37 protein-coding genes (1 of these 37 only partly in view) are annotated in these 40,578 nt (G+C 76.2%); 22 read left to right on the top strand and 15 right to left on the bottom strand.

Features of this window, described 5'->3' with window-relative positions; genetic code table 11:
* Positions 1-67 precede the first annotated feature (67 nt).
* From ACI79L_RS09565 to ACI79L_RS09555, 3 genes are read left to right on the top strand one after another with little or no spacing between them, the layout of a single operon-like run.
* On the top strand, positions 68-274 hold the full coding sequence (locus ACI79L_RS09565) for a hypothetical protein (RefSeq protein WP_456936561.1): 207 nt from the start codon (positions 68-70) through the stop codon (positions 272-274).
* Positions 271-546, top strand: coding sequence for a DUF4235 domain-containing protein (locus tag ACI79L_RS09560; protein ID WP_456936560.1), 276 nt, complete (start codon positions 271-273; stop codon positions 544-546). Before ACI79L_RS09565 ends, ACI79L_RS09560 begins: the two co-directional genes overlap by 4 nt.
* 38 nt (positions 547-584) lie before the next feature.
* Positions 585-1,721, top strand: coding sequence for a YihY/virulence factor BrkB family protein (locus tag ACI79L_RS09555; RefSeq protein WP_456936559.1), 1,137 nt, complete (start codon positions 585-587; stop codon positions 1,719-1,721).
* Positions 1,722-1,746: 25 nt separating this feature from the next.
* On the opposite strand, the gene gcvT is transcribed toward ACI79L_RS09555, so the two are convergent.
* Positions 1,747-2,856, bottom strand: a complete 1,110-nt coding sequence (gene gcvT / locus ACI79L_RS09550) for a glycine cleavage system aminomethyltransferase GcvT (RefSeq protein WP_456936558.1) — start codon at positions 2,854-2,856, stop codon at positions 1,747-1,749.
* A 103-nt stretch (positions 2,857-2,959) separates the two neighbouring features.
* Between gcvT and ACI79L_RS09545 the strand changes: the two genes are divergently transcribed.
* From ACI79L_RS09545 to ACI79L_RS09530, 4 genes are all read left to right on the top strand, one after another.
* Positions 2,960-4,471 carry a leucyl aminopeptidase gene (locus ACI79L_RS09545; protein ID WP_456936557.1) on the top strand — a complete coding sequence of 504 codons (1,512 nt, stop codon included), beginning with the start codon at positions 2,960-2,962 and terminating at the stop codon, positions 4,469-4,471.
* A gap of 141 nt (positions 4,472-4,612) precedes the next feature.
* Positions 4,613-5,992 (top strand): dihydrolipoyl dehydrogenase, encoded by a 1,380-nt coding sequence (gene lpdA / locus ACI79L_RS09540; protein ID WP_456936556.1) that lies wholly within the window; start codon positions 4,613-4,615, stop codon positions 5,990-5,992.
* 60 nt (positions 5,993-6,052) lie between these two features.
* Positions 6,053-7,933, top strand: a complete 1,881-nt coding sequence (sucB, locus tag ACI79L_RS09535) for a 2-oxoglutarate dehydrogenase, E2 component, dihydrolipoamide succinyltransferase (protein WP_456936555.1) — start codon at positions 6,053-6,055, stop codon at positions 7,931-7,933.
* A 72-nt stretch (positions 7,934-8,005) separates the two neighbouring features.
* The gene (locus ACI79L_RS09530) at positions 8,006-8,917 is read left to right on the top strand and encodes a TIGR01777 family oxidoreductase (protein ID WP_456936554.1); all 912 of its coding nucleotides are present in this window, start codon (positions 8,006-8,008) and stop codon (positions 8,915-8,917) included.
* Between the two features lie 14 nt (positions 8,918-8,931).
* On the opposite strand, the gene ACI79L_RS09525 is transcribed toward ACI79L_RS09530, so the two are convergent.
* A complete protein-coding gene (locus ACI79L_RS09525) occupies positions 8,932-10,566 on the bottom strand; it encodes a protein kinase domain-containing protein (protein WP_456936553.1) in 1,635 nt (544 codons plus the stop codon).
* 118 nt (positions 10,567-10,684) lie between these two features.
* On the opposite strand from ACI79L_RS09525, the gene ACI79L_RS09520 reads away from it, so the two are divergent.
* The 4 genes from ACI79L_RS09520 to ACI79L_RS09505 are packed head-to-tail and all read left to right on the top strand — an operon-like array spanning position 10,685 to position 13,743.
* A complete protein-coding gene (locus tag ACI79L_RS09520; protein ID WP_456936552.1) occupies positions 10,685-11,944 on the top strand; it encodes an NAD(P)/FAD-dependent oxidoreductase in 1,260 nt (419 codons plus the stop codon).
* Positions 11,944-12,678, top strand: a complete 735-nt coding sequence (locus ACI79L_RS09515; RefSeq protein WP_456936551.1) for a Type 1 glutamine amidotransferase-like domain-containing protein — start codon at positions 11,944-11,946, stop codon at positions 12,676-12,678. Before ACI79L_RS09520 ends, ACI79L_RS09515 begins: the two co-directional genes overlap by 1 nt.
* A gap of 22 nt (positions 12,679-12,700) precedes the next feature.
* The gene (gene lipB / locus ACI79L_RS09510; RefSeq protein ID WP_456936550.1) at positions 12,701-13,360 is read left to right on the top strand and encodes a lipoyl(octanoyl) transferase LipB; all 660 of its coding nucleotides are present in this window, start codon (positions 12,701-12,703) and stop codon (positions 13,358-13,360) included.
* The gene (locus ACI79L_RS09505) at positions 13,360-13,743 is read left to right on the top strand and encodes a PPOX class F420-dependent oxidoreductase (protein WP_456936549.1); all 384 of its coding nucleotides are present in this window, start codon (positions 13,360-13,362) and stop codon (positions 13,741-13,743) included. Before lipB ends, ACI79L_RS09505 begins: the two co-directional genes overlap by 1 nt.
* 42 nt (positions 13,744-13,785) lie before the next feature.
* On the opposite strand, the gene leuS is transcribed toward ACI79L_RS09505, so the two are convergent.
* The gene (gene leuS, locus ACI79L_RS09500) at positions 13,786-16,680 is read right to left on the bottom strand and encodes a leucine--tRNA ligase (RefSeq protein WP_456936548.1); all 2,895 of its coding nucleotides are present in this window, start codon (positions 16,678-16,680) and stop codon (positions 13,786-13,788) included.
* A gap of 269 nt (positions 16,681-16,949) precedes the next feature.
* On the opposite strand from leuS, the gene ACI79L_RS09495 reads away from it, so the two are divergent.
* From ACI79L_RS09495 to ACI79L_RS09480, 4 genes are all read left to right on the top strand, one after another.
* Positions 16,950-19,169, top strand: a complete 2,220-nt coding sequence (locus ACI79L_RS09495; protein ID WP_456936547.1) for a putative bifunctional diguanylate cyclase/phosphodiesterase — start codon at positions 16,950-16,952, stop codon at positions 19,167-19,169.
* A gap of 86 nt (positions 19,170-19,255) precedes the next feature.
* The gene (locus tag ACI79L_RS09490) at positions 19,256-20,413 is read left to right on the top strand and encodes a hypothetical protein (RefSeq protein WP_456936546.1); all 1,158 of its coding nucleotides are present in this window, start codon (positions 19,256-19,258) and stop codon (positions 20,411-20,413) included.
* A gap of 82 nt (positions 20,414-20,495) precedes the next feature.
* Positions 20,496-21,470: a lipoyl synthase gene (gene lipA, locus ACI79L_RS09485; protein WP_456936545.1), complete on the top strand. Its 975-nt coding sequence runs from the start codon at positions 20,496-20,498 to the stop codon at positions 21,468-21,470.
* Between the two features lie 51 nt (positions 21,471-21,521).
* Positions 21,522-22,358, top strand: coding sequence for a DUF4191 domain-containing protein (locus tag ACI79L_RS09480; RefSeq protein WP_456936544.1), 837 nt, complete (start codon positions 21,522-21,524; stop codon positions 22,356-22,358).
* A 60-nt stretch (positions 22,359-22,418) separates the two neighbouring features.
* Here ACI79L_RS09480 and ACI79L_RS09475 read toward each other — a convergent pair whose 3' ends face one another.
* Positions 22,419-22,916 carry a GNAT family N-acetyltransferase gene (locus tag ACI79L_RS09475; RefSeq protein WP_456936543.1) on the bottom strand — a complete coding sequence of 166 codons (498 nt, stop codon included), beginning with the start codon at positions 22,914-22,916 and terminating at the stop codon, positions 22,419-22,421.
* Positions 22,913-23,335, bottom strand: a complete 423-nt coding sequence (locus ACI79L_RS09470) for an RDD family protein (RefSeq protein ID WP_456936542.1) — start codon at positions 23,333-23,335, stop codon at positions 22,913-22,915. The genes ACI79L_RS09475 and ACI79L_RS09470 overlap by 4 nt, the downstream gene beginning before the upstream one ends.
* A gap of 168 nt (positions 23,336-23,503) precedes the next feature.
* On the opposite strand from ACI79L_RS09470, the gene glnA reads away from it, so the two are divergent.
* Positions 23,504-24,937, top strand: coding sequence for a type I glutamate--ammonia ligase (gene glnA / locus ACI79L_RS09465; RefSeq protein WP_456936541.1), 1,434 nt, complete (start codon positions 23,504-23,506; stop codon positions 24,935-24,937).
* Positions 24,938-25,047: 110 nt separating this feature from the next.
* Here glnA and ACI79L_RS09460 read toward each other — a convergent pair whose 3' ends face one another.
* A complete protein-coding gene (locus tag ACI79L_RS09460) occupies positions 25,048-25,299 on the bottom strand; it encodes a hypothetical protein (RefSeq protein WP_456936540.1) in 252 nt (83 codons plus the stop codon).
* A 190-nt stretch (positions 25,300-25,489) separates the two neighbouring features.
* Between ACI79L_RS09460 and ACI79L_RS09455 the strand changes: the two genes are divergently transcribed.
* On the top strand, positions 25,490-28,855 hold the full coding sequence (locus ACI79L_RS09455; RefSeq protein WP_456936539.1) for a SpoIIE family protein phosphatase: 3,366 nt from the start codon (positions 25,490-25,492) through the stop codon (positions 28,853-28,855).
* Between the two features lie 117 nt (positions 28,856-28,972).
* Here ACI79L_RS09455 and ACI79L_RS09450 read toward each other — a convergent pair whose 3' ends face one another.
* The 5 genes from ACI79L_RS09450 to ACI79L_RS09430 all read right to left on the bottom strand — a co-directional run bounded on the left by ACI79L_RS09450 (position 28,973) and on the right by ACI79L_RS09430 (position 33,201).
* Complete coding sequence (locus tag ACI79L_RS09450; RefSeq protein WP_456936538.1) at positions 28,973-29,743, bottom strand: alpha/beta fold hydrolase; 771 nt, start codon at positions 29,741-29,743, stop codon at positions 28,973-28,975.
* Complete coding sequence (locus ACI79L_RS09445; protein ID WP_456936537.1) at positions 29,744-30,166, bottom strand: alpha/beta fold hydrolase; 423 nt, start codon at positions 30,164-30,166, stop codon at positions 29,744-29,746.
* A 196-nt stretch (positions 30,167-30,362) separates the two neighbouring features.
* The gene (locus ACI79L_RS09440) at positions 30,363-31,058 is read right to left on the bottom strand and encodes a CPBP family intramembrane glutamic endopeptidase (RefSeq protein ID WP_456936536.1); all 696 of its coding nucleotides are present in this window, start codon (positions 31,056-31,058) and stop codon (positions 30,363-30,365) included.
* Between the two features lie 9 nt (positions 31,059-31,067).
* A complete protein-coding gene (locus ACI79L_RS09435; protein WP_456936535.1) occupies positions 31,068-31,760 on the bottom strand; it encodes an ANTAR domain-containing protein in 693 nt (230 codons plus the stop codon).
* Between the two features lie 88 nt (positions 31,761-31,848).
* On the bottom strand, positions 31,849-33,201 hold the full coding sequence (locus ACI79L_RS09430) for a dicarboxylate/amino acid:cation symporter (RefSeq protein ID WP_456936534.1): 1,353 nt from the start codon (positions 33,199-33,201) through the stop codon (positions 31,849-31,851).
* 247 nt (positions 33,202-33,448) lie between these two features.
* Between ACI79L_RS09430 and ACI79L_RS09425 the strand changes: the two genes are divergently transcribed.
* Positions 33,449-33,775 carry a DMT family transporter gene (locus tag ACI79L_RS09425; protein WP_456930306.1) on the top strand — a complete coding sequence of 109 codons (327 nt, stop codon included), beginning with the start codon at positions 33,449-33,451 and terminating at the stop codon, positions 33,773-33,775.
* Positions 33,775-34,344: a TetR/AcrR family transcriptional regulator gene (locus ACI79L_RS09420; RefSeq protein ID WP_456936533.1), complete on the top strand. Its 570-nt coding sequence runs from the start codon at positions 33,775-33,777 to the stop codon at positions 34,342-34,344. The genes ACI79L_RS09425 and ACI79L_RS09420 overlap by 1 nt, the downstream gene beginning before the upstream one ends.
* Before the next feature lie 21 nt (positions 34,345-34,365).
* Here the strand turns inward: ACI79L_RS09420 and ACI79L_RS09415 are convergent, their stop codons facing one another.
* Positions 34,366-34,719, bottom strand: coding sequence for a hypothetical protein (locus tag ACI79L_RS09415; protein ID WP_456936532.1), 354 nt, complete (start codon positions 34,717-34,719; stop codon positions 34,366-34,368).
* Positions 34,720-34,905: 186 nt separating this feature from the next.
* Here ACI79L_RS09415 and yidD point away from each other — a divergent pair, with 186 nt between their 5' ends.
* Positions 34,906-35,298 (top strand): membrane protein insertion efficiency factor YidD, encoded by a 393-nt coding sequence (gene yidD, locus ACI79L_RS09410; protein ID WP_456936531.1) that lies wholly within the window; start codon positions 34,906-34,908, stop codon positions 35,296-35,298.
* On the opposite strand, the gene ACI79L_RS09405 is transcribed toward yidD, so the two are convergent.
* The 3 genes from ACI79L_RS09405 to ACI79L_RS09395 form a co-directional block, all read right to left on the bottom strand.
* Complete coding sequence (locus ACI79L_RS09405) at positions 35,289-36,419, bottom strand: 5-methyltetrahydropteroyltriglutamate--homocysteine S-methyltransferase (protein WP_456936530.1); 1,131 nt, start codon at positions 36,417-36,419, stop codon at positions 35,289-35,291. The two genes, yidD and ACI79L_RS09405, sit on opposite strands and share 10 nt — an antisense overlap.
* An 88-nt stretch (positions 36,420-36,507) precedes the next feature.
* Positions 36,508-38,265, bottom strand: a complete 1,758-nt coding sequence (locus ACI79L_RS09400; RefSeq protein WP_456936529.1) for a bifunctional metallophosphatase/5'-nucleotidase — start codon at positions 38,263-38,265, stop codon at positions 36,508-36,510.
* Between the two features lie 16 nt (positions 38,266-38,281).
* Positions 38,282-38,905 carry a DUF1353 domain-containing protein gene (locus ACI79L_RS09395; protein WP_456936528.1) on the bottom strand — a complete coding sequence of 208 codons (624 nt, stop codon included), beginning with the start codon at positions 38,903-38,905 and terminating at the stop codon, positions 38,282-38,284.
* A gap of 119 nt (positions 38,906-39,024) precedes the next feature.
* Here ACI79L_RS09395 and ACI79L_RS09390 point away from each other — a divergent pair, with 119 nt between their 5' ends.
* Together ACI79L_RS09390 and ACI79L_RS09385 are read left to right on the top strand one after the other, a co-directional pair.
* Positions 39,025-40,035 carry an iron-containing redox enzyme family protein gene (locus ACI79L_RS09390; RefSeq protein WP_456936527.1) on the top strand — a complete coding sequence of 337 codons (1,011 nt, stop codon included), beginning with the start codon at positions 39,025-39,027 and terminating at the stop codon, positions 40,033-40,035.
* Between the two features lie 120 nt (positions 40,036-40,155).
* On the top strand, positions 40,156-40,578 hold the 5' end (the start) of the coding sequence (locus tag ACI79L_RS09385) for a methyl-accepting chemotaxis protein (protein WP_456936526.1). Its footprint extends 1,137 nt past the window's final position; 423 of the gene's 1,560 nt are visible here — the first part of the coding sequence; its start codon is at positions 40,156-40,158; its stop codon lies off the right edge, out of view.

Genomic DNA, 40,578 nt, shown 5'->3' with positions numbered 1-40,578 from the left:
GCCGGCCCGGGGGCCCCCCCCCGCGCGCGGGGGCGCGCCCCGCGCCCGCGGCGCGGGGGGGGGCGGCGTGGCGGGGGCCCCGCGCGGCCCCGCCCCCCGGGCCGCGGCCGCCGCCACCGGGTCGGCGGCCGCCGTGGCGCAGGCCCGCGCCGAGGCCCACCGGGCCCGCAAGGAGGCCGCCCGCGAGGCGGCCCGGGCCCGCCGGGCGGTGGCGCGGAACGCGCGGAGGACGAAGCAGCGGACCCGGAAGGCCGCGAGGAAGGTGCGCACGTGAGCAGCAAGGGCGCGAGGCTCGTCTACCGCCCAGTCGGCCTGGTCGGGGGCATCCTCGCCGGCGTCGTCTCCGGGGCGGTCTTCAAGCAGGTGTGGAAGCGCATCTCCGGGGAGGACGACGCCCCCGACGCGCTGCAGAGCGAGTACCGCATGCGCGAGGTGGTCCTCGCCGCGGCCATCCAGGGCGCGATCTTCGCCGCCACCAAGGCGGCCATCGACCGGGCCGGCGCGCGCGGCTTCACCAAGCTCACCGGCAGCTGGCCGGGCGACTGACGCCGGGACGACGGCGACCGACGGGAGGGGGGCCTGGCATGTCCGGGACCAGGCAGCGCGACAGCGCGGTCGACCGGATCCGCGAGCGGGTCGAGGAGAAGGCCGCCCGGCGGGCGGCCGCGCGGGAGGCGGCCGAGCGGGCCGCCCGGGGTGAGGAGGCGGCCGAGCCGAACCGGGTGCCGCCCGGCGGCCCGACCCCGGCCGAGCTCCCCGGGATGCACGCGGACAAGCCCACCGAGATCCCCGCCCGGGGCTGGAAGCAGATCGTCAAGCGGGCGTGGGCGGAGAACAACGCCGACAACATGCCGATCATCGCCGGCGGCGTCGCGTTCTTCGCCTTCCTCGCGATCTTCCCGGCGCTGATCGCGACGATCTCCATCTACGGCCTCGTGGCCTCCCCGGAGACCGTCGCGCGGCAGGTCGAGAGCCTCTCGGCGCAGCTCCCCGACGAGGCGGCCGCCCTGATCGGTGACCAGCTCACCGCGATCACGCAGAACAGCGGCGGCGCGCTGTCGGTGTCGCTGGTGATCTCGGTGCTGGCGGCGCTGTGGTCGGCGTCCGGCGGCACGGGCAACGTGATCACCGCGGTGAACATCGCCTACGACGAGGTGGAGACCCGCGGGTTCGTCAAGCGCAAGGCGATGGCGCTCGGGCTCACGCTCGGCGCCATCGTGTTCGTGCTGGTCACCTTCACGCTGGTCGCCGTCGTCCCGGCGGTGCTCGACGCGCTGCCGCTGGGCGTCGTCGGGACGGTCCTGGCGCAGGTCGTGCGCTGGGTGCTGCTGCTCGGGGTGTTCGCCGGCTCGCTGGCGGTGCTCTACCGGGTGGCGCCCGACCGCGACGCGCCGCAGCTCAAGTGGGTCAGCCTCGGCGCGATCGTCGTCACGCTCATCTGGGCGCTGGTCAGCCTGGGCTTCAGCTTCTACGTCAACAACTTCGGCTCGTACGACAAGACCTACGGCGCCATCGCCGGCGTCATCGTGCTCATGCTGTGGCTGTACCTCACCTGCTACCTGGTCCTGCTGGGCGCGGAGATCAACTCCGAGGCCGAGCACCAGACGGCCGAGGACACCACCGAGGGCCCGCCGGTCCCCATGGGCCAGCGCAACGCCACGATGGCCGACGAGCTGCCCGACCCGCCGGAACCCACGAAGGAGTCCAAGCAGAAGGCCTGAGGGTCTCCCCCGGCGGGCGCCCTCCTCAGCGCACGTGCGAGGGCACGAACGGCGGCCGGACGGCGACGACGGGCTGCGGGCGGCCGCGGACGTCGACGGCGAGGGGCGTGTCCGGCGCGACGCCGGCCGCGGCGTCGAGCAGGGCCAGCGCGATCCCGGTCCGCAGCGTCGGGGAGAACGTGCCGCTGGTGACCTCGCCGACGCGGCGGCCGGTCTCGTCGAGGACGTCCATGCCGGGACGCGGGATGCCGCGGCCGGTGGCGCGCAGGCCCCACAGCAGCCGGGTCGGGCCGTCCTCGCGCTCGGTCAGCAGCGCCTGCCGGCCCCAGAACGCGGGCTTCTTCCACCCGACCGCCCAGCCGCTGCGCGCCTGGTTGGGGGTGATCTGCCGGGACAGCTCGTGGCCGTGCAGCGGGTAGCCCATCTCGGTGCGCAGGGTGTCCCGCGCGCCGAGCCCGCACGCGCGGATGCCCTCGGCGGCGCCGACCTCGAGCAGCCGGTCCCACAGCGCGCCGGCCCGTTCAGCGGCGACGAGCAACTCGTAGCCGTGCTCGCCGGTGTAGCCGGTGCGGCAGACGGTGACCTCCTGCCCCTCCCCGCCCGCGAAGGCCATGTAGTCCAGCTCCGCGGCCAGCCCGGCGGCCTCCAGGACGGCGGCCGAGCGCGGCCCCTGCACGGCGAGGACGGCGACCTCCTCGTGCCGGTCGGTCACCGTGACGCCGGTGGGGGCGGCGGCGGCGATCCGCGCGAGGACCTCCTGGGCGTTGGCGGCGTTGGGCACGAGCAGCACGTCGTCGGGTGAGTGCAGGTAGACGATGAGGTCGTCGACCACGCCGCCGGCGTCGGCCTCGCCGTCGGGGACGCAGCACAGCGTGTACTGCGCCTGCCCGGGCCCGATCCGCCCGAGGTCGTTGGTCAGGCAGGCGTCGACCAGGGCCGCGGCACCGGGCCCGCGCACGGTGCCGGTGCCCAGGTGCGAGACGTCGAACAGGCCCACCGCCTCGCGCACGGCGGCGTGCTCCGCGAGCACCCCGCCGCCGGCGTACTCGATCGGCATCGACCAGCCGCCGAAGTCGGCCAGCTTGGCGCCGGCCGCCACGTGGCGGTCGTGGAGGGGCGAGGTGCGCGCGGTCACCCCCGCACGCTATCCGGCGACGTGCTGGAACCGGCCCCCGTGCAGGGGCCCGCGCCGAGCCTGCGAGGCGTGGGGGGCACGGGGGCCCTTCTAGGATCGAGCGGTGCCGCCCACGATCACCGCCACCGACCGCCCGCTCGAGAAGACGCCCGCCGACGCCGTCGTCGTCGGCATCGGGAAGGGCTCCTCCGGCCCGCTGCCCACACCGGGCGCGGAGGCCGTGGACCGCCTGCTCGGCGGCCGGCTGCTGCCCGCCCTGGCCGACCTCGGGGCGCGCGGCACCCAGGACGAGGTCACCCGGGTGGCCAGCCTCGGGCAGGGGCCGTTCCCCGTCGTCGCCGCCGTCGGGCTCGGCGCCCCCGAGACCACCGGCGGTTACTCCCCCGAGGCGATCCGCCGCGCCGCCGGCGCCGCCAGCCGCGCGCTGGCCGGCCGCGGCTCGGTCGTCACCCTGCTGGCCGCCGTCGGCGGGACCCCGGACGCCGAGCGGCTGCACGCCGTCGGCGAGGGCGCGCTGCTCGGCGCGTACGAGTTCACCGCCTACAAGTCCGACCTGCCCGCCGACCGCCCCACCCCGCCGCGCGAGTTCACCGTCGTCGTCCCCGACGCCGGCGCGGCCAAGGCCCCGCTGGCGCGGGTCCGCGCCGTGGCCGACGCGGTCGCGCTGGTGCGCGACCTGGTCAACACCCCGCCCAACGACCTCTACCCGGCCGAACTGGCCGCCCGCGGCGCCGCCGCGGGCAAGGCCGCCGGCCTGAAGGTCGAGGTGCTCGACGAGGACGGCCTCGCCGCCGGCGGCTACGGCGGCATCCTGGCCGTCGGGAAGGGCTCGGCGCGCGGCCCGCGGCTGCTCCGGCTGACCTACTCGGGCAGGAAGGCGCAGAAGAAGGTCGCCCTGGTCGGCAAGGGCATCACCTTCGACAGCGGCGGCCTGTCGATCAAGCCCGCCGCGAAGATGGACGAGATGAAGAGCGACATGGCCGGCGCCGCGGCCGTGATCGCCACCGTCTGCCTGGTCGCCCAGCTCGGCCTGCCGGTCGAGGTCACCGCCACCGTCCCGATGGCGGAGAACCTGCCCAGCGGCACCGCCTACCGCCCCGCGGACGTGGTCACCTTCCGCAACGGCAAGAAGGCCGAGATCACCAACACCGACGCCGAGGGCCGGGTGATCCTGGCCGACGCGATCGCCCGCGCGGCCGAGGACTCCCCCGACGTCCTGCTCGAGACCTCGACGCTGACCGGGGCGCAGCTGGTCGCGCTCGGCGCGCGCACCGCCGGCGTCATGGGCAGCGACGACATGCGTGACGCCGTCGTCGCGGCCAGCCGGCGCAGCGGTGAGCCGATGTGGCCGATGCCGATGCCGGAGGAGCTGCGGCGCGGCATCGACTCGCCGGTCGCCGACTTCGTCAACGCCAACGCCGACCGGATGGGCGGCATGCTCGTCGGGGCGCACTTCCTCGCCGAGTTCGTCCCGGCCGGGCTGCCCTGGGCGCACGTCGACATCGCCGGGCCCAGCTTCAACACCGGCGCACCCTGGGGCTACACGCCCAAGGGGGGCACCGGGGTGCCGGTCCGCACCCTGCTGGCCACCATCGAGGACCTGCTGACCCGCTGACCTCGCGTGCGGCCGGGGACCCCGGCCGCACGCGGCACGCAACCGCCCTCGGCCTGCCCCGTCACCCGGAGTGGCAGGATGGTCGAGGACCATCCCCCACCCGTTCGGGTGGGGCAGGCCGAGAGCATCGAGGAGCACGTCGTGAGCGCACCCACCACCCCCGCCGACCTGGTCATCCTCGGTGGTGGCTCGGGTGGCTACGCCGCCGCGCTGCGGGCCGCGGAACTGGGGATGTCGGTCGTCCTGATCGAGAAGGACAAGGTCGGCGGCACCTGCCTGCACCGCGGGTGCATCCCCACCAAGGCCCTGCTGCACGCCGGTGAGGTCGCCGACCTGGCCCGCGAGGGCGAGCAGTTCGGGGTGAAGACCTCGCTGGCCGGCATCGACATGGACGGCGTCAACTCCTACAAGGACGGCGTCATCTCGCGGCTGTACAAGGGCCTGCAGGGCCTGATCAAGAGCCGCAAGATCACCTACGTCGAGGGCGAGGGCCGGCTGGTCTCCCCCACCGCGGTGGCGGTGAACGGGCAGACCTACGAGGGCCGCCACGTCCTCCTGGCCACCGGCTCCTACTCGCGCTCCATCCCCGGCGTCGAGCTCGACGGCGTCCGCGTCATGGACAGCGAGCAGGCCCTCACGCTCGACCGCGTCCCGACCTCGGCGATCATCCTGGGCGGCGGCGTCATCGGCTGTGAGTTCGCCAGCGCCTGGAAGTCCTTCGGCGTCGACGTCACGATCATCGAGGGCCTCAAGCACCTGGTGCCGCTGGAGGACGAGAACTCCTCCAAGCTCCTCGAGCGCGCCTTCCGCCGCCGGAAGATCAACTTCGAGCTCGGGAACATGGTCTCCTCGGTGCAGTCCACCGAGAACGGCGTCAAGGTCAGCCTGCAGAACGGCAAGGACTTCGAGGCCGAGATCGTGCTGGTGGCCATCGGCCGCGGGCCGGTCAGCCAGGGCCTGGGCTACGAGGAGGCCGGCGTCGCGATGGACCGCGGCTACGTCCTGGTCGACGAGTACTGCCAGACCAACGTGCCGACCATCTCCGCCGTGGGTGACCTCATCCCCACCCTGCAGCTGGCCCACGTCGGGTTCGGCGAGGGCATCCTCGTCGCCGAGCGGCTCGCCGGCCTCCCGGTCGTGCCGATCGACTACGCCGGCGTCCCGCGGGTCACCTACTCCGACCCCGAGGTCGCCTCGGTCGGCCTGACCGAGACCCAGGCCCGCGACGAGTACGGCGACGTCGAGACCCTCGTCTACGACCTGGGCGGCAACGGCCGCAGCCAGATCCTCAAGACCCAGGGCGCGGTCAAGCTGATCCGTCAGAAGGACGGCCCGGTCGTCGGCGTGCACATGGTCGGCAGCCGGGTGGGCGAGCTCGTCGCCGAGGCGCAGCTGATCTTCAACTGGGAGGCCCTGCCCGACGAGGTCGCCTCCCTGATCCACCCGCACCCCACGCAGAGCGAGGCGATCGGCGAGGCCCACCTGGCCCTGGCCGGCAAGCCGCTGCACGCCCACAGCTGAGCCGGCCGGCTCCGCTCTCCGTCTCCCCCACCCGCGCCACCACGAAGGAGCCCCGCCCCGATGCCGACCTCCGTCACCATGCCCGCCCTGGGCGAGAGCGTCACCGAGGGCACGGTCACCCGATGGCTGAAGCAGGAGGGTGAGCAGGTCGAGGTCGACGAGCCGCTGCTCGAGGTCTCGACCGACAAGGTCGACACCGAGATCCCCTCCCCCGCGGCGGGTGTCCTCACCAAGATCCTCGTGTCCGAGGACGAGACCGTCGAGGTCGGCGCCGAGCTGGCCGTGATCGGCGGCGACGGTGACGGCGCGGGTGCCGGCGGGCCGGCCTCCGCCGAGGACGCCACCACCCCGCAGACCCCGGTCGAGCAGGTGGAGGACGCCGGCCCCGGCGCCGCCGACGAGCCGCAGCCCGCTCCCGCCGCCGAGGCGCCGGCCCCCGCCGACCAGGGCGGTGGTCAGGGCGGCGGCGAGGGGACGCCGGTGACCATGCCGGCGCTCGGCGAGAGCGTCACCGAGGGCACCGTCACCCGCTGGCTCAAGGCGGTCGGCGACGAGGTCACCGCGGACGAGCCGCTGCTCGAGGTCTCGACCGACAAGGTCGACACCGAGATCCCCGCCCCCGTGTCGGGGACGCTGCTGTCGATCACCGTCAACGAGGACGAGACCGTCGAGGTCGGCGCCCAGCTGGCCGTGATCGGGTCCGGTGCCGCCGGTGGCGGTGCCCCCGCCCCCGCCGCGCCGGCTCCCGCCCCCCAGGAGGCCCCCGCCCCGCAGGAGGCCCCGGCTCCCGCCCCGGCCCCGACGCCCGCTCCGGCGCCGCGGCAGGAGCAGCAGCCCGCGCCCCAGCCGCCGGCCGCGCCGCCGTCGGTCCCCGCCGGGGCCGACTACGGGTCCGGCGAGGCCGAGACCGTCCGCGCCCAGCAGAGCAGCCAGCCCTCGCAGCCCGCGCGGGCGGAGGCCCCGGCGCCCGCGGCTCCGGCCGACGGTGGCGGCACCTACGTGACGCCGCTGGTGCGCCGCCTGGCCGCCGAGCACGGCGTCGACCTGGCCGGCGTCACCGGCACCGGCGTGGGTGGCCGCATCCGCAAGCAGGACGTCCTGGCCGCCGCGGAGGCCGCCTCCGCCCCGGCCGCGGCTCCGGCTGCCGCGCCGGCTCCCGCCGCCGCCGCCGGCCGGACCCCGACGCCGTCGCCGGCGGCCCAGCCGGACACCTCGCTGCGCGGCCGCACCGAGAAGATGTCCCGCCTGCGCGGGGTCATCGCCCGGCGGATGGTCGAGTCGCTCGCGGTCAGTGCCCAGCTGACCACCGTCGTCGAGGTCGACGTCACCCGGATCGCCAAGCTGCGGGACCGGGCCAAGCGGGACTTCGAGGCCCGCGAGGGCGTCAAGCTGTCGTTCCTGCCGTTCTTCGCCAAGGCGGCGGTCGAGGCGCTCAAGGCCCACCCGGCCGTGAACTCCTCGGTCGACATGGAGGCCGGCACGGTCACCTACCACGACCAGGAGAACCTGGGCGTCGCCGTGGACACCGAGCGCGGCCTGCTCGTGCCGGTCATCCACGGCGCCGGTGACCTGAGCATCGGCGGGCTGGCCCGCAAGATCTCCGACCTGGCCGAGCGCACCCGCCTGAACAAGGTGACCCCGGACGAGCTGGGCGGCGGCACGTTCACGCTGACCAACACCGGCAGCCGCGGCGCCCTGTTCGACACGCCGATCATCAACCAGCCGCAGGTGGCGATCCTGGGCACCGGCACCGTGGTCAAGCGCCCGGTCGTGGTGCAGGACCCGGACCTCGGCGAGGTCATCGCAGTGCGCTCGATGGTCTACCTGGCCCTCACCTACGACCACCGGATCGTCGACGGCGCCGACGCCGCCCGGTTCCTCGGCACGGTGAAGGAGCGGCTCGAGGCCGGACAGTTCCAGGGCGAGCTCGGCCTGAGCTGACGTCCCCCGCTCGGGCCCCGGCGCACGCGCCGGGGCCCGACGTCGTACCGGGCAGGGGGGACGAGGAGGGTCATGAAGATCGCCGTCACGGGGGCCTCCGGCCTCATCGGGTCGACGCTGGTGCCGGCGTTGCGCGCCGACGGGCACGAGGTCATCCGGCTGGTCCGCCGCACTCCCCGCACCGCCGACGAGCACCGCTGGGACCCCCAGCACCGGCGGATCGACCCGGCGCTGCTGCGTGACGTCGACGCGGTGGTCAACCTCGCCGGCACGCCGATCCGGCCGCGCCCCTTCACCGAGGCCTACCGGCGGGACCTGCTGACCAGCCGGGTGGACAGCACCACCACGATCGCCGAGGCGCTCGCCGCCGCGGCCGCCGAGGACCCCTCGCGCCGGCGGGTGCTGCTGTCGGCGTCCGCGGTCGGGTACTACGGCGACACCGGGGACCGGGTGGTCGAGGAGGACGCCCCGCCCGGGGACGACTTCCTCGCCCGCGTGTGCGTGCAGTGGGAGGCCGCCACCGCCCCCGCGGCCGAGGCGGGCGTCCGGGTGGTCACGCTGCGGACCGGCCTGGTCATCGGCCGCGGCGCCATGCTCGTGCGCATCCTCGGCACCGTCTTCCGGCTCGGCCTCGGCGGCCGGGTGGGGTCGGGGCAGCAGTACTGGCCGTGGGTGAGTCTGGACGACGAGGTGGGCGCCATCCGCTTCCTGCTCACCGCCCACGAGGTGTCCGGGCCGGTCAACGTCACCGGTCCCGACCCCGTGCGCAACGACGAGTTCGTCCGGGAGCTGGGCCGGGCCGTCCACCGGCCGACGGTCCTGCCGGTGCCCGGCTTCGCCATCCGCTCGGCTCTCGGCGAGTTCGGCCGCTCCAGCGTCCTCGCCGGGCAGCGGGCCGTGCCCGCCCGGCTGCTCGCGGCCGGCTACCCGTTCCGGCACCGCGACCTGCCCGCCGCCCTCCGCGACGCGCTCGGCCGCGACTGACGCCACCGCCGGCCTCACGCCAGCCGCCCCGCGGTCCCGATCCGCCAGCCGCCGGCCCTCGGGACCAGCACCATCGTCACCGGGGTGTCCCCGCGGCCGGCCTCCGTGCGCAGCACCGGGCCGTCCGGAGCCGTCACCGCCACGACCGCGTACTCCGGCCAGCTGTCGACCAGCCGCACCCGCACGGACCCGTCCCCGGAGGTCGCGGCCTCGACCGTCACGGCGGAAACCGACGGGGTGAAGCCGCGCAGCACCTCACCGGCGGCGGTGAGCGCGGTCAGGTACGCGCGGTCGGCGGCCAGCAGCGGGCTGTCGGCGGTGTAGACCTCGTCCAGCAGCGCCGGGGAGCCGGCGGTGAACGCCCGTGCGCGACGGTCGTAGAGGTCGGTGAGGACGGCGGTCCAGTCGACCTGCTCCGCCGACGTCGGGGCGGGGGCCGGGGCGGAGGACGGGACCGGAGCGGAGGACGGCGCCGGAACGGTGGACGGGACCGGAGCCGCGGACGGCGCCGGGGCGGCGGACTCCGGAGTGGCCGCGGCCGCCGGCGCCACCGGTCCGCCGGGCCCGGAGCGGGTCAGCGCCAGCCCGAGCGCCACCGCGCCCAGCACCAGGGCGGCGACCGCGATGCCCGCGGCAGCCCGCCGCGCGAGCGGTCCTCCCGGCCACCCCGACCGGCCCGACGGTGCGCGGACCTCGGCGGGCGCGGGCCGGCGGCGCCGGCCGGGCACCTGGTGGGTCAGCTCGGTGCGCGGGCCGCGGCCGGCCCGGGCCAGCTCGGCGTCGCGGATGCCCGGTGCCGGCAGCCGCACCGGCTCCGGGCGGCAGGCGTGCCGCAGGTCGAGCGCGAAGGCCGCCGCCGACCCCCGCGCGTGCGGATCGGCCGACAGGCCGCGGCCGACCACCTCGAGCAGCGCGGGCGGCGTGCCGGGGGCCAGCTCGGCGAGGTCGGGCAGCTCGCCCGCGGCGGCGACGGCGAGGGTGTCGGCGGGGGTCGCGGCGTTCCACGGCGGGACGCCGGTCAGCGCGTGGAAGGCGGCCGCGGCGACGCCGAAGACGTCCGAGGCCGGGCCGGGCGCGCTCCCGCGGGCGACGGCGGGGTCGACGTAGGCCGGTGTCACCTCACCGGCGGCGTCCTCGCCCAGCACCCGCGCCACGCCGAGGTCGGTGAGCACCGGCCGCCCCTCGGCGGTGAAGACGACGTTGCCCGGGGACAGGTCGCCGTGCACGACGCCCTGCTCGTGTGCGCAGGCCAGCGCGGCAGCGACCGGCGCCAGCGCGGTGACCACCTCGCCGGGGCGCAGCCGGCCGCGCCGGGCCAGCAGCGCCGCCAGGCTGCCGCCCTCGAGCAGGTCGAGGACGAGTGCCACCCGGGCCGGGCCGCCGCGCCGGGGCTGGTGCACCACCTCGTGCAGCCGGACCAGGTGGGGGTGGTCGAGGGCACCCAGCAGCGCCGCCTCCCGCGCCTGCCGCCCGGCGTCGCCGGCCACGAGCAGCTTCACCGCCACCGGCGCGCCGCCGTCGCGGGGCCTCGCGCGCCAGACCTCGCCGGAACCGCCGCGGCCGAGCAGCCGGTCGAGCCGGTAGCCGGGCACGACGGGCGGCACCGGGGCGGCGTCGGGGCCGGCGCTGGGCGAGGGGGTGGCGGGCACGGCGGGGACCGTAGGCCGCGCCGCCCTCGTCCCGTGTCCGCCGTCCACAGGCCCGGGCGGCGTCCACAGGCGCCGTCCCGGACGGGTGCCCGCCGCCGACTGCACCTAGGTTCGGGGCATGTCGCTGCCCGCCCGTGCCGAGGTCGTCGTCGTGGGCGCCGGGCTGGCCGGCCTGTCGGCGGCCACCCGCCTGGCTGCCGCCGGGATCGACGTGCACGTCCTGGAGGCCTCCGCCTCCGCGGGCGGCCGGCTGGCCACCGACCGGGTCGACGGCTTCGTCGTCGACCGCGGCTTCCAGGTGTTCAACACCGGCTATCCGCGCGCCGCCGACCTCGACCTGCCCGCCCTCGACCTCGGCTTCTTCACCCCCGGCGCGGTCGTCCGCGTCGGGGGCCGCGCACACCGGGTCGCCGACCCCCGCCGCCGGCCGTCGGCGGTGGCGGACACGCTGCGGGCACCGGTGGGGTCCCTGGCGCGCAAGGCGGCGATCGCCGCGTTCTCCGCGCGCGCCGGGTACTGGCCGGTGCCGCGCCTGCTGACGGCCCCGGAGACCTCCGCCGCCGAGCACCTCCGGCGGGCCGGGGTCGGCGCCACGGCCCTGGAGCGGTTCTTCGGGCCGTTCTTCGCCGGTGTGCTGCTCGAGGACCGGCTGGAGACCTCCAGCCGCTACCTGGACCTGCTGTGGCGCAGTTTCGTCCGCGGCGGCACCGGCCTGCCGGCACGGGGCATCCAGGCGATCGGCGAGCAGCTGGCCGCCCGGGTCGGTGAGGGGCGCGTCCACCACGGGGTCCGCGTCACCGCGGTCTCGGGCAGCTCGGTCGACAGCGACGCCGGCCCGGTGCGCGCCGACGCCGTCGTGGTGGCCACCGACCCCGACACCGCGGCTCTGCTCGTGCCGGCGGTCGGGGCCGCCGCGCCCCGCCAGGTGACGACCCACTACCACGTGCTGCCGGCCTCGCCGTGGCCCGAGCCGCTCATCGTCCTGGGGACGCCGGGCGGCCGGCTGGTCAACAGCGCGGTGCTCACCGACGCCCAGCCGGCCTACTCCCCCGACGGCCGCGCCCTGGTCGCCAGCAGCTCGCTGGCCCCCACGGCGGAGGCGGAGGTCCGCGAGGAGGTGGCCCGGCTGCACGACGTCGCCACGGCGGACCTGCAGCACCTGACCTCGGTGACCGTGACCGGCGCGCAGCCCGCGGCCCTGCCCCCGCTGCGGCTGCGCCGCCCGGTCGACCTCGGGGGTGGGCTGTACGTCTGCGGCGACCACCGGGACACCCCCTCCATCCAGGGCGCCATGGCCAGCGGCCGCCGCACCGCCGCCGCGGTCCTGCACCGGCTGCGGCCCGCGACCGCCCCGACAGCCGCGGTCGGAGCCGCCTGATGCCCGCCACCGCCCCGACGATCCTGGCCACGAGCATCGGCTTCGACTCCCGCGGCCGCGGGCCCTACGACTGGGCGCCGGGCCCGGTGTTCGACCTGGCCGTCGAGCTCGCCGGGGCACCCGCGCAGCCGCGCCTCTGCTACCTGGGCACCGCCACCGGCGACGACCCCGCGCGCCTGGCCGGCGTGTACGGCGCCTTCGCCGGCAGCGCGGTCCGGCTCAGCCACCTGAGCCTGTTCCCGATGCCCACCGTCGCCGACGTGCGGGCGCACCTGCTGGCGCAGGACGTCGTCTGGGTGGGCGGCGGCAGCCTGGCCAACCTGCTGGCGGTGTGGCGGGTGCACGGCCTCGAGGAGGTGCTGGCCGAGTGCTGGCGGGCCGGGGTGGTGCTCGGCGGGGTGTCGGCCGGGTCGCTGTGCTGGCACGTCGGCGGCACCACCGATTCCTACGGCCCCGACCTGCGGCCGGTGACGAACGGGCTGGGGCTGATCCCCACCTCCAACGGCGTCCACCACGACTCCGAGGAGCAGCGGCGGCCGCTGTACCAGCGGCTGGTGGCCGACGGGACGCTGCCCGCCGGGCACGCCACCGACGACGGTGTGGGCCTGGTCTACCGCGGCACCGCGCTGGTCGAGGCGGTGGCCGACCGGCCGGGCAGGGCCGCCTACCGGGTGGAGCGCGGCCCCGACGGCACCGCCGTCGAGACCCGCCTCGAGCCCCGGCGGCTGCGGTGAGCGCGGGCCTAGGCTGGGAGCCGTGACCGAGTTGCGCGTCGTCCGGGCCGGCACCGTCCCCTACGAGGAGGCCTGGGCGCGCCAGCGCGAGATCCACGCCGCGCGGATCGCCGGGAAGGCGCCGGACACGCTGCTGCTGCTCGAGCACCCGTCGGTCTACACCGCGGGCCGGCGCACCGAGCCGCACGAGCGCCCGCTCGACGGCACGCCGGTGGTCGACGTCGACCGCGGCGGCAAGATCACCTGGCACGGGCCGGGCCAGCTCGTCGGCTACCCGATCGTGGCGCTCCCCGACCCGGTCGACGTCGTGGCGCACGTGCGCCGGCTCGAGGACGCGCTCATCGAGGTGTGTGCCTCGGTCGGCGTCGAGACGATGCGCGTCGACGGGCGCAGCGGCGTCTGGGTGGCCGCCGACGCCCCTGGGCCCGCCAGCCGGTTCCGGCCCGAGCGCAAGATCGCCGCGATCGGCGTGCGCGTCGCGCGCGGGGTGACCATGCACGGGTTCGCGCTCAACTGCGACCCCGACCTCGGCGCGTTCGGCGCGATCGTCCCGTGCGGCATCGCCGACGCCGGGGTCACCTCGCTCAGCGCCGAGCTGGGCCGCGACGTCCCGGTGGCCGCGGTGGTCGACACGGTGGAGGCGGCGATGCGGCGGGTGCTCACCCTCGCCCCGGCCGCCTGATGGCCGGCCTGCCGCACAGCACCTACGTCAGCCTGACCACGTTCCGCCGCACCGGGGAGCCGGTGCCCACGCCGGTGTGGGCCGCCCCCGACGGCGACGGCCTCGTCGTCTGGACCCGTGCCGACTCCGGCAAGGTCAAGCGGCTGCGGCACACCGCGCGGGTCACCGTGGCCCCGTGCGACGTCCGCGGCCGGGTGACGGGGCCGGTCGTCGAGGCCACCGCCGAGCTGCTGGAGCCGCACGAGTGGCGGCAGGCGCGCGCCGCGCTCGCCCGCCGCTACGGCTGGCAGTGGCGGGTCTCCTACGCCGGCTCGAAGCTCTGGCAGCGGCTCACCCGCCCGGGCACCGAGCGGCACGCCATGATCCGCGTCCGCCCCGCCTGAACCGGGGGTCCAGGCGGGGCCCAACGGCCTCAGGCGACGGCCTCAGGCGACGACGAAGTTGACCAGCCGGCCCGGGACGGCGATCACGCGCCGCACCGTCCGGCCGTCCAGCTGCGCGGCGACCTTCTCGTCGGCCCGCGCCGCCTCCTCCAGCGCCGCGGCGTCGGCGTCGGCCGGCACGGTCACCTGCGCCCGCACCTTGCCGTTGACCTGGACGGCGACCTGCACGGTGTCCTCGACCAGCCACCGCTCGTCGGCCACCGGGAACGGCGCCCAGGCGATCGACCCGTCGTGCCCGAGCCGCGCCCACAGCTCCTCGGCCAGGTGCGGGGCCAGCGGGGCCACCAGCAGCACCAGCGGCTCGGCCACCGCCCGCGGCACCGGGGAGTCGGCGCCGTAGGCCGCGGTCAGCGCGTTGGTCAGCTCGGCGATCCGGGCGATGGCGACGTTGAACCGCAGCGTCGCCATGCCGTCGCGCACGCCGGCGATCGCCTTGTGCAGCGCCCGCAGCACGCCCTCGGAGGGAGCGGCGTCGTCGGCGGCCCGGACCGCGCCGGTCTCCTCGTCGACCACGACCCGCCAGATCCGCTGCAGCAGCCGCTGCGAGCCGACGACGGCCTTGGTGTCCCAGGGCCGGGACTGCTCCAGCGGCCCGGTCGACATCTCGTACACCCGGAACGTATCGGCCCCGTAGGCGCCGATCATCTCGTCGGGCGTGACCATGTTCTTCAGGGACTTGCCGATCTTCCCGTACTCGCGGTTGACCGGCCGGCCCTCGTAGAAGAACGTGCCGTCCTCCTCCACCACGTCGGCGGCCGGCACGTAGAAGCCCCGCTCGTCGGTGTAGGCGTAGGCCGAGATGTAGCCCTGGTTGACCAGCCGCCGGAACGGCTCCTCGCTGGACACGTAGCCCAGGTCGTGCAGCACCTTGTGCCAGAAGCGGGCGTACAGCAGGTGCAGGACCGCGTGCTCCATGCCGCCGACGTAGAGGTCCACGCCGCCGACGTCGCCCGGCGACCGCGGGCCCAGCCAGTACCGCTCCAGCTCCGGGTCGACCATCTGCGCGTCGTCGCCCGGGTCCAGGTAGCGCAGGTAGTACCAGCACGAGCCCGCCCAGTTGGGCATCGTGTTGGTCTCGCGCCGGTAGGGCTTCGGCCCGTCGCCCAGGTCCAGCTCGACGGTCGTCCACTCGGTGACCCGCGACAGCGGCGGCTCGGGCTGGGAGTCGGCGTCGTCGTCGGCGAAGGTCTTCGGCGAGTAGTCGTCGACGTCGGGCAGCAGCACCGGCAGCAGCGACTCGGGCACCGCGCGCGGCAGGCCGTCGGCGTCGTAGACGATCGGGAACGGCTCGCCCCAGTAGCGCTGCCGGCTGAACAGCCAGTCGCGCAGCTTGTAGGTGGTCGTCGCCTCGCCGTGCCCGGCGGTCACCAGCCACTCGGTCATCCGGGCGATGGCGGCGGCCTTGTCGGTCAGCCCGTCCAGCGAGACGTGCTCGTTCGACGAGTTGATCATCGGGCCGCTGCCGGTGTACGCGCCGCCGTCGAAGTCGGCGGGCGGCTGCACCGTGCGCACGATCGGCAGGCCCAAGGCCTGCGCGAACTCCCAGTCGCGGGTGTCCTCGCCCGGCACGGCCATGATCGCGCCGGTGCCGTAGCCGGTCAGCACGTAGTCGGCGATGAAGACCGGCAGCTCCGCCCCGGTGACCGGGTTGACGGCGGTGGCGCCCAGCCACACGCCGGTCTTCTCCCGGTTCTCGTTCTGCCGGTCCAGCTCGGAGCGCCGCGAGGCCTGCCGCTGGTACTCGCGCACCGCCTCGGCCGGGGTCGCCGCGCCGCCGGTCCACCGCGGGTCGGTGCCGTCGGGCCACGCCTCGGCGGTCAGCGTCTCCACCAGCGGGTGCTCGGGCGCCAGCACCATGTAGGTGGCGCCGAACAGGGTGTCCGGGCGGGTGGTGAAGACCTCGATGGTCTCGTCCCCGCAGCTGAAACCGATCCGGGCACCGGTGGACCGGCCGATCCAGTTGCGCTGCATCTGCTTGACCGAGTCCGACCAGTCCAGCCGGTCCAGGTCGGCCAGCAGCCGCTCGGCGTAGGCGGTGATCCGCATCATCCACTGGGTCAGCGGGCGCCGGAACACGGGGAAGTTGCCGCGCTCGGAGCGGCCGTCGGGCGTGACCTCCTCGTTGGAGAGGACCGTGCCCAGGCCCGGGCACCAGTTGACCGGTGCCTCGTGCAGGTAGGCCAGCCGGTGGGCGTCGACGACCTTCCGCTTGTCGACGTCGGACAGCTCGGCCCACGGCCGCCCCGAGGGGTTGGTGCCCGGCGCGGGCTCGCGGGTGCCGGCGTCCAGCTCGGCGACCAGCTCCTCCACCGGGCGGGCCTTCCCGGCCTCCTCGTCGAACCAGGCGCCGAAGATCTTCAGGAAGATCCACTGGGTCCACCGGTAGTAGCCCGGGTCGATCGTGGCGAAGGTGCGTCGCTCGTCGTGGTCGACGCCCAGCCGGCGCAGCTGCGCCCGGATCGCCGCGATGTTGGCCTCGGTGGTGATCCGCGGGTGCTGCCCTGTCTGCACGGCGTACTGCTCGGCGGGCAGGCCGAAGGCGTCGTAGCCCATCGGGTGCAGCACGTTGTCGCCGTCCATGCGGCGGAACCGGCTGGTGACGTCGGTGCCCAGGTAGCCCAGGGGGTGCCCGACGTGCAGGCCCGCACCCGAGGGGTACGGGAACATGTCCATGATGAAGGTCTTGGGCCGGCCCTCGACCCGCTCGAAGCCCTCGGACAGGCGGCCCACCGGGTTGGGCGTGTGGAACGTCCCCTCCCGCTCCCACCGGTCCTGCCACTCCAGCTCGATCCGCTGGGCGAGGGCCGGGGTGTAGCGGTGCGGGGGGACGCCCTCCTCGGCCGGCTCGGTCGTCGGCTGGCTGGCCGTCTGGCTCATCGCGGTGCTCCCGGTGTCATCCGTCGGCGGACATGAAAAGACCCCTCGCGCAGGAGGGGTCGCCGTGCTGACTGAGCGCTCAGGTCAGCACGGCCGGAGAAGCAGGCGTCCGCCGGTCACGCCCCCGAGTCTACCGCCCGGCGACTCACCCGGACGGGTCGGTCGGGCGCTCCGGACTGCACCCGGACGGCGGACGGACCGTTGTCGTCCTCGTGCGGCGCGCTCAGGTGTCCCCCCGGCGTGGGGGGCCCGGTCCCCGCGGCCCCCTCGTGGTGGTCGCGGCGCTCGCCGCTGCCCTCTTCGCCACCGGCGTCGGCCCGCGCCCGCCCGGGCAGGCCTGGGACGTCCTGTACGACGTCGTCCTCTACCACCTGTCCTGGCTGGCGGCCGGCGCCGCCTGCTGGCTGACCGCCCGGCAGGCGCCCCGCGAGGGCCTCGCCTGGCGGGCGCTGGCCACCTCCCTCGTCGTCGGCGCGGCCGGCAACGTCGCGCGCATCATCGAGACCGGCCAGGCGGGCACCACGCCGGCCCCCGTGGCCGACACCTGCGTCGCCGTCGCCTACGGCAGCCTCTACGTCGCGCTGTTCGTGCTCATCCGCGCCCGCGTCGCGCGGTTCCTGCCCAGCATGTGGCTCGACGGCGTCGTCGCCGCCCTGGGCACCACCGCGGTCGGCACCGGGTTCCTGCTCGGGCCCTACCTCACCGACAGCGGCCACGTCTCGGTCGCCCAGCTCGCCTGGCCCGGCGCCGACGTGCTGCTGCTGTCCCTGCTGGTGGGCGTCAGCGCCATCCTCGGCGTGCACCTGGACCGCACCCTGCTGACCATCGCCGGGGCCATCGCGCTGTTCTGCGTCGCGGACGCCGCCCTGTTCGTGCTGAGCGCCGAGGGCCGCTACGCCGACGGCGGGCCGCTGGAGCTGGTGTGGCAGGCCGGCGTGCTGCTGGCCGCCGTCGCCGCGTGGCGCACCACCGGCGACCCGCGGCGCGCCGCCGGGCAGGAGGGCGTGCGCATCACCTGGCGGCTGGTCGCGCTGCCGCTGGCCGGCACGCTCGCCGCCCTCGCCGTGCTGGCCGCCGGCTACGGCGACGACCTGCCCGACAGCGCCGGGTGGCTGGCCGTCGGCTGCGTGCTCGCCGCGCTGGCCCGCACCGCGGTCACCTTCCGCGAGGTGCGGACGTTCGCGGTGGTCCGGCAGGAGGCGCGCACGGACGAGCTCACCGGCCTGCCCAACCGGCGCGCCCTGCTCGAGCGCGCCCGCAGCGTCGTCGCCGGGGCCACCACCGCCTCCCCCGCCGCGCTGCTGCTGCTCGACCTCGACGGGTTCAAGGAGGTGAACGACAGCCTCGGGCACGGCGCCGGCGACCAGCTGCTGTGCCAGGTCGGCCCGCGCGTGGCCCCCGCGCTGCGGCCCGGCGAGGTGCTCGCCCGGCTCGGCGGTGACGAGTTCGCCGTGCTGCTGCCCGCCGTCGACCTGGACACCGCCGCCGAGCGCGCCGGCGTCGTCCACGACCTGCTGCGCCGGCCGTTCGAGGTCGACGGCATCCGGCTGCACGTCGGGGTGAGCATCGGCGTCTCGACCGCGCCCGTCCCCGCCGACGACGTCCAGGAGCTGCTGCGCTGCGCCGACGTGGCGATGTACGCGGCCAAGACCGAGCGCACCGGCGTGCACGTCTACGTCCCCGACCCGACCAGCGGCTCGGGCGAGCGGCTGCGCACGATGGAGGAGCTGCGCACCGCGCTGGCCGAGGACCAGCTCGACGTCCACCTGCAGCCGCAGGTCGCCATGGACGACGGCCGCACCGTCGGCGTCGAGGCCCTGCTGCGGTGGCACCACCCCGGGCGCGGGCTGCTCGGCCCCGCGCAGGTGCTGCCCGCCGCCGAGCAGGCCGGCCTGCTGCGTCCGCTGACCGACGCCGTGCTCGAGCGCTCCCTGGACGCGGTCGCCCGCTGGTGGGACGAGCACCGGGTGCCGGTGTCGGTCAACCTGTCCGCGGCCAACGTCGCCGACCTCGACCTGCCCGGCAAGGTCGCCGCCGAGCTGGCCCGGCGGGGGCTGCCCCCGGCCGCGCTGACCCTGGAGCTGGTCGAGGACACCCTCATGGCCGACCCCGAGCGCGGCCGCACCGTGCTCGGCGAGCTGCGCCGCCTGGGCGTGCGCACCTCCATCGACGACTACGGCACCGGCTACAGCTCGCTGGCCTACCTGCGCCGGCTGCCCGCCGACGAGCTCAAGCTCGACCGCAGCCTCACCGCCGACGTCGACCGGGACGAGCGGGCCGCCGCGATCGTGCGGCACACCGTCGCGCTCGCCCACGACCTCGGCCTGAGCCTGGTCGCCGAGGGCGTCGAGGACCTCACCACCGCCGCCCGGCTGGCCGCGCTGGGCTGCGACGTCGCCCAGGGCTACGCCGTCGCCCGCCCCATGCCGGTTCCCGACCTGCTGCGCTGGCTGGCCACCCACCGCTCGGGGCTGCTCCGCCCGGCCTGAGCGCACGGGACGGTCGTTCCCGGGGATGTGCCTTCCCGCCGGAGCGGGCAGGATGGCCGGAGTCGATCAACCCGGAGGTGCATCCCGTGTCCCGCACACAGTCCCGCGGCCCGGTCACACAGTCCCGCGGCCAGGTCATCGGGGCCGAGTTCCAGGAGGGGCTGAGCCACCTCGGCGCCGCCGTCACCGAGGCCGGCCGGGCCGCCGCGGAGCAACTCGCCCCCCGCGTGGACGCCGCGCGCGAGGCGGCCGCCCCCAGGGTCGCCGCCGCCGTCGCGGTGGCCGCGCCCGCCGTCGCCTCCGCCCGTGAGGCCCTGGCCCCGCGAGTGGACGCCGCCCGCGGCGCCGCGAGCCCGGTCCTCGACGCCGCCCGCGAGCGCGTCGACGCCGCCGTCGTGGCGCTCACCCCGCGGGTCGTGGCCGCCCGCGAGGCCGCCAACCCCGTCCTCGACGCCGCCCGCGAGCGCGTCGACGCCGCCGTCGACGCGCTGACCCCGCGCGTGGTCGCCGCCCGCGAGTCCGCCGGCCCGGCGGTCACCTCGGCGCTCACCGCCGCCGGTGCCGCCGCCGCCAGGGCCGCCGCGGAGCTCGCGCCCCGGGTGGAGGCCGCCTCGGCCGCCACCCGCAAGGCGCTGGCCGCCGAGGTCGCCCCCCGGGTGGCCGCCGCGAGGGACACCGTCGTCCCGGCTCTCGGCAGCGCCCGCGACAGCCTGGTCGCCGGCGTCGGCACCGCCCTCGGCGAGCTCGAGCACCGGCGCGCGGAGCTCGTCGGCGGCGCCGCGACGACGAGCCGGAAGGCCACGCGCACGGCGACGCGGAAGACCGCGAAGAAGGCTGCGCAGGCGAAGCGGAAGGTGGGTACGGAGTCCGGGCCGCGCCGCTGGCCGTGGGTGCTCCTCGCGCTGGCGGTCGGCGCGGCGGCGTTCTCGTTCCTGCGCCGCAAGACCGAGGACCCGTGGACGCCGGCGCCCGCCGGCGACGGGCCCGTGCCCAGCTACCGAGAGGACCCCGTGCCCAGCTCCCCGAGCAACGACGACTCCGGCAAGACCGTCTCCGACGCGATGTTCGTCGCCGGTGACTCCGCCCCGCCCGAGTCCGACATGGGCATCCGCGATGCCCAGAACGTCGCCGGCGACGACGACGCCGGCGCCACCGACCCGACCGAGACGGCGCCCGAGCCGTTCACCAGCGGCGGCGGGGCCGACGAGGGCCCGACCGCCGGGCCCGCCGCCGGCCAGGCCTGACGGTCCGGCACCCGCACCCCGATCGCCCCCGCTGCCCTCGAGGCGGCGGGGGCGATCGCCGTCCGGGAGTACGGTGGGGATCATGAGCGAGACGGTGGCGACCAGTACCTCCGAGCCGTCCCGGATCGGTCCCTCGGGCCGCAAGCTGCTGCGCCTGGAGGTGCGCAACAGCCAGGTCCCGATCGAGCGCAAGCCGGAGTGGATCAAGACCCGGCTGAAGACCGGCCCGGAGTACACCGAGCTCAAGTCGCTGGTCCGCCGCGAGGGCCTGCACACCGTCTGCGAAGAGGCCGGCTGCCCCAACATCTACGAGTGCTGGGAGGACCGGGAGGCCACCTTCCTCATCGGTGGCGACCAGTGCACCCGGCGCTGCGACTTCTGCCAGATCGACACCGGCAAGCCCGCCGAGTTCGACGCCGACGAGCCCCGCCGGGTCGCCGAGAGCGTCGCGACGATGCAGCTCCGGTACGCCACCGTCACCGGCGTCGCCCGCGACGACCTGCCCGACGGCGGCGCGTGGCTCTACGCCGAGACCGTCCGCCAGATCCACGCCGCCGTCCCCGGCTGCGGCGTCGAGCTGCTCATCCCCGACTTCAACGCCGACCCCGACCAGCTGGCCGAGGTGTTCTCCTCCCGGCCGGAGGTGCTGGCGCACAACGTCGAGACCGTCCCGCGGATCTTCAAGCGCATCCGCCCCGGCTTCCGCTTCGAGCGGTCGCTCGCGGTGATCACCGCCGCCCGCGAGGCCGGGCTGGTCACCAAGTCCAACCTCATCCTCGGCATGGGCGAGGAGCCCGACGAGGTGGTCGAGACCATGCGCGCGCTGCACGAGGCCGGCTGCGACCTGCTGACGATCACCCAGTACCTGCGGCCCTCGCCGCGGCACCACCCCGTCGTCCGCTGGGTCAAGCCCGACGAGTTCGTCGGCTTCCAGCAGCAGGCGGAGGAGATCGGCTTCCCGGGCGTGCTCGCCGGGCCGCTGGTGCGCAGCTCCTACCGGGCCGGGCGGCTCTACCAGCAGGCCGTCGAGGCCCGCGGTCTCACCACTCGGGGCTGACCGCCCCGCGGGCTCCCCGGGACCGCGGCGCGACGCCCCTATCCTGGGGACATGGCACGCAGCAAGCCCACAGACTCCCCCGCTCCTGCCGGCAACGCCGGTCGGGGCCCCGCCGCGGGGCGCGGCCGGTCCTCGGGCGGTGCCACCGCGGCGGGGAAGGCGGGCAAGCCCGCCAGGACCGGCAAGGACGGCGAGCCGAAGGTCGGCCGGCTGAAGAAGGTCGGCAACCAGGTCCGCATGATCAAGCAGGCCTACTCGCTGACGCGCAAGAACGACCCCAGGCTGCCGTGGTACATGCTCATCGCCTTCGTGGCGGTGGCCGGTGTGGTCGAGCTGGTGGCCATCCTGTTCGGGGCGCCGTTCCTGTTCCTGCCGATCGCGGTCATCCTGGGCGTGCTCGCGGCGATGATCGTCTTCGGCCGCCGCGCGCAGGGCTCGGCCTACCGCCAGGTGGAGGGCCAGCCCGGCGCCGCCGCGTGGGTGCTCGAGGGCATGCGCGGTGACTGGCGGGTCTCCGCCGGGGTCGCCGGCACCGCCCAGCTCGACGCGGTGCACCGGGTGCTCGGCCGCCCGGGCGTCATCCTGGTCGCCGAGGGCTCGCCGGTCCGCGTCCGCGGCCTGCTGGCGCAGGAGAAGAAGCGCATCGCCCGCGTCGTCGGCGACACCCCCATCTACGACGTCACCGTCGGCGAGGAGGAGGGGCAGGTCCCCCTCCGCAAGCTCAGCGCCCACGTGATGAAGCTGCCCCGCAACCTGTCCGCCGGTGAGGTCAACACCCTCGGCCGGCGGCTGGCCGCGCTCGGCGGCGCGCGCCCGCCCGTCCCCGGCGGCCCGCTGCCCGGCGGCCGGCAGATGACGGTCAGCCAGCGGCAGGTCCGCCGCCGCTGAGGGAGGACCTCCCTGGCCCCACCGCTCGCACGCTCGCGGCGGGCCCCTGCAGGGAGGCCGTCACAGCCGGCCGAAGGGCTCCGCGTAGCGGAAGGTGCCGCGCTGCTCGGGGCCGGCCAGCCGGCGGGCCTGGAAGTGTGCGCCCCACGCGGGGTCCGGCGGTTCGACGCCCAGGTCCGAGGCGCGCACGAACCCGGCCCGCGCGTAGAAGCCCGGGTCGCCGAGCAGCGCGACCAGGCGCTCCCCCGCGGCCTCGACGACGGCGACCAGCGCGTGCACGAGCACCGTCCCGACGCCCCTCCCCTGCCGGTCGGGCCGCACGCCGAGCGGGCCCAGCCCGAGGACCGGGGCGCCCGCGGGGTCGAGCCGGCCGCGGGTGGCGATCACGTGCCCGACGACGTCGTCCCCGTCGACGGCGACCAGCGACAGGTGCGGCAGGAAGCCCGCGTCCGCGCGCAGCTCCCCCACCAGCCGGGCCTCGACGTCGGTGGGGAACGCCGCCCGGTGCACCGCGTCGACGGCGGCGGCGTCGGCCGGCCGCTCGCGGCGGACGATCACCGGTCGAGGACGACGGCGGTGTCGGTGACGCGGTCGTGCAGGCCGCGGCCGTCGGCGTCGACCACCAGCGCCGGCACCAGCAGCATGAGCAGCCCGGTGCGGACGACGGCGCGCCAGAGCGCCAGCCGGGACGAGGGGTGCGGGTGCGCCAGCCGCAGGCCCAGCAGCCGCATCCCCGGCGTCTGCCCGACCGCCACGAGGAACACGACGTAGACCACCGCGAACGACAGCAGGCTCCAGTTGCCCGGCAGGTCGGGGGCGGTGAACAGCCCCGCGACGACGGCGGAGAGGAAGGCGTCGACCAGGAAGGCCAGCACCCGGGTGCCGAAGGGCGCCAGCGACCCGGGCCCGCTCCCCGGCAGGCCCAGCGACGCACCCCGCCGGCGCTCCTGAGAGGGTGGCTGTGCGTCCCTGACCATGCCCACCAGCGTAGGACCCGCCCGCCGTACGCCCGGCCGCCCGCACGCGACGGCGTCCGGTGCGACACGCCGGAGCCGTTGTTACCGCCCCGAAACAGACGGGACACCCCGGGGCAACTCCCCGGCCATAGCTTGCGAGTCGGCTGTCCGCCCCATACCGGAGGATCGATGTTCACCAGTCCCGACGAGGTCGCCGCCTACATCCGCGACAACGACGTCGAGTACGTCGACGTGCGCTTCTGCGACCTGCCCGGCGTCATGCAGCACTTCACCATCCCGGCGTCGACGTTCGGTGAGGACACCTTCTCCGACGGCCTCGGCTTCGACGGCTCCTCGATCCGCGGGTTCCAGGCGATCAACGAGTCAGACATGCTGCTGCTGCCCGACGCCAACAGCGCCTTCCTCGACCCGTTCCGCCGGCACAAGACGCTGAACGTCAACTTCTTCATCCACGACCCGATCACGCGCGAGGCCTACAGCCGCGACCCGCGCAACGTGGCGAAGAAGGCCGAGGCGTACCTCGCCAGCAGCGGGATCGCCGACACCGCCTACTTCGGGCCCGAGGCGGAGTTCTACATCTTCGACTCGATCCGGCACTCGACCGGCATCAACGAGGGCTACTACCACATCGACTCGGTCGAGGGTTCCTGGAACTCGGGCGCGCTGACCGGCGAGAACGGCGGCCCCAACCTGGGGTACAAGACCCGCGCCAAGGGCGGCTACTTCCCGGTCGAGCCCTTCGACCACTACAGCGACCTGCGCGCCACGATGATGACCAACCTGACGAACGTCGGGCTGGAGCTCGAGCGCGGCCACCACGAGGTGGGCACGGGCGGTCAGGCGGAGATCAACTACAAGTTCGACACCCTGCTGCGCGCCGCCGACAGCCTGATGCTGTTCAAGTACGTCATCAAGAACACGGCCTGGCAGGCGGGCAAGACCGTCACCTTCATGCCCAAGCCGCTGTTCGGTGACAACGGGTCGGGCATGCACTGCCACCAGAGCCTCTGGAAGGACGGCGAGCCGCTCTTCCACGCCGAGACCGGCTACGCGGGCCTGTCCGACACCGCCCGCCACTACATCGGCGGCCTGCTGGCCCACGCCCCGTCGCTGCTGGCCTTCACCAACCCGACGGTGAACAGCTACCACCGCCTGGTGCCGGGCTACGAGGCCCCGATCAACCTCGTCTACTCGGCCCGCAACCGCTCGGCCTGCTGCCGCATCCCGATCTCGGGCGACAACCCGAAGGCCAAGCGCATCGAGTTCCGCGTGCCCGACCCGTCGGCCAACCCCTACCTCGCCTTCTCGGCGATGCTCATGGCCGGCCTCGACGGCATCAAGAACAAGATCGAGCCGCCGGCGCCGGTGGACAAGGACCTCTACGAGCTGCCGCCCGAGGAGGCCCTGGGCATCGAGAAGGTCCCGGCCTCGCTGGACGCCGTCCTCGACCGGCTCGAGGTCGACCACGAGTACCTGATCGACGGCGGCGTCTTCACGCCCGACCTGATCGAGACGTGGATCGAGTACAAGCGGGAGAACGAGATCGACCCGATCCGCCTCCGCCCGCACCCGCACGAGTTCGCGATGTACTACGACATCTGATCCACGCGACATCTGATCCACGCGACATCTGATCCACGCGGCGCACGACGAGGGGCCGGGGACCTGCGCGAGCAGGTGCCCGGCCCCTCTCGTGTCCTCCCGATCCGCGGTCAGCCGTCCCCGGCCGGCCGGTGCCCGGGCGCCCCGACCTCCCGGAGGTCGGTGACCGCCAGGACGCGGCCGGCCGGGTAGAGCTCGATCTCGGGGTCCTCGGCCGCGGCGGCCATCACGGTGAGCCAGCCGGCGGGCCCGAACCGGACGATCCTCCGGGGCAGCTCGAGCCGACGGGACGGGTCCGCGGGGTCCTCGACCACGACCCGTCCCTCGTAGAGGTGCCGGTCGTTGACGGTGGTGACGTCCATCCGGACAGCCTCCTCCGGGTCCGCTCCCCGCGGACCGGGCCCGGCGCGGCAGGGCGCGCGCGAGGACTTCCGCAGACGGCGCCGACGGAGGGAAGATGCCGGGAGCCGACTCGAGCCACGGGACGCCACCGCACGGACGGGAGACACCGTGGACGCGTCTGGGGCCCCCGGGCTCGGACCCGGGGGGACCGTGGACCGGCCGGACCGGCGCGCACCGGCACCCGGGACCGGCCCGCACGCCCAGGAGGGGTCGGACCCGCCTCCGGGAGCCGACGACGACCGCGCGGAGCTGCGGCGGTACCGGGCGCTGGTGGAGTACGCCCCCGACGCCGTCGTGATCCTCGACCTCGACACGGGCCGGTTCGTCACGGTCAACCGGGCCGCCGAGGAGCTGTTCGGCATGAGCCGGGCCGAGCTGCTGCAGGTGGGGCCGGTCGAGGTCAGCCCGCCGGAGCAGCCCGACGGGCGGTCCTCGCGGGAGGCGTCGGCGGCGCAGCTGGACCGGGCGCTGGCCGGCGAGCGGCCCCGCTTCGACTGGACCCACCGCCGCGCCGACGGCACCCACGTCCCGTGCGAGGTCACCCTGCTGCGGCTGCCCGACCCCGAGCGGCGGCTGGTCCGCGGCAGCCTCCTGGACGTCACCGAGCGGCGCGCCACCGAGACCGCCCTCGCCGCGCAGGCCGCCCGCCGGATCGCGGAGCAGATCGCCCGGCGGGCCGCGGAGGCGAGCGTGGCCCGGCTGCAGGCCACCGTCGCGGGCCTCAACGCGATCGTGTGGGAGCGCGACCCGGCCACGCTGCGGCTGACCTTCGTCAACGAGCGGGCCGAGGAGCTGCTCGGCTACCCGGCCTCGCAGTGGCTGGCCGACGAGGGGCTGTGGTCGCGGATCCTGCACCCCGACGACCGCGACGCGGTGCTGGACCGGGTGCGCCGCGAGGTGGACGCCGGCGCCGTGGACTTCACGCTGACCTACCGGGTGTGCAGCGCCGACGGCCGGTGGGTGTGGCTGCAGCACCTCGGCCACGTCGCCCGCGACGAGGACGGCACCGCGCGCACGCTGCACGCGGTCCTGTTCGACGTCACCGAGGCCCGGCGCCGGGAGCGGGCCGCGGAGCTGCTGGCGGCCGCCGGCGCGGCGCTGGCCGCCCCGGGGGCGGTGGAGGACCGGCTGGCCGCGGTGGCCGCCCTCGCGATCGAGGAGCTCGCCGACCGGGCCCTGGTGTGGCTGCGCGGCGACGACGACCGCCACAGCATCGTGGCGGCCGCCCCCGCCGACGCGGCCGCAGGCCTCACGGGCGTGCCCCTGCTCGTCGTCCCCGAGGAGCTGCGCCCGTCCGTGGAGGCCGGGCAGCCGTTCGTCGTCGGCACGGTGACCGAGGCGCTGCGGGACGAGGCCACCGGGCGCGCGCCGGCCCGGCTGCCCGCCGACCCGCTCCCGGTCGGCCCCCGCCTGGTGGTGCCGCTGGTGACCGGCGGGGAGCGGGTCGGGCTGCTGTCCCTGGCCGTCGCGGACCCCGGCCGCCGCTTCGACGACGCGGACCGGGCGCTCGCCGGCGACCTCGGCCGGCTGGTCGCGACGACGGTGGCCGCCGAGCGGCTGGCCGAGCGGCAGCGCCAGCTGCACGACCTCGCCGTGGCCCTGGCCGCCGCCGGCACCGCCGCGGAGGCCGGCGCCGAGCTCACCGCGCGCCTGCACGAGTCGCTGGGCGCGGCGGTGGTCGCGGTGTGCGCCCTCGGCGAGGACGGCCTGCTGCACACCATCGACGTCCACGGCGACTCCCCCGGGTGGACCGCCGGGTTCAGCACCATCCGGCTGTCCGCGCCGGCCCCGCTGGCCGAGGCCGCCCGCACCCGCCGCCCGGTGTGGTTGCCCGACCGCGAGGCGCTGGTGTCCGGCTACCCGGAGATGGAGCCGTTCCTGCGGCCGGAGACCCAGGCGACGGCGTCGCTGCCGCTGCTGGCCGGTCCCCGCCTGGTCGGCGCGGTGGCGGTGGTCTTCGACCGGCCGCGGGCCTTCGACGCCGCCGAGCGCGCGTTCCTGCTCACCGTCGCCGGGCAGGTCGCCGGGGCGCTGGAGCGGGCCGCGCTGGCCGACGTGCGCCGGGAGATGGCCGACACGCTCCAGCGCAGCCTGCTGCCCGCCCGCCTGCCCACCTCCGACCGGCTGACCGTGACCGCCCGCTACCTGCCCGCGGTCACCGGCACGTCCGCCGGCGGCGACTGGCACGAGGTGGTGCCCGTGCCCGGCCAGCGGACGGCGCTGGTCGTGGGCGACGTGGTCGGGCACGGCGCCTCGGCGGCGGCGGTGATGGGCCGCCTGTCCAGCGCGCTGTCCGGCGTGCTGCTCACCGGTGAGGGACCGGCGCGGGCGCTGGAGCTGCTCGACGGCTTCGCCGGGCGGATCGACGGCGCCGCGCTGGCCACCGTCGCCTGCCTGGTCCTGGACCCGGCCACCGGCCGGCTCACCGCCAGCACCGCCGGCCACCCCCCGCCGCTGCTGATCGCCCCCGACGGGTCGGCCGTCCTGCTCGACGGCGGGCACGGCCCGGCGCTCGGCGTGGCCGGCACCGGCCGCCGTCCGGAGACGGTCAGCGTCCTGCCCGCCGGCGCCACCCTGCTGCTCTACACCGACGGGCTGGTCGAGCGGCGCGGCAGCCTGCTCGACGAGGGCCTCGCGCGGCTGGCGGCGGCGGCCGGGGCGCGGGCGACGGCGCCGCTGCCGGCGCTGGTCGACGGCGTGCTCACCGACCTGCTCGGCGGCGACCACGGCGCCGACGACGACGTCGCCGTGCTCGCCGCCCGGCTGCACCCCGCCCCCCTGCGCCTCGAGCTGCCCGCCGACCCCCTGCAGCTGGCGCGGCTGCGGCGGGAGGTGTCCCGGTGGGCGCACGAGGCCGCGCTGTCCCCCGACGCCACGGGGGACCTGCAGCTGGCGGTCGGGGAGGCCGCGGCCAACGCCGTCGAGCACGCCTACCGCGACGCGACCGAGCCCGGCAGCGTGGTGGTCGAGCTCGTCGCCGACCCCGACGGCGGGGTGGCGGCCACCGTCACCGACGGCGGCACCTGGCAGCCGGCGGCCGCCGACCGCGGCTTCCGCGGCCGCGGGCTGGACATGATCGCGGCGCTCGCCGGCGGTGTCGACGTCCTCCCCGGCCCGGGCGGCACCGCACTGCGGTTCCGGCTGGCGCCACCGGCCTCGGTGCCGCCGCCGGCCCCGGGGTCCCCCGCGGCGGCGGGCGCCCCCGCGGTCCTGCGGGCCGAGGACGAGCCGTACGGCCGCCGGCTGGAGCTGGCCGGCGACCTGGACCTCGCCGGCGTCACGGAGGTCCGGGCGGCGCTGCTCGCCGAGGTCGCCGACGGCCGGCCCCTCCTGCTGGACCTCACCCGGCTGGGCTTCGTCGCGAGCGTCGGCGCCGGCCTGCTGCTCGAGGCCGCCCGGACGGCGGGCGGCCACCTCGAGGTCGTGCTGCCGCCCGGCGGGTCGGCCCGGCGGCTGCTCGACCTCACCGGCCTGTCCGATGTCCTGACCAGCGGGGGCGCGCCCGCGACCCGGTGACGTCGCGGCACCCACCCGACGTCAGCGGCCGCGGGTCCCGGGGAGGAGCAGTGCCGCACCCGGCCGCGCCGCCCCTCCCGTCCCGGACGAGCCCGACCCGGAACGACCGAGGTCCGGTCAGTGCCCGGCCGGGACCAGCCGGGCCGGCCCCGCGGGCGCCTGCGCGGTCGCCGCCCGCAGCAGGTCGTACGTCCCCTGGACGGCGGCGGCCCACCGGCCGGCCACCGGTTCGCCGCGCAGCCAGGTGGCGGCGGCGAGCAGCAGCTGCTGGCCGGCCGCCGCCTCGAGGTTGAGGTGGACCGGCAGCGGCAGCACGCGCAGCAGCCCGGCCGGGTGGTCGGTGAGCAGCGTGTCGGCCAGCCCCGCCGCGCCGGAGGCGGCCAGCAGCGCCCGCGTCCGCGGGCCCCAGGGCCGGGTCCAGGGCACGACGAGCAGCGCCAGCGTGCTCACCACGTCGAGGACGGCGTGCGCCCGGGGCGGCAGCGGCCGGGCCGGGGCGAGCGGGTCACCGGGCCGGGAGCGCGGGATGACCACGTCGTCGTCGATCGGCTCGCGGCGGTCCAGCTCCCCGGAGAGGAAGACCTCCACCAGCCGGGCGGTCACGTCCGGCGCCGACCAGTGGGCGTTGTGCGCCGCGCCCTCGACCACGACCAGCCGGCCGTCGGGCAGCAACCGGGTGACCTGCTCGGCCCACGCCTGGGTCAGCGTCCGGTCGTGCCGGCCGCGCACCACCAGGGTCGGCGCGACGACGTCGGGCAGCCGCCGCTCGACCGGGTCGTCCGAGCTGCGGACCAGCTGCTGCACCATCCGGGCCACGCCCGTGGAGAGGTACTCGACCTGCATCACCGGCTGCAGCGTGGGCACCTCGAAGACCTGGTTGCGCAGCACCTACGGGTACTGCTGCCACGGCCGGCGGTACCGCGGGTCCGGGGTGGGGCCGGACAGCACCAGCCGTGCCACGCGCTCCGGGTGACGGGCGGCGAGCTCGACGCCGACCTGCGCGCCGATCGAGTTGCCGAAGACGTGCGCCCGGGCGATGCCGACCGCGTCCAGCCAGGCGAGCAGGTGCCCGGTCTGCGTGGCGACGTCGGGCCCGCCGGGCCGGCGCAGCCGCGGGTCCCGGGGCGAGCGGCCGAAGCCCGGCAGGTCGGGCGCCACGACGTCGTGGCCCAGCGCGGCCAGGCGCCGCCCAAGCGGCACGAGGGAGCGGCTGGACAGCCCCAGCCCGTGCAGCAGCACGACCGGGGTCCGGCCCGCGTCCTCGCCGGGGCGCCACGTCCGGGCGTGCACCCGGGTGCCGAGGGCGGGCACGTCGGTCCGGACCCGTCGCGGAGCGGGGCCGGCGGGACGGAGGGAGGGCAGCACGGGCACGGGTCCTCCGGAGGGAGGTGGGTCGCCCCGTGGCTCAGGGCGCCGACCCCGTACCCGGACCGAGGGGGGGGACCACACCGGGCCGTTCCGGATCGGGACGGTGAGCCGGTGGGCCCGGTCGCCGCCGACCGCCGTCTCAGCGCCGGCCGGCCGCCGCGGCCGCGAGCGCCCCGAGGTCGTTGGCGGCCAGGTGCAGCAGCGCGGGCGCCAGCAGGCTGCCGCTGCGCTCGCGCAGCCAGGTGAACAGCGCGCCCGCGCCCGCCGTGCCGAGGCAGGCCGCGGCGACCGCGCCGGCCCTGCGCACCGGGTCCGCGCCCCGCCCGTTGAGCCCGAGCCCCTCCAGGGTCGGCGCCACGTGCCACAGGCCGAACAGGGCCGCCGCCGCGGCGGTCGCGCGCCCCGGGGGCAGCACCCGCCGCAGCACCGGGGGCAGCACGCCGCGGAAGGCGACCTCCTCCCACAGCACGGTGCCGACCGGGATGCGCACCAGCACCCGGGCGGCCAGTCCCCGCGGGCCCAGCCCCGCCACGCGGGCGTCCACGAGCAGCGGCCGCAGGGCGGGGACGGCGAGGGCGGTGGCGTAGCCGGCGCCGACCACCGCGGCGCAGGGCCCGCCCCACCGGGCACCGGACCCCAGCCGCCGCGGGTCCAGGCCGAGCTCGGCCGAGGACACCCCGCCCGCGCGGGCGGCCACCAGCAGCGCGGCGGTGGCCGCGGCGTTCACCGGCGCGTACGCCTGCTCCGGCAGCCGCGGCACGAGGAGGTCGTTCCAGGCCGCGAGCAGCACGGCCAGGCCGGCGGCCCGGCGGACGTCGGAGCGGCGGGCGGGCACGGGAACCGCCTACTGCCCGGGGGCCTGCACCGACTCGACGATGCCCTCGGCGATGTCGCGGAGCTCGCGGTCGTAGCGCGTGGAGGCCTCGCGCAGGATCTCGAAGGCCCGCGCGGCGTCCACCCCGCGCTGGGCCATGAGCACGCCCTCGGCCTGCTCGATCACCGCGCGGGACCGCATGGCCAGCCGCAGGTCGGCCGCCTCCTCGCCCAGGCGTGCGTGCTCGCGCGCGTCGGCGACGGCGACCGCGAGGGTCTCCGCGACGGTCGAGGCGGCGTCGACCACCTCCGGGTCGGTGGACCTCCGCGGTTCCCGCGAGGAGACGTCCAGCGCGCCGATCACCGTCCCCTGGAACGGCAGCGGGACCGACAGCGAGCTGCGGACCCCGTGCTCGACGACGCGGGCGGCGCAGTCGGGCCGGCGCTGCTCGGTCCGGGTGTCGTCGATGCGGAGCACCACGCCGCCCCGGCCGGCGTCCGTGCAGGGGCCGTGGCCGCGCTCGTACTGCAGCTCCTCCGCGCGCAGCGCCATCTCGTCCGAGCAGCCGGCCGTGAACGCCTCGTCCCCGCGCACCGGGGTGACCGGGGCCGCGTCCGCGCCGTCCAGACCCCGCTCGGCCGCCTGGACGATCTCGGTGAGGACGTCCTCCAGCGGCCGGTCGACCAGGGTGATCCGGGCCAGGCTCCGCAGCAGGTCCTCCATCGCCGGATCGTGTCACGGGACCCCGGAGACGGCGACGGGCCGGGGGCCCCGCGTGCGGGGTCCCCGGCCCGTCGGAGGACCGGTCGGGTCAGGCGGTGACGGGCTGCCGCAGATCGGCGTCGACGCCCCCGGTCTCGGCGGCGACCGGGCCGGACGCCGCGCCGGTGCGGAACCGCTCGACGTCGAGGATGCCCTCGCGCCGGGCGACGATCGTCGGGACCAGCGCCTGGCCGGCGACGTTCACCGCGGTGCGGCCCATGTCGAGGATCGGGTCGATCGCCAGCAGCAGGCCGACGCCGGCCAGCGGCAGGCCCAGCGTGGACAGCGTGAGCGTCAGCATGACCACCGCGCCGGTGACGCCGGCGGTGGCGGCCGAGCCGACCACCGACACCAGCGCGATGAGCAGGTAGTCGGTCAGCGACAGCGGCACGTCGAAGAACTGCGCCACGAAGATCGCCGCCAGCGCCGGGTAGATCGCGGCGCAGCCGTCCATCTTCGTCGTCGCCCCGAGCGGGACGGCGAAGGAGGCGTAGGACCGCGGCACGCCCAGGTTCTGCTCGGTGACCCGCTCGGTCACCGGCAGGGTGCCGATCGAGGACCGGGAGACGAAGGCGAGCTGGATGGCCGGCCAGGCGCCGGCGAACCACCGCAGCGGCGAGAGGCCGTGCAGGCGCAGGAGCACCGGGTAGACGACGAACAGCACCAGCGCCAGGCCCGCGTAGACCGACCCGGCGAAGACGCCGAGCGAGCCGAGCGAGTTCCACCCGTAGGTGGCCACGGCGTTGCCGATCAGGCCGACGGTGCCGATCGGGGCCAGCAGGATGACCCACCACAGCAGCTTCTGGACGACGGCCAGGGCGGAGCGGACCAGGCCGAGGAACGGCTCGGCCGGCTCGCCGACCTTGAGGATCGCCACGCCGATCGCGACCGACAGCACGATCAGCTGCAGGACGTTGAACGACAGGCCGATCGAGCCGTCGTCGCCCGCCGAGGCCTGCAGGCCGAGGACGTTGCCCGGCACCAGGCCGGTGAGGAAGTCCCACCAGGAGCCGGTGGTCTCGGGCGCGGCCTGGGCGGCGGCGTCGACGCTGCTGTTGCGGCCGGGCTGGGTGAGCAGGCCCAGGCCGATGCCGATGGACACCGCGATCAGCGCGGTGATCGCGAACCACAGCAGGGTCTGGCCGGCCAGCCGGGCGGCGTTGGAGACCTGGCGGAGGTTGGCGATGCTGACGATGACCGCGGTGACGACGAGCGGCGGGACCAGGACCTTGAGCAGCGTGACGAAGGTCTGGCCGACGGTCTGCAGGGTGCTGGTGAGCCAGTTCGGCGTCCCGTCGGCGACGGGGCCGAGGTCGCGGGCCACGAGGCCGAGCGCGACGCCCACCACGAGGGCGAGGAGGACCTGCGCCGCGAACGGGACGCGGCGGAGACGTGCGAGCACTGAGGTGCCTTTCGGGGTTCTGCGGGAGGGGACGGCGGGCGCGGGAGGCGTCAACAGCCCGCGGTCGTCATCCGGCAGTTGTCCACCTCACGCCGGCGCGTGAGTCCCCAGAGGTTCGGCACGCCAGGGAGCAATGCGGACGCGGCCGCGCCGCATCCCGGCTGTGCGGAGGATCACGGGGGGAGCACCCGATCCCGTACGGGTGTACGGTATTTCCCGTACGTCCGTCCCACTCCTGGAGAGCGCCGTGGCCTGGGTCCTGCTCGTCGTCGCCGGCCTGTTCGAGACCGCCTTCGCCGTCTCGCTCAAGCAGTCGGAGAACTTCACCCGGCTGTGGTGGTCGATCGCCTTCGTGGCCTGCGCCGCGGCGAGCTTCCTGCTGCTCTCCGCGGCCCTGCGGACGCTGCCCGTCGGCACGGCCTACGCGGTCTGGACGGGGATCGGCGCGGGCGGCACCGCGGTGGTCGGCATGTGGCTGCTCGGCGACCCGGTCACCACCGTGCGGATCGTCGCGATCCTGCTGATCCTCGGTGGCGTCGTCGCCCTGCAGCTGGCGCCGTCGGCGGCGCACTGATGGCCTCCCTGACCGCCCGGGGCGAGGCCCGGCGCGCGGCCATCGCCGCGGCGGCGGCGCGGGTGGTGGCCGACGGGGGCCCCGACGCGCTGACCCACCGGGCGGTGGCCGCGGCGTCGGGCATCCCGCTGGGCACGATCACCTACCACTTCGGCGCGCTCGACGAGCTGCGGGCGGCGGCGGTCGGGGCCCTGCTGGCCGAGGAGACCGGCCGGGCGGAGGAGCTGGTCGCGGCACTCCCCCGCCGTCCGCGGTCGGCGTCCGCGACGGCCCGGCACGTCGTCGACGTCGTCCTGGGCGCCGGGCGGGACGACGACGAGGAGCTGCTGTCCCTCTACGAGCGCTTCCTCGCCTGCGGCCGGCACCCCGCGCTGCGTCCGCTCCTGCGGGACGCGCGCGCCCGGACCGACGCCGCCCTGACCGACCTGCTGGACCGGTGCGGGCGCCCGGGCGCCGACGTCGGGACCCTGGTCACCCTCGTCGACGGGTCCGTGCTGTCGGCGCTGGTCGAAGGCGACGGCTCGGCCCGGCGGCGGGCCGAGGAGGCGGTGGCGCGGGCGCTGCGCTGACCGGGGCGCCGCGGGTGGGTGTCAGGCGGCGTCGTCGACGGCGGGCTCGTCCTCCACCGCCACCAGGACCTCGTTGGTCTGCAGCGTGACCAGCCAGGCCAGCGCGTGGTCCTCGACCGGGCGGCCGGAGACGTGCGCGATGGCGTCGAGCTGGGCGGCGACCAGGCCGCGGGCGGCCTGGTAGACGTCGGCGGCGGACACGGCCATCTCGAGGTCGTCGAGCCACAGCCGCCCGTCGGGCAGCACGCGGACGTCGGGCTGGCTGCCGACGCCGAGGTCGGCGGCCGCGCTGCCCAGGACCGACATCCCGGCACGCAGCTCGGTGAGCCGGCGGGAGCGTCGGCCGGGTGACGGCGCGGGCTGCGGGTCGGACATCGGGGCCTCCTGTCGGACGGGCCCCGCGGGCGTGGGGCCTGTCCCCAGGGTCGGCAACCCGGGCGCGGCACCGGACCACGCCTGGGGCGGCGCGGACGGGTGGGACGCGAGGGACGAGACGTTGCGTGCCCGACCCGTGCAGCAACCCCTTCCCCGGTCCGGCGGCGGCCTGCACGATGCCCCGCCGTGACCAGCCGCCCGGGGTGCACCCGCCGTCGCCGCCGCTCCGCCCGCTCCTCCCGCAACTCCTGCGACGGCTGGGACGGCTGCTCGGAGGGCTGCGACGCGATCGGCCTGTTCACCCTGCTCTGGCTGGCCCTGCCCGCGGCGCTGGTCACCCCGGCGCCGGCCGGGACGCCGTGGGCGGCGCGCTGGCCGGTCCGGCTCGTCGTCGCCTACCGCGAGCGGGTCAGCCCCACCCGCCCGCCGGTGTGCCCGTTCACGCCGACCTGCTCGACCTACGGGCTGGAGGCGCTGCGGACGCACGGCGCGCTGCGCGGGCTGTGGCTGACCCTCGACCGGCTGCGCCGCTGCCGCCCGGGCGCCGGCGGCAGCGACCCGGTGCCGGCTCAGGCGTAGCCCCAGACCTCCTGGGCGACCTCGACGACCAGTGCCAGCTTGGCCACCTGCTCGTCGCGGGTCAGCGCGTTGCCCTCGACGGTCGAGGAGAAGCCGCACTGCGGCGAGATCGCCAGCTGCTCCAGTGGCACGTACCGCGCGGCCTCGTCGATCCGCCGCTTCAGCGCGTCCCTGCTCTCCAGCTCCGGCCGCTTCGTCGTCACCAGGCCCAGGACGACCCGCTTGCCCGGCGGGACGAACCGCAGCGGCTCGAAGCCGCCGGAGCGGGCGTCGTCGTACTCCAGGAAGAAGCCGTCGACCTCCAGGCCGCCGAACAGCGCCTCGGCGACGAAGTCGTAGCCGCCCTCGGCCACCCAGGAGGAGCGGAAGTTGCCCCGGCACATGTGGGTGGTGACCGTGAGACCCTCCGGCCGGCCGGCCAGCGCCGCGTTGATCTGCCGGATGTAGCGCTCGTGCTGGTGCTCGGCGTCCCGGCCCTGGGCGGCGAGCTCGGCGCGCTGGGCGGGGTCGTTGAGGTAGGCCAGGCTGGTGTCGTCGAGCTGCAGGTAGCGGCAGCCCAGCGCGGCCACCCCGCGCACCTGCTGCGCGTACGCCGCCGACAGGGCGTCCCAGAAGGCGTCCTCGTCGGGGTAGACGGCCGGGTCGATCGCGGCGGCGCCGCCGCGGTAGTGGACCATCGACGGCGAGGGGATCGTCAGCTTCGCCGTCTGCCCCTCGGACACCTGGCTCTGCAGGTAGGCGAAGTCGCGGCCGAAGATCGGCTCCCGGATCGACAGCGGCCCGTCGACGTGCAGCCCCGCCGGGGTGAAGTCGATCGTGCCGTCGGCGTTGCGGAAGTGGACGACGATGTCCTCGCCGGTGACCTTGGTGATCCCGTCGATGGCGTAGATGAAGTCCATGTGCCACGAGGCGCGGCGGAACTCGCCGTCGGTGGCGGTGCGCAGGCCGACGTCGCCCTGCAGCCGGACGACGTCGGCGATCGCCTCGTCCTCGATCCCGCGCAGCTCGGCGTCGTCGATCTCCCCGGCGGCGTGCCGGGCGCGGGCCTCGAGCAGCGACGCGGGGCGCAGCAGGCTGCCGACGTGGTCGGCGCGGAACGGCGGGCCGGAGGTGTCGGTCATGCCCCGAGCCTGGCGCAGGACGGCCCCGGACGCGCGCCGGCGGCGGCCCCCGGGTGGGGACCGCCGCCGGGACGGGGTGGTGCGGGGATCAGGCGACCGGGTCGACCCGGTCGGTCGCCGGTGCGGTCACGGGCCGGTTCGCCGTGAGGTAGGCCGTGAACGCGTCCAGGTCGATCGAGGTGGTGACGGCGTTCGTGCCGTCGGTGAGCTGAGTGAACCCGTCACCCCCGCCGGCCAGGAAGTTGTTCACCGTGACCCGGTAGACCTGGCTCGGGACGACGGCGACGCCGCCGATCGCCAGCGCGTTCACCCGGGACCCGCTGCACGGGCCCGTGGCCGAGCCCGCCGGCGCCGCCGGGTCGACGACGTAGTTCACCGTCGACGACGGCTGCAGCACGACCGGGTTGCCGGTGCGGGCGTACTGCTGCTCGAGGACGCAGTCGAGCTGGGCGCCGGTGAGGTCCAGCGTCACGAGGTTGTTGGCGAACGGCTGCACCGTGAACGCCTCCTCGTAGGTGATCTCCCCGGCCCCCAGGTCGGCGCGGACACCGCCGGGGTTCATGAACGCCGCGACGGCGCCCTCGTCCCGGGTGTCGGCCAGCTGCGAGTCGGCGATCAGGTTGCCCAGCGGGGTCTCACCCTGGGCGTCGGGCGCCCGGGTGATGTCCGTGGCGGCGGTGCCGACGACCCGCGTGGCGATGGGGCCGAGGGCGGTGCGGTAGCGCTGGATGAGCGCGGTCTGCGCCGGGTCGGCCGCGACGGTCCGCTGCACGATGACGTTGTCGACCCGCGTCCGGTCGCGCACGACGTCGCCGCTGCGCGAGTTGATCTGCAGGTCGATGTCGGTGACCAGCCGCCCGTTGTTGCCGGCGCTGGTGACGACCTTGCCGTCGATCAGGCAGTTGTAGGCCTGGTGGGTGTGGCCGCTGACGACGACGTCGATGTCGTCGGACATGCCGTTGGCGATGTCGACGATCGGGCCGGTCAGGCCGTTGCACTGGTCGACGTTCCACGCGTCCGGGCCACTCTGGACACCGCCCTCGTGGAGGAGCACGACGATCGACTTGACGCCCTGGCGCTGCAGCTCGGCGGCGTAGCGGTTGGCGGTCTCCACCTCGTCGGCGAAGTCCAGGCCCGCGACGCCCTGCTGGCTGACGATCTGCTCGGTGCCCTCGAGGGTCATGCCGATGAAGCCGATGCGGACGCCGCCGACCTCGTGGACCGCGTACGGCTCCAGCAGCGGCTGCCCGGTCGCGGTCACGAAGGCGTTGGCCGACAGGTACCGGAAGTCCGCACCCTCGTAGGGGGTCCCGTCGGCGCAGCCGTCGACCGGGTGGCAGCCGCCGTTCTGGATGCGCAGCAGCTCGGCCGAGCCCTCGTCGAACTCGTGGTTGCCGACGCTGGCGTAGTCCAGGCCGGCCAGGTTGAGGGCCTCGATGGTCGGCTCGTCGTGGAAGGCGGCCGACAGCAGCGGCGAGGCGCCGATGAGGTCGCCGGCCGCAACCGTGACGGTGTTCCCCTGCCGCTGCGCAGCGGCCAGCTGCTGGAGCTGGGTGGCGAGGTACTCGACGCCGCCGGCGTTGACCGTCGGAGCGGCGAGCGGGCCGCTGCCGTCGGGGTCGGGGCCGGTCTGCACGCGGCCACCGGACCCCGACGGGGCCTCCAGCGCGCCGTGGAAGTCGTTGAGGGCCAGCAGCTGGACGTCGACCGGCGTCTGCCGGTCGGGGACGCCGGGCGCGCCGGGCGCGGCGCTGGCCGGTGCGAGTGCGGCGGCGACGACCAGACCGGTCATCGTCGCCGTCACCGCCGCGGCCACCGTGGTGCGGCGCAGGACGGGCAGGGACATGCAGGATCTCCTGTGGTCACCGGGGACGGACGCCGGCGGTCCGCCCGCGTCCCGCACGGAGTCTGGCCGAGCCGCACCGATTCCGGAACCCTGCGTCTCTGAACGCTCGGTGACGCCGGCGGCTCCACGGGCGGACCCCGGCCTCCCCCGACACCAGCCGCTCCGCGGCGGCGTAGACCAGCAGGGCCGGCACGGCCAGCAGCGACGGCGGCAGCACCAGCGGCGCCGCCAGCGCCGTGATCGCCAGCACCCCCGGGGCGCTGACCGGCCAGCCGCGCCGCCGCTGCGGATCGCTCAGCGCGCCCCAGCGCACGCCGGCCCACATGAGCCAGCGCAGCAGCACCGGGACGCCCGCCTCGCGCATCGCCCGGCGGAAGACGCCGTCGGCCTGCCGCGCGGTGACCGCGCCGGTGGCGATGCCCTCGTGGCACAGCCAGTCGTGCAGCACCGCGGCCAGCGTGTACCGCCCGGACTCCGGGACCAGCCACCGCACCGGCCGCGGCACGGACGCGAGGTCGGTGCGGAAGCCCGCCGGGACGACGAAGGTGTCCCGCGTGCCGTGGTAGGTGAGCGGCTCGACCAGGGTCCAGCCGCCGGCGCCGGCGGTGCTGAGCACTCCGGCGGGCGGGTCGAAGGGCACGTCCGCACCCTCCTCCCCGCCCGCCACGTCCGCTCGCGGGAGCCGTCGGTACCACGGGTGTGTGGCATCCCATCGCGCGCGGTGCATCGAAGTGCCCGGGTCTGGGCATGGGCCGGACCATGCGCCTGCCTCACGCCCGGGGCCCCCTGTCCGGGGCCCTCCGCGACGACCTGCTCGCCGGGTCGGTCTCCCCCGCCACCGCCGAGCTCGCCCGCACGACCGCCGCGGCCGCGACCGACCCCCTGCCCGACGACGACCTGCAGCTGGCGCTGGCGCTGTGCTACGAGCTGCACTACCGGGGCCTGGACGGCGTCGACGACACCCTCGAGTGGGACCCCGGCCTGATCGCGCTGCGCGCCCGCCTCGAGCGCCGGCACCTGGCCGCGCTGCGCGAGCTGACCGGCCCGCCCTCCCCCACCGGCGAGCCGGTCGACCGGCAGCTGACGGCGCTGATCGCCGCCGACGACGGCCCGTCGCTGTCGTCGTTCATGGCCAAGCGCGGCACCGCCGAGCAGTGGCGCGAGTACCTCACCCTGCGGTCGGTCTACCACCTCAAGGAGGCCGACCCGCACACCTTCGCCGTCCCCCGGCTGTCGGGACGGGCCAAGGCCGCGATGGTGGAGATCCAGGCCGACGAGTACGGCGGCGGCGCCCCCGAGCGCATGCACAGCGAGCTGTTCGCCGGGATGATGCGCGACCTGGGCCTGGACGCCGGGTACGGCGCCCTGTGGGACGACGCCCCCGCCGTGGCGTTCACCTCGGTCAACACCATGTCGCTGTTCGGCCTGCACCGCCGCTGGCGCGGGGCGGCGCTGGGCCACCTGGCCTGCGTGGAGATGACCTCCTCCGAGCCCAGCCGCCGCTACTCCGCGGGGCTGCGCCGGCTCGGCCACGACGCGACGACCACCGTCTTCTACGACGAGCACGTCGAGGCCGACGCCGTGCACGAGCAGATCGCCTCGGTGGACATGTGCGGCTCCCTGGTGGCCGAGGACCCCTCGCTCCTGGGCGACGTGCTGTTCGGCGCGGCCTGCTCCCTCGCCCTCGACGGGCTCGCCGCCCGGCACCTGCTCGGCGCCTGGGAGGCCGGGCGCTCGGCGCTGTACACCCAGCCCGCGCTCGCCGCCTGAGTCGCGATCCGGTCTCGGGACCCCACAACGCCCCCGGTCCGGCTGCAGTCGGCGACGGCGCTGCCGAACCTCTCGGCGCAGGACCCCCAGGCCCGGGGTCCCCGACCGCGGAGGACGACCATGTGGCGGCGCACCGACCCGGCCCCGTCCGGCACGCCGGAGAGCACGGTGATGCCGCGGGACGTCGAGACCCTCGAGAAGGTCGTCGAGGCCCTCGACTACGGCGTGACGACGGTGCTCGACGCCCACGTCGCCGTCGTCCGCACCATCGTGGAGACCTGCGGCCTCGGGTACGGCGCGGTCTGGCTGCCCGACGCCACCGGCGCGTTCGCGCTCGCCTGGGAGAGCGGCCCGCTCACCCCGGCCCTGTCCGCCGCGTGGCCGCGCGACGGCCGGCTGACCGAGTCCGCCGGGATGGGCGGGAAGGCGCTGCGCGAGCGGCAGACGGTGCACCTGACCAGCGCACCGGCCGGGCGCGGCCAGTGCGTGCGCTGGGAGACCGCCTGGGCCGCCGGTGCGCGGGAGGGCTGCTTCCTCCCCGCC

The organism is Geodermatophilus sp. SYSU D00684 (genome assembly GCF_054050455.1).
The sequence above is the reverse complement of the archived record's forward strand: the minus strand, read 5'-3'. Positions and strand labels throughout refer to the sequence as shown.

Bases quoted from the DNA above. Each gene is read 5' to 3' on its own strand.
- ACI79L_RS09420 (WP_456936533.1), top strand. From the start codon at position 33,775: ATGGCCTCCCTGACCGCCCGGGGCGAGGCCCGGCGCGCGGCCATCGCC.
- ACI79L_RS09460 (WP_456936540.1), bottom strand. From the start codon at position 25,299: ATGGACGTCACCACCGTCAACGACCGGCACCTCTACGAGGGACGGGTC.
- ACI79L_RS09555 (WP_456936559.1), top strand. From the start codon at position 585: ATGTCCGGGACCAGGCAGCGCGACAGCGCGGTCGACCGGATCCGCGAG.
- ACI79L_RS09435 (WP_456936535.1), bottom strand. From the start codon at position 31,760: ATGGAGGACCTGCTGCGGAGCCTGGCCCGGATCACCCTGGTCGACCGG.
- ACI79L_RS09405 (WP_456936530.1), bottom strand. From the start codon at position 36,419: ATGACCGACACCTCCGGCCCGCCGTTCCGCGCCGACCACGTCGGCAGC.
- leuS (WP_456936548.1), bottom strand. From the start codon at position 16,680: ATGAGCCAGACGGCCAGCCAGCCGACGACCGAGCCGGCCGAGGAGGGC.
- ACI79L_RS09515 (WP_456936551.1), top strand. From the start codon at position 11,944: ATGCCCGCCACCGCCCCGACGATCCTGGCCACGAGCATCGGCTTCGAC.
- ACI79L_RS09480 (WP_456936544.1), top strand. From the start codon at position 21,522: ATGGCACGCAGCAAGCCCACAGACTCCCCCGCTCCTGCCGGCAACGCC.
- glnA (WP_456936541.1), top strand. From the start codon at position 23,504: ATGTTCACCAGTCCCGACGAGGTCGCCGCCTACATCCGCGACAACGAC.
- ACI79L_RS09530 (WP_456936554.1), top strand. From the start codon at position 8,006: ATGAAGATCGCCGTCACGGGGGCCTCCGGCCTCATCGGGTCGACGCTG.
- ACI79L_RS09390 (WP_456936527.1), top strand. From the start codon at position 39,025: ATGCGCCTGCCTCACGCCCGGGGCCCCCTGTCCGGGGCCCTCCGCGAC.
- ACI79L_RS09415 (WP_456936532.1), bottom strand. From the start codon at position 34,719: ATGTCCGACCCGCAGCCCGCGCCGTCACCCGGCCGACGCTCCCGCCGG.
- ACI79L_RS09520 (WP_456936552.1), top strand. From the start codon at position 10,685: ATGTCGCTGCCCGCCCGTGCCGAGGTCGTCGTCGTGGGCGCCGGGCTG.
- lipA (WP_456936545.1), top strand. From the start codon at position 20,496: ATGAGCGAGACGGTGGCGACCAGTACCTCCGAGCCGTCCCGGATCGGT.
- ACI79L_RS09470 (WP_456936542.1), bottom strand. From the start codon at position 23,335: ATGGTCAGGGACGCACAGCCACCCTCTCAGGAGCGCCGGCGGGGTGCG.
- ACI79L_RS09505 (WP_456936549.1), top strand. From the start codon at position 13,360: ATGGCCGGCCTGCCGCACAGCACCTACGTCAGCCTGACCACGTTCCGC.
- ACI79L_RS09400 (WP_456936529.1), bottom strand. From the start codon at position 38,265: ATGTCCCTGCCCGTCCTGCGCCGCACCACGGTGGCCGCGGCGGTGACG.
- sucB (WP_456936555.1), top strand. From the start codon at position 6,053: ATGCCGACCTCCGTCACCATGCCCGCCCTGGGCGAGAGCGTCACCGAG.